At 70.8% G+C, this 57,671-nt stretch carries 43 protein-coding genes (1 of these 43 running past the window's edge); 31 read left to right on the forward strand and 12 right to left on the reverse strand.

Going from position 1 to position 57,671, the window contains the following annotated elements; genetic code table 11:
* A partial coding sequence (locus NS220_RS03515) for a DEAD/DEAH box helicase (RefSeq protein ID WP_058622722.1) occupies positions 1-818 on the reverse strand: 818 nt, incomplete at its 3' end.
* A gap of 207 nt (positions 819-1,025) precedes the next feature.
* On the opposite strand from NS220_RS03515, the gene NS220_RS03520 reads away from it, so the two are divergent.
* Positions 1,026-1,325, forward strand: coding sequence for a hypothetical protein (locus tag NS220_RS03520; RefSeq protein ID WP_058622723.1), 300 nt, complete (start codon positions 1,026-1,028; stop codon positions 1,323-1,325).
* Positions 1,326-1,327: 2 nt separating this feature from the next.
* On the opposite strand, the gene NS220_RS03525 is transcribed toward NS220_RS03520, so the two are convergent.
* Complete coding sequence (locus tag NS220_RS03525) at positions 1,328-2,923, reverse strand: ABC-F family ATP-binding cassette domain-containing protein (RefSeq protein ID WP_058622724.1); 1,596 nt, start codon at positions 2,921-2,923, stop codon at positions 1,328-1,330.
* A 227-nt stretch (positions 2,924-3,150) separates the two neighbouring features.
* On the opposite strand from NS220_RS03525, the gene NS220_RS03530 reads away from it, so the two are divergent.
* Positions 3,151-3,453 (forward strand): hypothetical protein, encoded by a 303-nt coding sequence (locus tag NS220_RS03530; protein ID WP_058622725.1) that lies wholly within the window; start codon positions 3,151-3,153, stop codon positions 3,451-3,453.
* Position 3,454: 1 nt separating this feature from the next.
* Here NS220_RS03530 and NS220_RS03535 read toward each other — a convergent pair whose 3' ends face one another.
* Positions 3,455-4,117 carry an alpha/beta hydrolase gene (locus NS220_RS03535; protein WP_058622726.1) on the reverse strand — a complete coding sequence of 221 codons (663 nt, stop codon included), beginning with the start codon at positions 4,115-4,117 and terminating at the stop codon, positions 3,455-3,457.
* Between the two features lie 246 nt (positions 4,118-4,363).
* Between NS220_RS03535 and NS220_RS03540 the strand changes: the two genes are divergently transcribed.
* Positions 4,364-4,978 carry an NUDIX hydrolase family protein gene (locus NS220_RS03540; RefSeq protein WP_058622727.1) on the forward strand — a complete coding sequence of 205 codons (615 nt, stop codon included), beginning with the start codon at positions 4,364-4,366 and terminating at the stop codon, positions 4,976-4,978.
* 86 nt (positions 4,979-5,064) lie between these two features.
* Positions 5,065-6,987 carry a M3 family metallopeptidase gene (locus NS220_RS03545; RefSeq protein ID WP_058622728.1) on the forward strand — a complete coding sequence of 641 codons (1,923 nt, stop codon included), beginning with the start codon at positions 5,065-5,067 and terminating at the stop codon, positions 6,985-6,987.
* Positions 6,988-7,151: 164 nt separating this feature from the next.
* Here NS220_RS03545 and NS220_RS03550 read toward each other — a convergent pair whose 3' ends face one another.
* Positions 7,152-8,279 carry a threonine aldolase family protein gene (locus tag NS220_RS03550; protein ID WP_058622729.1) on the reverse strand — a complete coding sequence of 376 codons (1,128 nt, stop codon included), beginning with the start codon at positions 8,277-8,279 and terminating at the stop codon, positions 7,152-7,154.
* Between the two features lie 102 nt (positions 8,280-8,381).
* On the opposite strand from NS220_RS03550, the gene NS220_RS03555 reads away from it, so the two are divergent.
* Complete coding sequence (locus tag NS220_RS03555) at positions 8,382-11,579, forward strand: DEAD/DEAH box helicase (protein ID WP_058622730.1); 3,198 nt, start codon at positions 8,382-8,384, stop codon at positions 11,577-11,579.
* A 221-nt stretch (positions 11,580-11,800) separates the two neighbouring features.
* A complete protein-coding gene (locus tag NS220_RS03560) occupies positions 11,801-13,261 on the forward strand; it encodes an MFS transporter (protein WP_081322967.1) in 1,461 nt (486 codons plus the stop codon).
* Here the strand turns inward: NS220_RS03560 and NS220_RS03565 are convergent.
* Both NS220_RS03565 and NS220_RS03570 read right to left on the reverse strand, forming a co-directional pair.
* A complete protein-coding gene (locus NS220_RS03565; protein ID WP_058622731.1) occupies positions 13,258-13,956 on the reverse strand; it encodes an SDR family NAD(P)-dependent oxidoreductase in 699 nt (232 codons plus the stop codon). The two genes, NS220_RS03560 and NS220_RS03565, sit on opposite strands and share 4 nt — an antisense overlap.
* A gap of 174 nt (positions 13,957-14,130) precedes the next feature.
* A complete protein-coding gene (locus tag NS220_RS03570) occupies positions 14,131-15,528 on the reverse strand; it encodes a DUF6421 family protein (RefSeq protein ID WP_058622732.1) in 1,398 nt (465 codons plus the stop codon).
* 108 nt (positions 15,529-15,636) lie between these two features.
* On the opposite strand from NS220_RS03570, the gene NS220_RS03575 reads away from it, so the two are divergent.
* The 3 genes from NS220_RS03575 (at position 15,637) to NS220_RS03585 (ending at position 18,091) form a co-directional block, all read left to right on the forward strand.
* On the forward strand, positions 15,637-16,125 hold the full coding sequence (locus NS220_RS03575) for an Lrp/AsnC family transcriptional regulator (protein ID WP_013584080.1): 489 nt from the start codon (positions 15,637-15,639) through the stop codon (positions 16,123-16,125).
* Between the two features lie 101 nt (positions 16,126-16,226).
* Entirely contained in the window at positions 16,227-17,387 is a 1,161-nt protein-coding gene (locus NS220_RS03580; protein ID WP_242864517.1) for a sensor histidine kinase, read from the forward strand.
* Positions 17,388-17,440: 53 nt separating this feature from the next.
* Positions 17,441-18,091, forward strand: a complete 651-nt coding sequence (locus NS220_RS03585) for a response regulator (protein WP_058622734.1) — start codon at positions 17,441-17,443, stop codon at positions 18,089-18,091.
* Between the two features lie 35 nt (positions 18,092-18,126).
* Here the strand turns inward: NS220_RS03585 and NS220_RS03590 are convergent, their stop codons facing one another.
* Complete coding sequence (locus tag NS220_RS03590; RefSeq protein WP_058622735.1) at positions 18,127-18,636, reverse strand: hypothetical protein; 510 nt, start codon at positions 18,634-18,636, stop codon at positions 18,127-18,129.
* 80 nt (positions 18,637-18,716) lie between these two features.
* On the opposite strand from NS220_RS03590, the gene NS220_RS03595 reads away from it, so the two are divergent.
* Positions 18,717-19,334 (forward strand): 2-phosphosulfolactate phosphatase, encoded by a 618-nt coding sequence (locus NS220_RS03595; RefSeq protein ID WP_058622736.1) that lies wholly within the window; start codon positions 18,717-18,719, stop codon positions 19,332-19,334.
* A 211-nt stretch (positions 19,335-19,545) separates the two neighbouring features.
* On the opposite strand, the gene NS220_RS03600 is transcribed toward NS220_RS03595, so the two are convergent.
* From NS220_RS03600 to NS220_RS03610, 3 genes are all read right to left on the reverse strand, one after another.
* Positions 19,546-20,034 (reverse strand): SprT-like domain-containing protein, encoded by a 489-nt coding sequence (locus tag NS220_RS03600; protein ID WP_058622737.1) that lies wholly within the window; start codon positions 20,032-20,034, stop codon positions 19,546-19,548.
* 30 nt (positions 20,035-20,064) lie between these two features.
* Positions 20,065-20,592: a hypothetical protein gene (locus NS220_RS03605; RefSeq protein WP_013584074.1), complete on the reverse strand. Its 528-nt coding sequence runs from the start codon at positions 20,590-20,592 to the stop codon at positions 20,065-20,067.
* Between the two features lie 72 nt (positions 20,593-20,664).
* Positions 20,665-21,531, reverse strand: coding sequence for a spermidine synthase (locus tag NS220_RS03610; RefSeq protein WP_058622738.1), 867 nt, complete (start codon positions 21,529-21,531; stop codon positions 20,665-20,667).
* 300 nt (positions 21,532-21,831) lie between these two features.
* On the opposite strand from NS220_RS03610, the gene NS220_RS03615 reads away from it, so the two are divergent.
* From NS220_RS03615 to NS220_RS03625, 3 genes are all read left to right on the forward strand, one after another.
* Positions 21,832-23,502: an ABC transporter substrate-binding protein gene (locus NS220_RS03615; RefSeq protein WP_058622739.1), complete on the forward strand. Its 1,671-nt coding sequence runs from the start codon at positions 21,832-21,834 to the stop codon at positions 23,500-23,502.
* Positions 23,503-23,637: 135 nt separating this feature from the next.
* Positions 23,638-24,642 carry an ABC transporter permease gene (locus tag NS220_RS03620; RefSeq protein WP_058622740.1) on the forward strand — a complete coding sequence of 335 codons (1,005 nt, stop codon included), beginning with the start codon at positions 23,638-23,640 and terminating at the stop codon, positions 24,640-24,642.
* A 71-nt stretch (positions 24,643-24,713) separates the two neighbouring features.
* Complete coding sequence (locus NS220_RS03625; protein WP_242864520.1) at positions 24,714-25,598, forward strand: ABC transporter permease; 885 nt, start codon at positions 24,714-24,716, stop codon at positions 25,596-25,598.
* 183 nt (positions 25,599-25,781) lie between these two features.
* On the opposite strand, the gene NS220_RS03630 is transcribed toward NS220_RS03625, so the two are convergent.
* Positions 25,782-27,449 carry an ABC transporter ATP-binding protein gene (locus NS220_RS03630; RefSeq protein WP_058622742.1) on the reverse strand — a complete coding sequence of 556 codons (1,668 nt, stop codon included), beginning with the start codon at positions 27,447-27,449 and terminating at the stop codon, positions 25,782-25,784.
* Positions 27,450-27,790: 341 nt separating this feature from the next.
* Here NS220_RS03630 and NS220_RS03635 point away from each other — a divergent pair, with 341 nt between their 5' ends.
* The 5 genes from NS220_RS03635 to NS220_RS03655 all read left to right on the forward strand — a co-directional run bounded on the left by NS220_RS03635 (position 27,791) and on the right by NS220_RS03655 (position 38,649).
* Entirely contained in the window at positions 27,791-28,543 is a 753-nt protein-coding gene (locus NS220_RS03635; protein ID WP_058622743.1) for a LamB/YcsF family protein, read from the forward strand.
* Positions 28,537-30,180: an urea amidolyase family protein gene (locus NS220_RS03640; RefSeq protein WP_242864518.1), complete on the forward strand. Its 1,644-nt coding sequence runs from the start codon at positions 28,537-28,539 to the stop codon at positions 30,178-30,180. Before NS220_RS03635 ends, NS220_RS03640 begins: the two co-directional genes overlap by 7 nt.
* 272 nt (positions 30,181-30,452) lie before the next feature.
* On the forward strand, positions 30,453-33,947 hold the full coding sequence (gene rpoB, locus NS220_RS03645) for a DNA-directed RNA polymerase subunit beta (RefSeq protein WP_058622744.1): 3,495 nt from the start codon (positions 30,453-30,455) through the stop codon (positions 33,945-33,947).
* Positions 33,948-34,003: 56 nt separating this feature from the next.
* Positions 34,004-37,879, forward strand: coding sequence for a DNA-directed RNA polymerase subunit beta' (gene rpoC, locus NS220_RS03650; protein ID WP_058622745.1), 3,876 nt, complete (start codon positions 34,004-34,006; stop codon positions 37,877-37,879).
* Between the two features lie 149 nt (positions 37,880-38,028).
* A complete protein-coding gene (locus NS220_RS03655; protein ID WP_058622746.1) occupies positions 38,029-38,649 on the forward strand; it encodes a hypothetical protein in 621 nt (206 codons plus the stop codon).
* Here the strand turns inward: NS220_RS03655 and NS220_RS03660 are convergent.
* Positions 38,630-39,223 (reverse strand): hypothetical protein, encoded by a 594-nt coding sequence (locus tag NS220_RS03660; protein WP_058622747.1) that lies wholly within the window; start codon positions 39,221-39,223, stop codon positions 38,630-38,632. The genes NS220_RS03655 and NS220_RS03660 overlap by 20 nt on opposite strands.
* A 125-nt stretch (positions 39,224-39,348) precedes the next feature.
* On the opposite strand from NS220_RS03660, the gene NS220_RS03665 reads away from it, so the two are divergent.
* The 13 genes from NS220_RS03665 to fusA form a co-directional block, all read left to right on the forward strand.
* Positions 39,349-40,404 carry a hypothetical protein gene (locus NS220_RS03665; RefSeq protein WP_058622748.1) on the forward strand — a complete coding sequence of 352 codons (1,056 nt, stop codon included), beginning with the start codon at positions 39,349-39,351 and terminating at the stop codon, positions 40,402-40,404.
* A gap of 10 nt (positions 40,405-40,414) precedes the next feature.
* The gene (locus NS220_RS03670) at positions 40,415-40,900 is read left to right on the forward strand and encodes a hypothetical protein (RefSeq protein ID WP_058622749.1); all 486 of its coding nucleotides are present in this window, start codon (positions 40,415-40,417) and stop codon (positions 40,898-40,900) included.
* Positions 40,901-40,987: 87 nt separating this feature from the next.
* Complete coding sequence (locus tag NS220_RS03675) at positions 40,988-41,650, forward strand: hypothetical protein (protein ID WP_058622750.1); 663 nt, start codon at positions 40,988-40,990, stop codon at positions 41,648-41,650.
* A 98-nt stretch (positions 41,651-41,748) separates the two neighbouring features.
* Positions 41,749-42,885, forward strand: coding sequence for a serine/threonine-protein kinase (locus tag NS220_RS03680; protein WP_058622751.1), 1,137 nt, complete (start codon positions 41,749-41,751; stop codon positions 42,883-42,885).
* On the forward strand, positions 42,882-48,839 hold the full coding sequence (locus tag NS220_RS03685) for an Ig-like domain-containing protein (protein WP_058622752.1): 5,958 nt from the start codon (positions 42,882-42,884) through the stop codon (positions 48,837-48,839). The genes NS220_RS03680 and NS220_RS03685 overlap by 4 nt, the downstream gene beginning before the upstream one ends.
* A 64-nt stretch (positions 48,840-48,903) precedes the next feature.
* A complete protein-coding gene (locus NS220_RS03690; protein WP_058622753.1) occupies positions 48,904-49,878 on the forward strand; it encodes an AAA family ATPase in 975 nt (324 codons plus the stop codon).
* A gap of 25 nt (positions 49,879-49,903) precedes the next feature.
* Entirely contained in the window at positions 49,904-51,280 is a 1,377-nt protein-coding gene (locus NS220_RS03695; RefSeq protein ID WP_058622754.1) for a DUF58 domain-containing protein, read from the forward strand.
* On the forward strand, positions 51,277-53,751 hold the full coding sequence (locus NS220_RS03700; RefSeq protein WP_058622755.1) for a transglutaminase-like domain-containing protein: 2,475 nt from the start codon (positions 51,277-51,279) through the stop codon (positions 53,749-53,751). The genes NS220_RS03695 and NS220_RS03700 overlap by 4 nt, the downstream gene beginning before the upstream one ends.
* Positions 53,748-55,289: a DUF5684 domain-containing protein gene (locus tag NS220_RS03705; protein ID WP_058622756.1), complete on the forward strand. Its 1,542-nt coding sequence runs from the start codon at positions 53,748-53,750 to the stop codon at positions 55,287-55,289. Before NS220_RS03700 ends, NS220_RS03705 begins: the two co-directional genes overlap by 4 nt.
* Positions 55,286-56,068, forward strand: a complete 783-nt coding sequence (locus tag NS220_RS03710) for a hypothetical protein (RefSeq protein WP_058622757.1) — start codon at positions 55,286-55,288, stop codon at positions 56,066-56,068. Before NS220_RS03705 ends, NS220_RS03710 begins: the two co-directional genes overlap by 4 nt.
* Before the next feature lie 361 nt (positions 56,069-56,429).
* A complete protein-coding gene (gene rpsL / locus NS220_RS03715; RefSeq protein WP_013584051.1) occupies positions 56,430-56,798 on the forward strand; it encodes a 30S ribosomal protein S12 in 369 nt (122 codons plus the stop codon).
* Positions 56,799-56,803: 5 nt separating this feature from the next.
* The gene (gene rpsG, locus NS220_RS03720) at positions 56,804-57,274 is read left to right on the forward strand and encodes a 30S ribosomal protein S7 (protein ID WP_058595427.1); all 471 of its coding nucleotides are present in this window, start codon (positions 56,804-56,806) and stop codon (positions 57,272-57,274) included.
* A gap of 86 nt (positions 57,275-57,360) precedes the next feature.
* Positions 57,361-57,671, forward strand: partial view of an elongation factor G gene (fusA, locus tag NS220_RS03725; protein WP_058622758.1) — the start only. 1,804 nt of this gene lie beyond the right edge of the window; only the first 311 of its 2,115 coding nucleotides appear in the window; the start codon lies at positions 57,361-57,363; its stop codon lies off the right edge, out of view.

Genomic DNA, 57,671 nt, shown 5'->3' on the forward strand with positions numbered 1-57,671 from the left:
TCGGGGGCGGGGGAACCCGGCGGCGGGGGAGGGTTGAGCATGTCTTCGATCGGCACGACGACGGAGAGGTCGAAGGCCTTCGTCGCCTTCGGGGCCACGATGTCGACGGGCTGCGCACCGCCGAGGAATCGCGCGACCTCGTCGATCGGCCGGACGGTCGCCGAGAGGCCGATCCGCTGCGCGGGCTTCTCGAGCAGCGCGTCGAGCCGCTCGAGGCTCACCGCGAGGTGCGCGCCGCGCTTGGTCGCAGCGACCGCGTGCACCTCGTCGATGATGACGGTGTGCACGCCCCGCAACGTCTCGGCCGCCTGGCTCGTCAGCATGAGATAAAGCGACTCGGGGGTCGTGATGAGGATGTCCGGAGGATCGGTCACGAGCTTGCGCCGATCGCTCGAACTCGTGTCGCCGGACCGCACGCCCACGGTCACGCCGGGGACCTGGATGCCGAGGCGTCGGGCCGACTGCCCGATACCGACGAGCGGCGACCGGAGATTGCGCTCCACGTCGACGCCAAGGGCCTTGAGTGGCGAGATGTAGAGGACGCGGGTGTTCGTTGCCGGGGTCTTGGTCGCGGTCTTCTTGCCGCGGCGCGGGGGATCGGCATCCGGTGTCTCGGGGGCCTTTTCGCGGAAGATGCGGTCGATCGCGAAGAGGAAGGCCGAGAGCGTCTTGCCGGACCCGGTCGGGGCGACCACGAGAGCGTTGCGCCCGGACGACACCGATTCCCACGCGCCCTTCTGCGCGTTCGTGGGGGCCGAGAACGCGCCGCGGAACCAGTCCTGCGTCGCAGGACCGAATCTGTCGAGGACGTCAGCCATGCCGACATCCTCTCTCGGACCTCCGACATCGGGCCGGGGTTGACGTTCGCCCGCCGCGGAACGGCCGGGCGGCCGCCTCCAGACGACACGTTCGTGCCGAGGCCACGCGTGACGCGCCGCCACCGCCCGTGACCTCGGCGGATGGCCTCCCCTCAGCTCCCCCTCGCGGCGGAGGCGGTGAGGTGCGCGGCGGCCTAGCGTGACCGTATGAACAACGCATCGTCGTCCCGGCGGGCCGCCGTCGCGGTCGTGTCCGTCTCCGTGTGCCTCGGTCTCGCGATCGGTGCCGCCCTGTGGTTCGGCTCGCAGAACCTCCTCATGGGCGCCACGATCGGTGGCATCCTCGCCCTGCTGTTCGGCGGTTTCGCGGTCTTCACGTTGCGTCAGGCGCATCCGTCGCAGGGCGGCGCGGGAACCGACGGCGGAGCCGCGATCGTCGGCGGCTTCGGCGACGGCGGCTGCGCGGACGGCGGAGGCGGGGGTGCCGACGGCGGCGGCGCCTGCTGAGCTCACGGCTCTCGCTCGATGAGCCTCCCGTCCTCCAGCTCCAGTTGGAGGTCAAGGTCCAGACGCCCGAGGAACGCGTCGTCATGGCTCACCACCAGGACCGCACCCCGGTACGCCTGGAGCGCGGCGACCAGTTGGTCGACCGTGTCGAGGTCGAGGTTGTTCGTCGGTTCGTCGAGCACGAGCAGCTGCGGGGGCGGATCGGCCAGCAGCACGCGGGCGAGGGCGACACGGAACCGCTCACCACCCGACAGCGAGCCGACCGGGCGGGTCACCGCGTCGCCGCGCACGAGGAACCGTGCCAGTCGATCGCGCACGAGCGCCACGGGAACGCCCGGCGCCGCCGCGCACACGGTGTCGAGGACGGATGCCGTGTCGTCGAGGCCGTCGAGACGCTGCGGCAGGTAGCCGACGTGCTCGACGCTCGCTCGGGCATGGATCGGCCCCGCGGGGTCCACGGCGCGGACGAGGCTCTCGAGAAGCGTCGTCTTGCCGATGCCGTTGCGACCCACCAGCGCGACGCGCTCGCGACCCGTGACGATCCACTCGCGCTCCTCGTCGCCGAGCGTCAGGATCCGCCGTCCGGCTGCGTTCCCCGGATCGGGCAGGTCGATGCGCACCACGTCGTCGTCGCGCACGCGGGCTGACGCCTCGTCGAGCGCGGCGCGCGCGGCATCCTCTTTCCCTTTCATCTCGATGCTCAGCCGCCCCGCGCTCACCTGCGCCGCGTTGGCGCGACCCCCCGCGATGATCTTCGGGACCCTCTTCTCGACCTTCGCCTTCTGCGCGACGCGGGATCGGGCGGCGAGCTTGTCGTACGACTCGATGCGCTGTCGCCGCTCGCGCCGCAGCGATTGGACCGCGTCGCGTTCGGCGCGCACGGCGGCCTCCTGCTCCGCGTCGCGGTGCGCGCGCCACACGCTGTAGGGGCCGCCGACGACGCTGAGGCTCTGGCCGTAGAGCTCGGCGGTGGCATCCATCAGCTCGAGCAGACCGACGTCGTGACTGACGATGACCAGCGTGCCGGGCCAGCTCTGAACGAGCTCGCTCACGCGCGCCCGGGCGTCGCGGTCGAGGTCGTTGGTCGGTTCGTCGAGGAGCGTGATGTCGGCCGCGCGGGCGCGGAGCCCGACGAGCGCGGTCAGCATCGTCTCCCCTCCCGAGAGCTCCCCGACGGTGCGGTCCAGGGCATCGGATGCCAGGCCCGCCTCGGCGAGCAGGGCGTGGGCGCGCGCCTCGACGTCCCAGTCGTCGCCGACCGCGTCGAAATGGTGCGGCGCCACGTCGCCCGACTCGATGGCGCGCAGGGCGGTCAGTGCCGTCTCGACGCCGAGGAGTGCCGAGACGGGTCGGTGCGGATCCGCCGCGAGACGCTGCGGGAGCATGACGACGTCACCGGATGCCGAGACCGTGCCGGAGGTGGGGGCGAGGTGCCCCGAGGCTAAGCGCAGGAGCGTGGACTTGCCGGCGCCGTTTCGGCCGACGAGACCGGTGCGGCCCCGGCCGAGGGCGCCGGAGACCTCGTCGAGGGCGACGGTTCCGTCGGGCCAGACGAGGCGGACGCGGTCAAAGACGAGGGAAGGGGAAACAGTTGACATGACGGAACTCCGGGAACGCGGGATGCGCGGACACCGGACCCGTCCGCGTCAGCGGAGGGCGGCCGAGAAACGGCGGGTCGACGGGTCAGCGCGCGGACAGGGGCGCGGAAGCGTCGACGTTCTTCACCGGAGGAGACCTCGTTCTCGGGGACAGGGCTGTCCACGTTAGCGGACTCGGGGTCGATGCGGAACCCCTGCGAACCGGTCGCCGTGGTTACGATGTCGGCGTGGTCACCTCCGCGCCTCTCGACCGTCAGCGAGCAGACGCTCGTCGGCGTCGGCTCCTGTTCGCGTGGGCGGTGACGTTCCCCGCGTGGGTGGTCGCGTTGCTCGTCGTCGGCATCTTCCTCGGCGACGTCGTGGGCGGCCTGCGCACCGGTGCGCTCTTGGGTGCTGTCATGGCCGCGGTGGGCTCGATCCCTCCCGGTCGAGGCGGCGGCTCCGTGTCGTCGTCTCCCTACGTCGACAGCGGCCCCGCGTCGGACGCCTCGTGCGGCGACAGCGGGGGAGGCGACAGCTCGCACTGCTGAGTCATTCCGCCGCCTCGCGGCCCGCGAGGCGCGCGTCGAGGAAGGCGCGGACGTCGTCGAGTTCGGCCTGCGAGATCGAGTGCGTCAGCCCCGGGTAGACCCGACCGCTCAGCTCGCTGTGCCCGGGGAGCCACTGCGCCGTCGCGTCGATCAGGGGCGTCGGGATGACGTCGTCCGCCGCGCCACGCCCCCAGAACACCGGGGGACGACGTTCGGCGAGGACGGCGTCCCCGGGGAGTTCGCCCCCTGCCGCGTAACCGGCCAGCACCACGACGAACGACACCGCCTCGGGGTCGACCCGCAGCGTCTGGAGGGCGACCGCGCCGCCCTGCGAGAAGCCGAGCAGTCCGACGGGCGCCGTGCCCGCGGCATCTTGCATCCAGGCGAGCACGGACTCCGCCGCGCGGGTGACGGCGTCCGGATCGCGTCCGTTCAGCCCCTCGATGGGGTACCACGAAGCCCCGGGCATGGGCCAGGGCGGGGTGAGCGGGGCGCGCAGACTCGCGATCACGTAGTCGGCGGGGAGGTACGGGGTGAGCCCGAACAGATCGTGCTCGTCGGAGCCGTATCCGTGGAGGAGGAGCAGGACTGGGCGATCCCCGCGTTCGTGCGCAGGCACGGACCACCGGACGAGGGCGGGATCGAGGGAGAGGGGCGTGCTCATGCGGCCATTGTGGCAAAGGCCTCCGACATCCGGCTCCTCGGGGCGGTGAGCCCCGGCCGCGGAAGGAGGACCCGGCGCGGGAGGACGTCCCGCCGGGCAGATCCCCTCCCGTCCCGGAATCCCCTCCCGTCGCGCGGGCCGATCCGCCGCCTCTGCGCGCGTCGACCCGCTGCGTTCTCGGAGGCCGACCCGCCGCGACCGCGCGGACACGCGGCATCGGCGGCGGACGGTTGGTATACAGGGAGCATGGCTGTCCGCACACCCGACCCCGAACCCGGCGACAACGGCGAAGAGCGCGAGCCGCTGTCCGGCCCCTTCTCGGGCGCACCCGGCGGCCCGAACACCAACCCGGGGTGGCTCAGCGAGGTCGAACTCGCCGAGGCACGGCGACGTCTCCCCATGCTCTACGTCGAGGCGCTGCCGGTACGCACCGACGGCATGGGCATGGTGACGCAGGTCGGCATCCTGTTGCGGGCGACCCCGCTCGGCGAGATGACCCGCACCCTCGTCTCGGGGCGCGTGCGGTACGGCGAGACCGTGCGCGACGCGCTGTTCCGCCACGTCGAGAACGACCTCGGGCCCATGGCCTTCCCCCTGCTCCCGCCGCAGCCGGCGCCGTTCACGGTGGCCGAGTACTTCCCGCTCCCGGGCGTCAGCGCGTTCCACGACGACCGGCAGCACGCCGTCGCCCTCGCGTACGTCGTTCCCGTGACCGGCACGTGCGAACCGCGTCAGGACGCGCTCGAGGTCACGTGGCTGTCGCCGGAGGAGGCGGCCTCCGATGCGCTCGCCGCCGAGATGGAGGGCGGCCGCGGCACCCTCGTCCGGCAGGGCCTCGCCTCGGTGGGCGCGCTACGCTGACGCGTCCCCTCCTGCACCGTTCGGGATTCCCGGCGGCTGTCCCCCGGACGTTGCCCGGTGTCGGAGACCCTGCCTAGGGTCGGAGGATGCCGGATTCTCCCGTGGAACCCCTGACCCTGCCTCGCGACCTCGACGGGTGGCGAGCCTTCGCCCGCGAGCGTCCGCGCGAACGGCTCGACCGCGTCGCCGAGATCGACGCACGGCTCGTCGCCGAGACGGAGTCGAGCGCCCGCGAGCGACTCGCCCTCTGGAACGAGGCCGAGCTCGCGCTCGCCGAGGCGGCCGCCCCCTCCCACCTGCTCAGCGAATCGCACCCCGACGCGGGCGTCCGTGACGCGGCCGAGGCCCAGGCCCAAGAGGTCGAGGCGGTGCAGGCGCGGCGCCTCCTCGACCGCGACCTGTGGAGCGTCTTCGCCCATCTCGACGCCGACGGGCTCGCCCCTGACGAACTCCGCCTCCTCGACCAGATCCGTCGGGACTTCCGTCGCGGCGGCGTCGATCTCGCGGATGCCGATCGTGAGCGCGTTCGCGAGCTGACCGACCGCGACACCGAGCTGTCCTTGACCTTCTCTCGGAACGTCCGCGAGGGGCGCCGCGAGATTCGGGTGCCCGCCGCCTCGCTCCAGGGGCTGCCCGCCGACTTCATCGAGGCGCACCCCGCCGACGACGATGGGCTCGTGACACTCACCACCGAGTACACCGACCTCATGCCTGTGCGCGAGTACGCACGCGATCGGTCGGTGCGTCAGGCCCTCGTCGGCGCGTACAACGATCTCGCGTGGCCCGTGAACGAACCGGTCCTCGCGGAGCTCCTCGCGGTCCGCGCGGAGCGGGCGGACCTGCTCGGCTACGGCGACTGGGCCGACTACGAGACCGAGACGCGCATGATCGGCTCGAGCGCGGCCGCGGCCGCGTTCCTCGAGCGCGTCGCGGCGGCGGCGGCCCCCGCCGCGACCGCGGAGTATGAGCGCGTCCTGGCCCGTCTGCGCCGCGATGATCCCGACGCGGACGCCGTCACGATCGCCGACTTCTGGTACGTCCTGGGCGCACTCAAGCGCGAGGAGTACGACGTGGACGCGCAGCTCGTGCGCTCGTATTTCCGGTTCGATCGGGTGCTCGACGGCGTGCTCGCCACGACGGGTCGATTGCTCGACGTCGACTACGTGCCGGTCGCGACCACGTCCTGGCACGACGACGTGCGCACGTACGACGTCGTCCGCGCGGGGGAGCGGCTCGGGCGCATCCACCTCGACCTGCACCCGCGCGACGGCAAGTACAACCACGCCGCGTGCTTCGGTCTCGCGCCCGGCATCGCCGGTCGCGCGTTGCCCGAGTCGGTCCTGCTGTGCAACTTCTCGCGCGGCCTCCTCGAGCACGACGAGGTCGTGACGTTCTTCCACGAGTTCGGCCACCTCGTGCACGACATCCTCGGCGGGCACCAGAAGTGGGCGCGTTGGACGGGGGTGGCCACCGAGTGGGACTTCGTCGAGGCGCCGAGCCAGCTGCTCGAGGAGTGGGCCTGGGATCACGAGGCGCTCGCCGCCTTCGCGGTGAACGACGAGGGCGAGTCCATTCCCGCCGATCTCGTCGCGCGCATGCGCACCGCCGACGCGTTCGGTCGCGGACTCGAGGTGACCCGGCAGCTCGGCCACGCGACGACCTCGTACCGTCTGCACGTGGACCGCCCCGCAGATCTCGCTGCCGCCGTCGACGGGTACTACCGCGCCGCGAGCCCGGTGACTCCGCTCGATGGGTCGCACTCCTACGCCGGTTTCGGGCACCTCACCGGCTACGGCGCCTGCTACTACACCTACCAGTGGAGCCTCGTGATCGCGCGCGACCTGCTCTCGGCGTTCGGCGGCGACCTCTTCGATGAGGACACCGCCACCCGCTACCGGCGCGAGATCCTCGAACCGGGCGGCACGCGCGATGCGCGAGAACTCGTCGAGGCCTTCCTCGGCCGCGAGAACACGTTCGACGCCTACCGGGACTGGCTCGCCGGGTCATGAGACGCCGAGGGGCACGGCATCCATCCCGATCAGGACGGATGCCGTGGGCCCTCGGCCGTGTCTCGACACGGGTCGAGCGGTGTCGCTGGGAGACCGCGGCGTGATCGCGGGGCGGCATGTGCCGCGTCGTCCGCGGATGCCGGGCGCGCGACGTCGGGCTCAGCTCACGCGGTCGTCTCGCGCGCGATCGCCGCGACGAACGCGTCGATGTCGTCTTCGGTGGTGTCGAACGAGCACATCCACCGCACCTCGCGGCGCAGCTCGTCCTCCCCACCGCCACTCGAATCATCGCTGTCGCGCTGATCCGAGCCTCCGTCGGCGGGGCCCCAATCGTAGAAGCGGAAGCTCGCGCGCAGCCGGTCGGCGACCCCGACGGGAAGGATCGCGAAGACGCCGTTGGCCTGGGTGGGCTGCGTGAACTCCACGCCCTGGATCGAGCCGTCGGCGAGGCCCGCCTCGACGCCCGCGCGCAGGCGCTGGGCCATCGCGTTCGAGTGACGCGCGTTGCGCAGCCACAGGTCGTCCTCGAGCAGGGCGACGAGCTGCGCCGAGACGAAGCGCATCTTGCTCGAGAGCTGCATGTCCAGCTTGCGCAGGTAGGTCAGCCCCGTCGAGGCCTCGGGGTCCAGCACGACGATGGCCTCGCCGATCATCGCGCCGTTCTTCGTGCCTCCGAAGCTCAGCACGTCGACGCCGGCGTCGCGGGTGAAGGCCCGCAGCGGCACGTCGAGCGCCGCGGCGGCATTCGAGATGCGGGCGCCGTCCATGTGCAGGCGCATGCCGTGCCCGTGGGCGTGGTCGGCCAGCGCGCGGATCTCGTCGACGGTGTACAGCGTGCCGAGCTCGGTCGACTGCGTGATCGACACCACCAGCGGCTGTGCGCGGTGCTCGTCGCCCCAGCCCCACGCCTCGCGGTCGACGAGCTCGGGGGTGAGCTTGCCGTCGTCGGTGGGGACCGTCAGCAGCTTGATGCCGCCGACGCGCTCGGGGGCTCCGCCCTCGTCGACGTTGATGTGCGCGGTGGATGCCGAGATCACGGCGCCCCAGCGGGGGAGCATCGACTGCAGGCCGACGACGTTCGCGCCCGTGCCGTTGAACACGGGATAGGCCTCGACCCCCTCGCCCAGCAGCGAGACGAACAGCTCCTGCAAGCGCGCGGTGTAGACGTCTTCGCCGTAGGCGACCTGGTGGCCCTCGTTGGCCGCGGCGATCGCGGCGAGGACGTCGGGGTGGATGCCGGAATAGTTGTCGGAGGCGAAGCCGCGCACCGACGTGTCGTGGAGGGAAGTCACCCCACCAGCGTAACTTTTCCCGGCTCCTCCCCAGGGGTGATCTCCTCCACAGAACGCCCCCGGACACGACGGGGTGTCGGTGCCCCCGGCGACAATGGGGGGATGAGGTTGGATCCCGAAGCGCTCAGCATCGCCGGCGAGATGTTCTCGTCGTCCGCGATGATCCGCGCCGATCGCCTCCTCGTCTACGGCTCCGTCGAGGTGGGAGACGCGAGGGCGGTCGGTGACATGCTCGTGGTGACGGCGCAGTCCTTCGGCGCGGCCGGCTACGAGCACCTCGAGCTGCAGGTCGCCGCCGACTTCTCCCGCCTCTCCGGGTGGTGTTCCTGCGGTCGCGGCCCCGAGTGCGAGCACTCGTGCGCGGCGGCGCTCGTCCTCCTCGACCGGCTGATCTCCGCCGGTCGTCCGCCACGCCCCGAGTGGCAGCGTTCGCTCGACGAGCTGTTCGCGGCCGCGCCTCCCGCCGACGACGAGGCGCCGTTCGACCTGTGCCTCTTCCTATCCGTCCGGCGGGGCGGCGGTCGAGGGTACGGAACCGCCTTGACCCTCACCGCGCGGCCCGGGGTGCGCGGCACACGCGGCACCTGGATCAAGGGGCGCGCGGGCTGGTCGGCCCTCGCGGCCCTCCCCGCCGATCCGCGCGCTCGCGCCGCCCTCGACAGCCTCGGCCGGTTGGGGCGGTACGGCGCCGGTGCGTACCTCTCCGACGAATGGATGCCGCTGTCCGCCGTGCCCCCGCACTCGCTGTGGCTGCAGCTCGACGCCGTGGTGGCAGCGGGGGTGCCGCTGGTGTCGGGATCCGGCGCGCACCATCCCGTGCGGATCCTCGAGGAGCCGGTGGCGGCCGCGGTGACGCTGGACCGGCGGGGCAGCACGCTCCACGTGCGCGGGGGTGTCCAGGGCGTCGACGAGGTCACCGCGGTCCTGCCCTCGTGGGTGGTCGGCGAGCCGGCGGTCGCCGTGGCCTTCGTGGCCGATCGCGACGGCGCCGACGAGCGCATCACCCTCGCGCGGCTGTCCGTTCCCGTGTCGGGCCCCGTGCGCGGGTTGCTGGCGCGGCCGGGCGCTCTCACGATCGACGAGGGCGGGACTCCGACCTTCTTGCGGGACTATCTACCCCGCCTTCAGCTGGAGGCCCCGGTGGCGTCCCCGAGGGGCACCGTCGACGTGCCGCCCCCGCCCCTCCCGGTGCTCGAGCTGCTCGTCGAGCATCGAGACGGGTCGACGTTCCTCTCCACGCGATGGGACCGGTCGCCGACGCGGGGGCGTCGCCATGGCGAGCACGAAAGAGCGGTCTGGAGCACGGTCGAGCCCCTCGCCGCCGAGATGCGCATCGGGATCCCCGCTCCCTTCCCGACGGGTGCCGCCCCGGCGCGAGCACTCAGCGCCGGCGACGCAGCGCTGCTCGTGGCGGAGGGGCTGCCCCGGCTGCGGTCGCTCGCGCACGTCCGCGTGCAGACCAGCGGAGATGATCCCGTCTACCGGGTGTCGGAGGACGCCCCGGTCATCCAGCTGAGCACGGGCGACGACGACGGCAGCGACTGGTTCGACCTGCACGCCCGCGTCACCGTCGGCGACGTCGAGGTGGAGTTCACGTCTCTCTACACGGCCCTGGCGCTGGGCGATCGCGTGCTGTTCCTCGGCGAGGGCGCCTACGTCCGACTCGACACTCCCGAGTTCGACCGACTCCGCGCGGTGATCGATGAGGCGCGCACGCTCGCCGACCGCCCCGGCGCCGACCTGTCCGTCAACCGCTACAACGTGGGCCTGTGGGACGACCTGTCCGAACTCGGCATGGTCGCCGCGCACGAGGCGGAGTGGTGGCTGCGCGTCCGCGGTCTGACCGACGACGTCGCCCTCGAGCCGGTCGATCCACCGGCCGGGCTTCGCGCGACCCTGCGCGACTACCAGCGCACCGGTCTCGATTGGCTGCACTTCCTCCGGGTGCACGGGCTCGGCGGCATCCTGGCCGACGACATGGGCCTCGGAAAGACCGTGCAGACCATCGCGATGATGGAGGCCGCTCGTGCCGCCGATCCGGCGATGGCCCCCTTCCTGATCGTCGCGCCGACCAGCGTCGTGGGCAACTGGGCGCGCGAGTGCGCGACTTTCGCCCCGGAGCTCGAGGTGCGCACCGTCTCGGCCACGCGCGCGAGACGGTCGTCGGGCATCGCCGAGGAGGCCGCCGGCGCGCACGTCGTCGTGACGAGCTACGCCCTGTTCCGTCTGGAGCAGGAGCAGTACGCCGAGGTCGCGTGGTCGGGGCTCGTCCTCGACGAGGCGCAGCAGATCAAGAACCCCGCCTCGAGGGGCTATCGCGCGGCGCGCAGCCTCGCGGTGCCCTTCACGCTCGTCATCACGGGCACACCCATGGAGAACAACCTGCTCGAGCTGTGGGCGCTGATGTCGCTCGTGGCGCCGGGGCTCCTCGGCACGAGGGAGTCCTTCACCGAGCTCTACCGCACCCCCATCGAGAAGCACTCCGATCGCGCGCGGCTCGATCTTCTGCGTCGCCGTATCCGGCCCTTCCTCCTGCGCCGCACGAAGGAGCTCGTGGCATCCGAGCTCCCGCCCAAGCAGGAGACCGTCGTCGCGGTCGAGCTGCACCCCGCCCACCGCAAGCTCTACGATCGACGCTTCCACCGCGAGCGGCAGCGCCTGCTCGGTCTGCTCGACGACGATGCCGACGGCAACAGGTTCGCGATCTTCCGGTCGTTGACGATGCTGCGCCAGCTGGCGCTCGATCCCTCCCTCGTCGACGAGGGGGAAGCTCCCTCGGCCAAGCTCGACGCCCTGGAGGAACTCCTCATCGAGGCGGCGGTCGAGGGGCACCGCGTCCTCGTGCTGAGTCAGTTCACGCGGTTCCTCCGTGCGGCTCGCCAGCGCGCGACCGACGCAGGACTCGCGTCGGGCTATCTCGACGGCGCGACGGTCGATCGTCAGGCGGTGATCGACGGCTTCCGCGAGGGAGATGACCCCGTGTTCTTCGTCTCGCTCAAAGCGGGCGGGGTCGGCCTCAACCTGGTCGAGGCCGACTACGTCGTGCTGCTCGATCCCTGGTGGAATCCCGCCGTCGAAGACCAGGCGATCGACCGTGCCCACCGCATCGGGCAGACGCGACCGGTGATCGTGTACCGGCTGGTCTCGTCCGACACCGTTGAAGAGAAGGTCGTGGCTCTGCGGGAGGCGAAGTCCGAGCTCTTCTCACGCGTGCTCGACGGGGGCGCCGACGACGGCGACGTCACCTTCGCCGGGGGGCCTCGTCTGACGGCCGACGACATCCGGGGCCTCCTCGACTGAGTCGCACGCGGGGTCCCGCTCGGTCGCGGAACCCGGTCGGTGTCGGAACCCGGTCGGTGCCCGGAACCCGGTCGGTGCCCGGAACCCGGTCGGTGCCGGAACCTCGGGGCACCCGGTCGACGGCCCGATCGCTCGCGACCCTCCGGCGCTCGCGCGAGATCGTCGTGCAGCTCGCTCGAACGGGCCTGGTCGATGTCGGAGGTCGGGTCTACCGTGTGCTCATGTCCGCTTCACAGCCTCCCGTCGCCGCCGCGGCCGTCGGTGCGGCGCGCGGGCGGCGCACGTTCCTGGCCGTCCTGATCAACACGGCCGCGGCGAACGTCACGACGAGCTTCCTCTGGTTCGCACTCACCTTCTGGGTGTACCTCGAGACGCGGTCGGTTCTCGCGACGGGTGTCGTCGGCGGCGCCTACATGCTGCTGCTCGCTGTCTTCGCCATGGTGTTCGGCACGCTGGTCGACCGCCACCGCAAGCACCGGGTCATGATCGTCTCCGGCGTCGTCACCCTCGCGGCCTTCCTCCTCGCGGGGGCCCTGTGGCTCGCTCTCCCCGAGTCGGTGCTGCTCGATCTCGGCGGGCCGTGGTTCTGGCTGTTCTCGGGGATCATCCTCGGTGGCGCCGTGATCGAGAATCTCCGCAACATCGCCCTCTCCACGACCGTGACCCTTCTCGTGCCGGTGGAGCGTCATGCGAATGCGAACGGTCTCGTGGGCACGGTGCAGGGCCTGGCGTTCGTCGTCACCAGTGTCTTCAGCGGACTCTCGGTCGGATTCCTGGGCATGGGGTGGACGCTCGCGATCGCCGTGGTGCTCACCGCGATAGCCCTCGTGCACCTCCTCACCATCCGGATCCCCGAGGCTCCGCCGGCGGCCGGCGCAGAACGAGGTCCCGTGGTCGACATCGGCGGGGCCGTCCGCGCGGTGCGCGCGGCGCCCGGACTCTTCGCCCTCCTGGTGTTCTCCACCTTCAACAACCTCATCGGGGGCGTCTACATGGCGCTCATGGACCCGTACGGCCTCGAGCTCTTCCGCCTCGAGATCGACGGCCGGGTCTACGACGTCGAGGTGTGGGGCGTCGTGCTCGCGGTCACGGCGACGGGCTTCATCATCGGCGGGGGTCTCGTCGCCAAGCGCGGACTCGGCCGCAACCCGATCCGGACGATGTTGTGGATCGTCATCGCCATGGGAGTGCTCGGCGCGGTCTTCACCCTCCGCGACTGGTGGTGGCTCTACGCGATCGGCATCTGGGTGTACATGGCGCTCATCCCGCCCGTGGAGGCCGCCGAGCAGACGGTCATCCAGAAGGTCGTGCCCTTCGCGACGCAGGGGCGCGTCTTCGGCTTCGCCGCGGCCTTCGAATCGGCGGCCGCGCCCGTGACCTCGTTCCTGATCGCCCCGATCGCGCAGTTCCTCGTCATCCCCTACATGGAGGGCGACAGCGGGCGCGCCACCTGGGGCTGGCTCGTGGGTGAAGGGCAGTCGCGGGGGATCGCTCTCGTGTTCGTGTTCGCCGGCCTGGCCATGGTCGTCGTCGGCGCCCTCGCGTTCTTCTCACGGTCGTACCGCGTGCTGTCGACGCAGTACCGAGCGGCGGACACGGATGTGTCCGGTGGCACTCCGGTCGACGCGGAGACGGATACCGCCGTCGACACCGACCCCGGAACCCGGGCATCCAGCTCCTAGGCGCCCGCCCCCACCTCGATCACCACGTCGTTGAACGCGTCCGCGGTGTCATCCCAGAGCGCCACGAAGGCGGCCGCCAGTGCCTCCTCGAGCCCCTCCAGGCTCTTCACGCGGAAGATCACGGCCGCCCCGGAGATCGCTCGGTCGGCATCGCGTGCGTTCTTGGCGAAACCCTGCGCGACGGCCCTCGTCCACGCCTCGCTCGCCGCCTTGATCGCCGCGTAGTTCGCCCCGCCCGCCAGGGGGCGTGCGACTGCCGTCGACGACACGATGGCGAGTCGGCCGGCGGGGGAGGCGCGCAGGTCCTCATCGAAGGCGCGGCTCACGACGCGCAGCGCGGTGAGCGAGCGCAGGAGGAACGCGAAATCCTCGTCGCTCTGTCCGGCCAACCCGCCGCCGCCACGCCAGCCTCCGACCAGGTGGAGCACACCGTCCACCCGTCCGTGCGCGGCGTGGACCCGCTCACGCAGGGCCGACACGGCATCCTCGTCGGTGAGGTCGCATCGTTCCCCGAGCGCGCCCGGTGCGTCGCGCACCGCGTCCGCGAGCCGCGCGGCATCCGATCCCACGATCACCACCCGTGCCCCGGCATCGAGCAGGGCACGCGCGGCCGCCCGCCCCGCCGCGCTCGTGCCCCCGGCGAGGAGGACGAGTGGTCCCCGGACGAGTTCCTGCGTCTGCTGCGTGTCGCTCACACTGTCTCCGTCGTCGTCATCGGCGTGGTCCTCCGAGTGTCCTCCGCGGCGGATCCGAGCGCGAGCGCTCCCGCGTCTCCTGGCCATGACGGGCCCTCCGCTCTGCGCCGCGTGTCCACGACACACCGTCCCCACCGGGATGCACGTCACCGGACGCGCGGCGGAGAGCGGGGATCAGTCCGTTCCGCGGATGCCCTCGGTCGAGGCGATCACCTGGCGCATCTTCTTCTCGAGCGCCTCGAAGAACATCGACAGCGGGAACTCGTCGTCCCGCACCGCGTCGGTGTACCCCTTCGGCAGGCCCGCGAGCACGTCGTCGGGCAGCCCGCGTGCCCAGACCGACGCTGGGTGCGGTGTCACGACCGAGCGCACCAGGTCGTAGGCGGCGAGCCAGTGGGCGGTCTTGGGACGGTCGATCGAGCGCCAGTAGAGCTCGTCGATGGCGTCAGCGAGAGCGATCACCGCGGCGGGTACTTCGTCCCAGTCGAAGGCGAGCGACGTGTCGGTCCAGTGCAGCACCCGCCGCTGGTGCAGCCAGGCGAACAACAGTTGACCTCCGAGGCCGTCGTAGTTGCGCACGCGCGATCCGGTGATGGCGAAGCGGAAGATACGGTCGAAGATCACCGCGTACTGGACGAGCCCGGCGTGGTCGAGCATGGCCTGCTCAGCGGCATCCAGGTCGTCCCGAGCCGACAGGCGGGCCTGCAGCGCGACGCACTCGCGGAACGCGGTGAGGTCGCAGCGCAGCTCTTCGAGCGAATAGAGGAAGAACGGCATGCGCTGCTTGATCATGAACGGGTCGAACGGCAGGTCGCCGCGCATGTGGGTGCGGTCGTGGATCAGGTCCCACATCACGAACGTCTCTTCGGCGAGAACCTGGTCATCGAGCAGCCGTGCGGCGTCGGCGGGGAGTTCGAGCTTGGTGATGTCGGCGGCGGCGCGGGTGACGCGGCGGTAGCGCGCGGCTTCGCGATCCTGGAAGATCGCGCCCCACGTGAAGGTGGGGATCTCGCGCATGGCCACGGTCTCAGGGAAGAGGACGGCCGAGTTGGTGTCGTACCCGGGCGTGAAGTCGATCAGTCGCAGCGAGACGAAGAGGCGGTTGGTGTACTCGGTCTCGAGACGAGCGATGAACTCGGGCCAGATCGCCTCGACGAGCACCGCCTCGACGTGGCGGTCGCGCGATCCGTTCTGCGTATACATCGGGAAGACGACCAGGTGACGGATGCCGTCGACCCGGTGCTCCTGGGGCTGGAAGGCCACGAGAGAGTCGAGGAAGTCGGGCACCCCGAGCCCTTCTGCCCTCCACCGGCGGAAATCGGCGGCCGAGGCCTCGAGGTAGGCGGCATCGTGGGGGAAAAGCGGGGAGAGGGCTTCGATCGCGTCGATGACATCGTCGAGCAGGGGAGCGGCTGCCGACGCGTCGGCGATCGACCCGTCGCTCGCCTGCAGCTTCTGCAGGGCGATGGTCGCGTTCTTCAGCTGTGCCCACGCGGGGGTGTGCTCGACCTCGGCGACGGTGCGGCCGTCGAGCAACTCGTGTGCGGTACGGGAAGGCGTCGCGATGGTCATGGCATCCTCCGGTCGTTGCGGTAAAAATTCCTGCTTGAGCGCAATGCTAACGGAAAACTTACGGATGCCGCGAGGGTCGACATGGCGCTCCCTGGTACTGTCGACCCCATGACCGAGGCTCCTGCTCGCCCGGCGCGCCTCGATGACGCCGTCGACGCCGCGATCGTCCGCGAGATCTCGCTCGACGCGCGCGCGACGCTGTCGCACCTGTCCGAACGCGTGGGGCTGTCCGTCTCGGCCGTGCAGTCGAGACTGCGCCGGCTCGAAGCGCGCGGAATCGTGCGCGGCTATCGCCCGGTTCTCGATGCCGAGGCACTCGGTCGTCCTCTCGCGGCCTTCGTCGAGATCACCCCGCTCGATCCCGCACAGCCCGACAACGCCCCCGAGCTGCTGGCGCACCTCACCGCGATCGAGGCGTGCCATTCCATCGCGGGGGAAGCGGCCTACATGCTGTTCGTCCGGGTCCCGACCCCCCGCGATCTCGAGGCGCTGATCCGCGACATCCGCGCGGCCGCGCACGTGAACACGCGCACCACGATCGTCCTGCAGACGTTCTTCGAGGCGCGTCCGATCGAGCCGGCCGACTTTCCCGCCTGACGCCGGGACTCCTCCTCCCCGAGTGCCGATCTCGGCGAGGCGTCCACGAATACATCGCCGGACGGATGCCACCTCCCTCCCTGGTCTGTAGCGTGGCCGCGATGCTCTCTCTCCGTCCGCTACGCCGCTATCAACTGGTGACCGATCTCGTCGTCGCCGGTCTTTTCGGGCTGCTCGCTCTCTCCCTCGAACTCGCGTCGGATGCTCCCTCCGTCCCCGTCGGCGTCGGCGCCTCCCTGATGGTCGTGGCCTTCACGGCCGCTGCGGCCATGCGGAGACTGAGCCCGGGCCTCGCGCTCGCCCTCGCCTGGGCGGGCGCGTTGCTGCAGATGGGGCTCGGCCGACAACCGTCGCCGACCGACGTCGTGGTCTTCGCGGTGTTGTACACGACCGCCGCCTACGGCACGCGGCGGGTGTTCTGGGCCGGGTTCGTCTCCGCGGTCGGGGGCGCCGTCGTCGTCTCGCTCTATCTGGTCGTCCGTACGCTCACCTCTCCCATCCAGCCGGAAGATGTCGCGGCGATCGTCGGAATCCTCCTCGCGGCGGCCTTCGCCCTGCTCCTGGCGTGGGTGACGGGGGCCCTCGTGCGAACGGCGATCCGTGCGACCGAGAACGGTCGGGCTCAGCGTGCGGCCGAGGCAGAGACCATCGCGGAACAACAGCGCGTGCGGATCGCCCGTGACATGCATGACGTCGTGGCCCACTCGCTCGCCGTCGTGATCGCCCAGGCGGACGGAGCCCGCTACGCGGCGACGGCCGACCCCGAGGCCGCCACGGCCGCCCTCGCCACGATCTCCACCACCGCCCGCGCGGCCCTCACCGACGTGCGCCAACTGCTCACGCAGCTGCGTCACACGCAGGCCGAGGGCCCGCAACCGCGGCTCGCCGACCTCGACGCGCTGTACACGCACGTGCGCGCCGCGGGCGTCGAGCTGTCGGTCGACGTCGATCCCGTCCCACCCGGAGAGCCGCCGGCGGCGATCCAGCTCGCGGTGTACCGCATTCTGCAGGAGGCGTTGACGAACGCCCTCCGCCACGGCGCCGACCCTCGCGTCGATGTGTACCTCGGGTGGCTCCCCGACCACGTCGAGCTCCTGGTGCGTAACGCGCGGGCGGCAGACGCTCCGGCTCCGCCGTCCGGCGGACACGGTCTCATCGGGATGCGCGAGCGTGCACAACTCGTCGGCGGCCGGCTGACCGCCGAGGCGCAGGGGCGGTTCTTCGTCGTGCGCGCGACCCTTCCCGTCCGGGCATCGCCATGAGCCGGCCGAGCCCCGAACACCCGACAGAACGATCCCCGAGAGGAACCGCCCGAGTGAGCACCCCCGTACGTATCGTTCTGGTCGACGATCAGGCGCTGTTCCGCGCCGGCATCCGGATGGTGATCGACTCGCAGCCCGACCTCGAGGTCGTGGGCGAAGCATCCGACGGTCGCGAGGGAATCGAGATGGTCCGCGCGACCCGGCCCGACCTCGTCCTCATGGACGTGCGCATGCCGGTCATGGACGGGCTCACCGCGACCGCGGAGATCCTCCGCGAGCCGGAGCCGCCCCGTGTCGTCGTCCTCACCACCTTCGACCTCGACGAGGCCGCTGCGCGGGCCATCCAACGCGGCGCGAGCGGATTCCTCCTCAAGGACTCGGAGCCCGAATTCCTCCTGTCCGCCATCCGCACCGTGCACGCGGGGTCGGCCGTCATCGCGGCGGAGGCGACGCGCGAGCTCTTCGCCCACATCGCCGAGAACGGCACCGCGGAACCCGTACCGACCAGCTTCGGCGAGCTGACCGAGCGTGAGCGCGAGATCTTCCTGCTCGCGGCCGCGGGACTCAGCAACGGCGAGATCGCGGCGCGCGAATTCCTCTCCGAAGCCACGGTGAAGACCCACATCAGTCGGATCCTCTCCAAGCTCTCGCTCCGGGATCGCGTGCAACTCGTTGTCTTCGCGTACCGGCACGGCCTGGTCTGAGGCCTCCGCGCCGGGCGTTGCGGACGCCGCCGCCGTCAGTCGGACGCGTCGTCCGCCTTCTCCGGGTCGTACGCCCACGTCGGCGCGAGGGCGCGGATACGCCCTTCGCGCCACTGCCACATCGCCCAGAGTCCCGGCCAGAGCACGGGGGCCGCGGCCCCACCGATCGTGAGGCGTTCCCTCCACAGGGTCCGTCCCGCCTCGCCCGGGGCCTCGGACACCGCCATCTGGTGATCCCACACGTCGAGGGCGGCGAGCGGACCGGTCAGGGGCACCCCCCAGTCCCGGAACACGCGCACACGCCCGTGGCCATCCGTGGTCTCGCGGTCCGCAACCGAGATGAGCTGCCGGCCGAGGGGAAGCGCCCCGGCGAGGCTCATCTGCACGGGGACGTCGTCTCCGGAGGCGAACGAGGTCGGCATCTCCCCGAGCGCATCGACGTCGAGGAGGGGACCATAGAGCTCGGCGACGGCACGCGGCGAGTGCAGCGCTCGCCACGCGGCATCCGGATCGCAATCGATCACGAACTTCAACAGAATGCGCATGCTGCGAATTCTGCCGCACGCGCCCGTTCCCCCGCCCGGGTTGACGGCGGGCGGACGCGTCCCCGGCTTAGGCTCGAGGGATGCCGAACGACCACGCCCCGCATGCCCAGGCGAACTACCAGGTGCGTCTCGAGTGGGGGAGTGCGGGCCTGGCGCGGCTCGCGCCCGCCGACGTCGTGATCCTCGTGCAGACGCTCGGTCTCTCGGCCGATGCGCTCGCCGCCGCCGAGGCGGGCGCGGTCCTGCCCCTCGACGGGCTCCCGACCGCGGCGCTCGCGGGCCGCGCATCCGTCGGCGCCGCGCACGTGCTGATCGGCGGGATCCGCAACGCACGAGCCGTGGCCGACCGCGTCCTCGAGCTGCAGACGGCGCGCGCGGCGCGCACCAGTATCGCGATCATCGCGGTCGGGTATTCGGATGCCGACACCCTCCGCTTCGCCGTCGACGACCTCCTGGGGGCCGGTGCCGTGGTTGCGGCGCTCGGTGATGTGGGCATCGACCACGCCTCTCCCGATGCGGCCGTCGCCGGCGAGGGGTATCGCGCTCTCCGCGGAGCGGCGCGTCATCTGCTCTCGGCGAGCGGCACGGGTCGGGCGCTCGCCGGCGTCGGTCGTGCGGAGGTCGTTCAGGCCGCGGCCGCGCGGGATGCGGCATCCGTCGTCCCGGCGTTCGCCGACGGAGCCTTCCGCGCCGCCTGACCCGCGCGGGTTCCTCCCGCAGCGCAGATCCGGAGATCGCGCGCAGATCCGGACGAGACGCGCATCATCGTCCGGATCTGCGCGGCATCTCCGGGTCCGCGAGGCCCCGCACCGGCCGGCCCCAAGCCGGCCGCGCCCGCGGTATCCCCGCACCCGACGAGTCGGCCTGCGCCGCGCCCGCCCGCGGCACCCCCGCTCGCCCCGAACTGTGTCAGCGCGGGGTCGCCGCCGCGAGCCGCGTGGCCCGGCTGATGTCGCGGCGCTCCCAGGTCAGCGCGAAGCGCGGATCGAAGTGCGGCGCGCACTTCGCGCAGGACGTGGGCCGCGTCGCGCGACGGTGACGGTAGGCGACGTGTCCCGCGGGGCAGGTGCCGACCCAGGGGGCGAGCTCATTGGCGGTCTCTCCGGCGTGCGTCGTCCCGCCGACGTAGCCGAGCTCACGCGCCGTGCGCTTCCACGTCGGACCGTGCCCGGCGGCTCCGCCCGCGAGGGCGTGCGCCACCTCGTGCAGAAGAGTCTGGTGGTTCGTGTCGTCGTCGTAGCGGGCGGCGAGGTAGCGCGAGACGCTGATGCGCTTGCGGCCGTAGTCGCAGAGCCCCGCGCGGCGCTTGGCATTGTCGAAGCCGAAGGTCCACGACGCGTCGAGGTGCAGGGCGATCAGTGCCTCTGCCCAGGTGCGCACGCGCTGCAGTTCGGACATGACCGGAAGACTAGACCGGGGTTACGACATTCAGCTCGCGACGACCTCGCGCGGGCGCCGACGGTCGGCGGCGTCGATCGCGAGCAGCGTCGATTCGAGCTGGGCGTCGGTGGCCCCGGCGTTCTGCCGGAGGAACAGCGCGCGCTTGAAATCGCGCCGCGCGCTCTCGAAATCGCCCTCGTCGTAGTGCACCTTGCCACGGTGCTGCAGGGCGAAGGCGGCGATGCTCGCCCAGTTCTGCCCCTCGGCCTCCTCGGCGCACATCGTGAGCTCCTGCTCGGCGGCGGCGTACGCCCCGCGGCACTGCATGATCGTGGCGTGGAGGATGCGGGCGCGCAGCAGATCGCGACGTGTCCCCGCCATGCGCGCGACGCGCACCGACTGCTCCGAGATGGCGAGGGCCTCGTCGAAACGATCGAGCACCTTGAGCAGCCACACGCGCTCCAGCAGGGCGGGGAGGCTGCGCTGGGAGCCGATCTCGTCGAGACGCTCCGCGCACTCACGAGAGTCAGTGATCTCGCGCAATGTGTCGGGGTCATACCCGCGGATATAGCTCACCGTCGCTCCTCCCGAATGGCCGATGGTCTCCAGTCTGCGACGAGAAGGCCGAACTGCCCAGTCGCCACGCGGTCAGCGTTCGAAGAGGGATGCCGAGGGCTTGGGCGACGGTGTCGCATCGGCATCCGTCGCCGGGCGCGCGCCGCGGACGAACTCTTCGATCTCGGCTCCCTGGGAGACCTTGGCGGGGTGGGGGCCGGCGGCCATGAGCCGCGGCAACCACTCGACAGGAAGGGGAGCGGCGGAGGCGGCGATGACGAGATTGCCGAAGCGACGGCCCTTGAGGACCTGCACCTCGGCCAGAAGGATGACCTCCGGCAGCACGTCGCGCACCGTCGCCACCTGGCGTCGGGCGAACGCGAGACCGGGGCCGTCCGAGACGTTGACGAGCAGCACCCCGTCCGGGGCGAGGAGGCGGGCGGCCTCGCGGTAGAACTCCACGGTCGTGAGGTGCGCCGGCGTCTGCGCGCCCGAATACACGTCGCTGACGAGGAGGTCGACGGCACCGGAGAGCCCGGCGGGCAGCCGCGCGAGCCCGGCGCGGGCGTCGCCGATGCGCACGCGCACCGCGGCGCCCCGGGGGAGCGGAAGGTTCTCGCGCACGAGGTCCCACAGCTTCGGCTCCAGCTCGATGACCTGCTGTCGCGAGCCCGGTCGGGTGGCTTCGACGTAGCGGGGGAGAGTGAGGGCCCCCGCACCCAGGTGCACGGCGGTCAGCGGCTGTCCCGGCATCCGGAGTCGGTCGATGACCGCCCCCATCCGGGCGACGTACTCGAAGTGCAGGTGCGTCGGGTCGTCGAGGTCGACGTGCGACTGCGGGGTGCCGTCGACCACCAGCTCCCAGCCGGAGACGAAGCCCGACGGCGACACCCGGGCGAGGGAGCCGTCCGACAGCCGTGCGGTGGGGGCGTCGTCGGGTTCGATGCGCATTCGAGCCATGTCTCCACGCTAGGCCCTGGCTCCCGCGCCCACCGGATGCCGCCGCGCCGCGCCGTGGCGGGTACACGATGCGGAGCGAATCGCTGCGCGGTGCGTCGCCGACCTGCGCGATGTGGGTGTTGCGCGCCGCGTGGTTGAGGCATCCTGCTCTCCCGCTCGAAACACGATCGATACACAGGGGCAATGGGCAGCGGGCCTGTCGACCTGTACGGTCGGTTCAACAGCAAGCGGAGCGCGGCACGACGAGGTGACAGCGCAGTCGGGCTCCTCCTTTCCTCCCCCCGGAAGGCACAACGAAAAATGCAAGGAAATCTCCGTACCCGCGTGCTCGCGGCCGGCGCCACCATCGCCATCGGTGCGCTCGCCCTCGCGGGGTGCACGAGCCAGCGTGACGACAACGGCGGCGGCGGTGATGCCGGCGGCGACGTCGACTCGACGTTCGTCTTCGGTGCCTCGGGTGACCCCTCGAGCCTCGACCCCGCGTTCGCGAGCGACGGCGAGTCGTTCCGTATCTCGCGGCAGATCTTCGAGGGACTCGTCGGTGTCGAGCCGGGGACGGCTGATCCCGCCCCCCTGCTCGCCGAGAGCTGGACGCAGTCCGACGACGGCCTGTCGTACACGTTCCAGCTGAAGCAGGGCGTGACCTTCCACGACGGCACCGAGTTCAACGCCGACGCGGTCTGCTTCAACTTCGATCGGCAGAACAATTTCACCGGCATCGCGCAGTCCGAGAGCCTGTCCTACTACTGGGGCAAGATCATGCGCGGCTACGCCGACACGGGTACCTCGATCTACGGCGGCTGCGAGGCCGCGAGCCCCACCGAGGCGACGATCACGCTCACCGAGCCGTTCGCCGGCTTCATTCCCGCGCTCTCGCTCCCCGCCTTCGCGATCCAGAGCCCCACCGCCCTCCAGGAGTACAAGGCCGACGAGGTCGGCGGCACCTCCGAGGCGCCGACCCTCAGCGAGTACGCCCAGGCGCATCCGACAGGTACCGGCCCCTTCAAATTCGACTCGTGGGAGCCGGGCGCCGAGGCGACCGTCAGTGCCTACGACGGCTACTGGGGCGAGCAGGGCCAGGTGCAGCAGGTCATCTTCCGCGTGATCGGCGACACCACCGCCCGCCGGCAGGCCCTCGAGTCCGGCTCCATCGACGGGTACGACCTCGTCGCCCCCGCTGACCTGGGTGCGCTCGAGAGCGCGGGCTACATGCTCACCAACCGCGACCCGTTCAACATCCTGTACCTCGGCATGAACCAGGCGAACCCCGCGCTCAGCGACATCCGCGTGCGCCAGGCGATCGCCCACGCCATCGACAAGCAGCAGCTCGTCACCCAGGTCCTGCCCGAGGGCACGACCGTGGCCTCGCAGTTCATGCCCGACAGCGTGATCGGCTTCAACTCCGGTGTGACGACGTACGACTTCGACCAGGACGCCGCCAAGGCCCTCCTCGCCGAGGCCGGCTTCACCGAGGCCAACCCGCTGACGATCACGTTCAACTACCCCGTGAACATCTCGCGCCCGTACATGCCGAACCCCGAGCAGATCTTCACCAACCTGCAGTCGCAGCTGCAGGCCGTGGGCATCGTGCTCAACCCGGTGTCGAACGAGTGGGGCGAGTACCTCGACCTCATCCAGGGCGGCAGCGACCACGGCATCCATCTCCTCGGCTGGACCGGCGACTACAACGACCCCGACAACTTCGTGGGTACGTTCTTCGGCGCGAAGTCGAACGAGTGGGGCTTCGACAACGCCGAGCTCTTCTCGGCCCTCACCTCGGCCCGCGGCATCGCGACCGAGGCCGAGCAGGACCCGGCCTACCAGGCGGTGAACGAGCAGATCGCGACGTTCCTGCCGGGCATCCCGCTGGCCAATCCCGTGCCGACGCTCGCCTTCGCGCCCCGCGTGAAGTCGTACCCGGCCAGCCCCGTGCAGGACGAGGTCTACAACGAGATCGAACTCACCCAGTGATCCGGATGCCGTGGGCTCCTCCACCGTCGAGGTGAGGGGCCCACGGCACACGGATGCCGCGGGCCCGGTGCCGTCTCGGACCACCGGGCCGGCGGCATCCCGCGTCCCCCCGCTCCCGACACCCTGTGAGAATCCGTGCTCCGCACCATCGGCAGACGTCTGCTCCTGCTCATCCCCACCCTGTTCGGTCTTTCCGTCCTGCTCTTCGCCTGGGTGCGCGCTCTCCCGGGCGGTCCCGCCGTCGCGCTCCTCGGTGAGCGCGCGACCCCGGCGGCCGTCGAGCGCATCAACGAGCTCTACGGCTTCAACGAGCCGCTGTACGTGCAGTACTTCACGTGGCTCGGCCGCCTCGCCACCGGCGACTTCGGCTCCTCGATCCAGACGGGGCGGCCCGTGCTCGAGGAGTTCGTGCGCCGCTTCCCCGCGACCCTCGAGCTCTCGATCGCCGCACTCATCGTGGCCGTGGGCATCGGCATCCCCCTCGGCTACTGGGCGGCGCGCCGCCACGGCAAGGTGTGGGACCACACGGCCGTCGTGCTGAGCCTCATCGGCATCACGATCCCGGTGTTCTTCCTCGCGTTCATCCTCAAGTACGTCTTCGCGGTGCAGCTGGGCTGGCTGCCCTCCGACGGGCGCCAGAACCCGCGCATCGACGCGACGCACTATACGAACCTGTACGTCTTCGACGGGCTCATCACGGGCGAGTTCGACGCCTCGTGGGATGCCATCCTGCACCTGATCCTCCCGGCGATCGCGCTCGGCACGATCCCGCTCGCGATCATCGTGCGCATCACGCGCGCGTCGGTGCTGGAGGTGCAGAACGCCGACTACGTCCGCACGGGCCGGGCGAAGGGCATCGGGACGGGGACGCTGCGCAACCGCTTCATCCTGCGCAACGCGATGCTCCCCGTCGTCACGACCGTGGGGCTGCAGGCGGGTCTGCTCATCTCGGGGGCGGTGCTCACGGAGACGGTCTTCGCCTTCCCGGGCATCGGGCAGTTCCTCGCGCGGGCGATCTTCACGCGCGACTTCCCTGTGCTGCAGGGCTTCATCATCTTCATCGCGATCGCCTACGCGCTCATCAACCTGTTGGTCGACCTGTCGTACAGCGTCATCGACCCGAGAGTGAGAGTCCAGTGAGCTCTTCGATCCTCCCTCCCGCCCCGAGCGGCGGACCCGTCGACGACAACGCGGTGGTCGATTCGCAGTTGATGGCCGCGCAGGCGCGTGGTGGTTTCTGGCACGACGTGTTCCGCAGGCTCCGGCACAGCCCCGTCGCCTGGATCGGCGCGATCATCGTGCTCGCGTTCCTGCTCGTCGCGGCCCTCGCTCCGCTGCTCGCGCCGTACCCGGCCGAGTCGCTTCCCGGACAGCGTTTCATCACCCCGACCGACATCCCCGGTCCGGGAGAGATGGCGGAGTTCCCCCTCGGCCTCGACCGCTTCGGCGGCGACGTCCTGTCGAAGCTCATCTGGGGAGCGCAGGCCTCGCTGCAGATCGGTGTCATCTCGACCGCTCTCGGCCTCCTCGGCGGAATGTTCCTGGGGCTGCTCGCCGGCATGTTCGGCGGCTGGGTCGACGCGCTCGTCATGCGCTTCGTCGACATCCTGCTGTCGGTTCCCAATCTGCTTCTCGCCGTGTCGATCGCGGCGATCCTCGGGCAGAGTCAGCTCGCGATCATGATCGCCATCGGCGCCTCGCAGGTGCCCGTGTTCGCGCGGCTCCTCCGCGCCTCGATGCTTCAGCAGCGCGGCGCTGACTACGTGCTCTCGGCGCAGACCCTGGGCCTCAGCCGCCGCACGATCACGATGACCCACGTGCTGCCCAACAGCGTCGGCCCGGTCATCGTGCAGGGCACGCTGACGCTCGCCACCGCCGTGATCGACGCCGCCGCGCTGTCGTTCCTGGGCCTCGGCGGCGGGCTGCCGCAGACCGCCGAGTGGGGGCGCATGCTCACGTACGCGCAAGCCGAGCTCGCGATCGCGCCGTGGCTCGCGTTCCTCCCCGGCATCTGCATCGCGGTGACCGCGCTCGGGTTCACGCTCCTGGGCGAGTCGCTCCGCGAGGCGATGGACCCGCGGACGCGGGCGCGGTAGCGCGCGGCGCTCCTCCGGCCCCGGCCCGCTGTTCCGGCCCCGGCCCGCTCGCGCGGGTCGGGGCCCCGGCATCCATGTCCCACTTATTGCGGGTCGGCGGCCGCTGGGCCGGCCATTCTCGGGACATGCACCGCCATAAGCGGGACATGCTTCGCGAGCACAGTCGCCACCCGGCCCGCCGCGTCAGCCGGCCAACCCCAGCTCGTTCCCGGGGATCGACGACAGCAGACGTCGCGTGTACGGATCGCGCGGATTGGTGAAGACCTCTTCGCTGGATGCCGCCTCGACCAGGCGCCCGTCCTTCATCACGCAGACGTAGTCGCTGATCAACCGCACCACCGCGAGGTCGTGCGAGATGAAGAGATAGCTGAGGCCGTATTCGCGCTGCAGGTCACCGAGCAGGTCGAGGATCTGCGCCTGCACGAGCACGTCGAGGGCCGACACCGGCTCGTCGCACACGATGAGTTCCGGAGAGAGCGCGAGGGCGCGGGCGATCGCGACGCGCTGCCGCTGCCCGCCCGACAGCTCCGAGGGATAGCGACGGAGCATGGATGCCGGCAGAGCCACGTCATCCATCAGCTGACGCACGCGCTTCGAACGGTCGGCCTTCGACCCCCGCTTATAGAAGGAGAGGGGCTCCTCGACGATTCGTTCCACGGTGAACATGGGGTTCAGGCTCGAGTACGGATCCTGGAAGATCGGCTGCACCTTCTGCCGGAACTGCCGGAGCGCCTCGCCCCTGAGCGCGGCGACGTCGTGCCCGTCGAAACGGATCGAGCCGCTCGTGGGCTCGACGACCTTGAGCAGCATGCGCGCGGTCGTGGTCTTGCCCGACCCCGACTCCCCGACGATCGCGACGGTCTGGCCGCGCGGAATCGACAGGGAGACGTCGTCGACCGCGCGGAAGTCCTCTCCCCTCCCGCGCACGGGATAGACCTTGGTCAGCCCGTCGATCTCGACGATGTTGTCGCGTGCCACATCGACGGGACGTTCGCCGCGGAAGTCCTCGGGCCGCAGGCGCACCGCCGCGACCGACGGCGCCGCCGCCACGAGCGACTTCGTGTACGCGTGCTGGGGGTTCTCCAGGATCTGCCGCGCGGGCCCCTGCTCGACGACGCGTCCGCGGTGCATGACGACGACCTTCGAGGCGCGCTCGGCGGCGAGGCCCAGGTCGTGGGTGATGAGGAGGACGGCGGCGCCCAGCTCGTTCGTCTGCTTGTCGATCTGATCGAGGATCGTCTGCTGCACGGTCACATCGAGAGCGCTGGTGGGCTCGTCGGCGATGAGCAGGCGCGGGCGGCACGCGAGGCCGATGGCGATGAGCGCGCGCTGGCGCATCCCGCCCGAGAACTCGTGCGGGTACTGCCTCGCACGCTTCTCGGCATCCGGGAGCCCGGCGGCCTCAAGCGCCTCGACGACCTTGCCCTTCACGCTCGAGCGGTCGGCGAGACCGTGGGCGAGAAGGGTCTCGGCGACCTGCGTGCCGATCTTCGCGACGGGGTTGAGGTTCGACATCGGGTCCTGGGGGACGAGACCGATCTGCCGCCCGCGGACCTGGCGCATGCGCGCTTCGCCGAAGGTCGTCAGGTCTTCGCCGTCGAGGAGGATCTGGCCGCGCGCCACGCGACCACCGGATGCCAGCAGGCCGATGATCGCCATGGCGGTCGTCGACTTGCCGGAGCCGGACTCGCCGACGATGGCGATGGTCTCGCCCGCGTGGATGTCGAGATTCACACCATCGACGGCCCGCACGGGACCGTCCATGGTGGCGAAGTCGACCGCGAGATCACGGACCGAGAGCAGGGGCTGGGGGGATGCCGGAGCGGGGGGACCGGCGACATCGGAGGTCATCCCTCCATCCTGTCTCGCCGGTGCTCTCCTGCCCAGCCTTTCCGTCCGATCGTCACGCGGCCGTAACGCGCTGGCCGGCGCACGACTCCTGCACATCCGCGTCCCCGCCGGTCGGGAGGGCCCGAGGGGCGCGTTCTGCAGGAGATGTGCCCCGCCCCCGGCCGCGGGCGGGGCCGAGCCACCGCCCGGCGGACCCCGCGCCGCTCGCGCGTCGCCGGCGCACACCTCCTGCAGATCTGCGCCCGCGGTCGTCGGAGGGTGCCCGTTACGGCGGATCTGCAGGAGTCGTGCGGCCGCCGGACCCCCGGCCGCCGCGGGCCGCGCGGCGCTAGCGTGGCACCATGCACGTGGACCTCAACGCCGACCTCGGCGAGACGGTGGACGGGATGCCGACCGCCGACGACGAGGCGATGTTCGCCCTCGTGTCCAGCGCCAACGTCGCCTGCGGCGGCCACGCGGGTGATGCCGCGTCGATGCGCGAGGCGGTCGAGCGCGCCGCGCGCTTCGGCGTCGCCGTCGGCGCGCACCCCTCGTATGACGACAGGGCGAACTTCGGGCGGATCCGTCGCCATCCGGCCGCCGCCGATCTTCGCGCGAGCGTTGCCGTCCAGCTCTCCGCGCTCGTGGACGCGGGCGCCGACCTGCGGTACGTGAAGCCGCACGGCGCGCTCTATCACGCCGTCCGCGACGATCCTGAGCAGGCGCGGGCGGTCATCGACGCGATCTCCGACCTGTCCGCGCTCCTCGGCCGGGCCCTCCCGGTCCTCGGGCTCCGGGGCGCGGTCGCCGAGGCCGCAGCCTCCGCGGGGCTGCCCTTCGTGCACGAGGCGTTCCTGGATCGCGGCTACACGGCCCACGGCGCTCTCGTGCCGCGCGGTGAGCCCGGCGACCTCGTCGACGATCCGGCCCGCGTCGCGGAGCGTGCGCTGCGCCTCGTACGAGACGGTGACGTCGATGCCGTCGACGGCACGCGCATCGCCGTCGAGGCCGCCTCGCTCTGCCTGCACGGCGACACCCCCTCGGCCGTCTCGATGGCACGGGCCGTGCGCGCCGCCCTCGACGACGCCGGTGTCGAGGTGCGCGCGCCGTGGTGACGCTGCTCCCGATGGGGGAGCGCGCCATCCTCGTCGAGGTCGCGGACCTCGCCGCCGTCCTCGAGCTGCACGCGGCGCTCGCCGCGGATCCTCCCGCCGGTGTCGCCGACCTCGTCCCCGCCGCGCGCACCGTGCTCGTCGGGTTCGACCCCTCGCGCATCCCCGCCGACGCGGTCCGCTCCTGGATCACCGCCGCCGCGCACCGGACTCCGGATGCCGTCGCCTCGGGGCCTCTCGTCGAGCTCCGGCTGCGCTACGACGGCGCCGACCTCGAGTCGACCGCCGAACTCCTCGGCATTCGGGTCGCGGACCTCATCGCCCGACACTCCGCCTCCGGATGGACCGTGGCCTTCTCCGGCTTCGCCCCGGGTTTCGGCTATCTCGTGAGCGATGACTGGCCGTTCGACGTGCCACGTCTCGCCCAGCCGCGCACCCGCGTACCGACGGGCGCGGTCGGCCTGGCCGGGGAGTTCAGCGGCGCGTACCCCCGCGAGACCCCGGGCGGCTGGCGGCTGATCGGCACGACCGACGCGGTCCTGTTCGATCCGGATGCCGCCGACCCGGTGCTTCTTCCCCCGCGGGCACGCGTGCGTTTCGCGCCGCAGCGCTCGCGTCTCACCGCCGCCTCGGTGCCCGCCTCGGTGCCCGCCGCGGTGGTTCGGGCGTCGCCCCCTTCCGGGCGGGACTCCGAGGTCCCTGAGCCAGGGCCCCGCACCCGTCCCGAGAACGGAGGAGACGCGCGCAGCGGAGGACCGGCGGCCGCCGATGTCTCCTCCCGTCCCGCCCCCGTCCTCTGCGTCCTCACCCCCGGCGGATTCACGACCGTCCAAGATCTCGGCCGCTCCGGCCGCGCGGCCCTCGGCGTCGCCCGGTCGGGGGCCCTCGATCGCACCGCGCTGCGCGTCGCCAATCGCCTGGTCGGCAATACCGAGGATGCCGCGGGCCTCGAGATCACGCTCGGCGGCTTCCGCGCGCGAGCCGAGGTCGACGCGTGGGTGTGCGTGACCGGCGCGCTCGCGGAACTGCGCGTCGACGGGCGGGCCCGCGACCTCTACGCCCCCGTCCTGGTCCCCGCCGGTGCCGAGCTGTCGATCGCGGCCCCGATCGCCGGACTCCGCTCGTACCTGGCGCTGCGGGGCGGGATCGTCGCGCCGGCCTCGTTGGGCTCGCGCTCCCGCGACGTTCTGGCGGGCCTCGGCCCCGCGCCCTTGCGTGCCGGCGACGTCCTGGATGCCGGGGTCCCGTCATCCGGTGTTCCGGTCATCGACGTCTTCCCCTTCTCGGTCCCACCGGCCCTCGTCGACGTGGCCGTCGCCCCCGGTCCCCGCACGGACTGGTTCGCCCCCGGGGCGGTGTCGACGCTCGTGGGGACGGAGTGGGAGGTGTCCACGCAGGCCGATCGTGTCGGCATCCGGCTCGAGGGGCCCGAGTTGCCGCGGCTGCGCGTGGGCGAACTCCCGAGCGAGGGCATGCGCCCCGGGGCGATCCAGGTTCCCCCGCACGGGCGACCGGTCGTGCTGCTCGCCGACGGTCCCGTCACCGGCGGATACCCCGTGATCGGGCTGGTGAGGGATGCCGACCTCGATGCGCTGGCGCAGGTGCGGCCCGGTGATCGCGTGCGATTCCGGCGCGTCTGACGCCGCCCGGAGAGGGAATGCTCGACGGGCGCACGCGGTTATACCGCAGGTCCGCAAACGCGTCAAGAATTGGACTGGACACGGCGAGTCCTCCCGCGTATGCTTGGACTTTGCGCTCCTCGATTCCCCCTGCCCTCATATGGTGGTCGGCTGAGCCTGTCCGTCCCCGCTTCACCGCGGTGTGTGACGAGCAGGTTATCGGGGCAGGAACGCACTCCACCTGACGACAAGGAATCACGAGCCCCTCGCCCGGGCTTCTGGAGGTTATTCCCTTGGCTGCTGCGAGCAACGCATCCACCACCACCCCGAAGAGCGGACGCGGCGCATCTCGCCTCTCGTTCGCGAAGATCTCCGACAAGCTGACCGTTCCCGATCTGCTCGCGCTGCAGACCGAGTCGTTCGATTGGCTCGTCGGTAACGACGCATGGAAGGCCCGCGTCGCCGAGGCGCAGGCCGAAGGCCGCACCGACGTGCCTGAGATCAGCGGTCTGGAGGAGATCTTCGAAGAGATCTCGCCGATCGAAGACCTCAGCGAGACGATGCAGCTCTCGTTCACCAACCCGTACCTCGAGCCCGAGAAGTACTCGATCGAAGAGTGCAAGGAGCGCGGCAAGACCTACGCCGCTCCGCTGTACGTCGAGGCCGAGTTCATGAACCACCAGACCGGTGAGATCAAGACGCAGACGGTCTTCATGGGCGACTTTCCGCTCCAGACCGACAAGGGCACGTTCATCATCAACGGCACCGAGCGTGTCGTGGTGTCGCAGCTCGTGCGCTCGCCCGGTGTCTACTTCGACAAGACCCCCGACAAGACGTCCGACAAGGACATCGTGTCGGCGCGCGTCATCCCCTCGCGCGGTGCCTGGCTCGAGTTCGAGATCGACAAGCGCGACCAGGTCGGCGTCCGCATCGACCGCAAGCGCAAGCAGTCGGTCACGGTCTTCCTCAAGGCCCTCGGTCTGACCAGCGAAGACATCCTCGCCGAGTTCGCCGGCTTCGACTCCATCGAAGAGACGCTGTCGAAGGACACGATCCTCACCAAGGAAGACGCCCTCCGCGACATCTACCGCAAGCTGCGTCCGGGCGAGCAGGTCGCCGCCGAGGCCGCGCGTGCGCTCCTCGACAACTTCTACTTCAACGCCAAGCGCTACGACCTGGCCAAGGTGGGTCGCTACAAGATCAACCAGAAGCTCGGCCTCGACAAGCCGCTCAGCGACTCGGTGCTGACCGTCGACGACATCGTCGCCACGATCAAGTACCTCGTCCGCCTGCACCGCGGCGACGTCTCGTTCGACGGCGTGCGCGGCGGCAAGCCCGCCGAGATCCGTCTCGACACCGACGACATCGACAACTTCGGCAACCGCCGTATCCGCGCCGTCGGCGAGCTCATCCAGAACCAGGTCCGCACCGGTCTGTCCCGTATGGAGCGCGTCGTCCGCGAGCGCATGACCACGCAGGACATCGAGGCGATCACGCCGCAGACCCTGATCAACGTGCGTCCCGTCGTCGCCGCGATCAAGGAGTTCTTCGGAACCAGCCAGCTGTCGCAGTTCATGGACCAGAACAACCCGCTCGCGGGTCTGACCCACAAGCGTCGCCTGTCGGCGCTGGGACCCGGTGGTCTGTCGCGTGAGCGTGCCGGCGTCGAGGTCCGTGACGTCCACCCCTCGCACTACGGCCGCATGTGCCCGATCGAGACACCGGAAGGCCCGAACATCGGTCTGATCGGTTCGTTGGCCTCGTTCGCGCGCATCAACGCGTTCGGCTTCATCGAGACCCCGTACCGCCGTGTCGTCGACGGTCGCGTGACCGACACGATCGACTACCTCACGGCCAGCGAAGAGAGCGACCACATCGTCGCTCAGGCCGGTGTCGCCCTCAAGGCCGACGGCCACTTCGTCGAGGACCGCATCCTGGCCCGTCGTGGTCAGGGTGGCGAGGTCGACCTCTTCCCGGTGGAGGAGATCGGCTACATGGACGTCTCGCCGCGCCAGATGGTGTCGGTGGCGACCTCGCTCATCCCCTTCCTCGAGCACGACGACGCGAACCGCGCCCTCATGGGTGCCAACATGCAGCGCCAGGCCGTGCCGCTCGTGCGCAGCGAGTCGCCCGTGGTCGGTACCGGTATGGAGGGCTTCGCCGCGATCGACGCCGGTGACGTCGTCACCGCCGAGAAGTCGGGTGTCGTCCTGGAGGTCTCGGCCGACGTCGTCACCATCCAGCTCGACGAGGGCGGCACGCAGGACTACTTCCTGCGCAAGTTCGACCGCTCCAACCAGGGCACGTCCTACAACCAGCGCGTGGTCGTCTCCGCCGGTGAGCGCATCGAGGCCGGCGAGGTCATCGCCGACGGTCCCGCCACCGAGAACGGCGAGCTCGCCCTCGGCAAGAACCTCCTCGTGGCGTTCATGACGTGGGAAGGCCACAACTTCGAAGACGCGATCATCCTCAGCCAGGACCTGGTGAAGGACGACACGCTCTCCTCGATCCACATCGAGGAGTACGAGGTCGACGCCCGCGACACGAAGCTCGGCAAGGAGGAGATCACGCGTGATCTCCCCAACGTCAGCCCCGACCTGCTCAAGGACCTCGACGAGCGCGGCATCGTCCGCATCGGTGCCGAGGTGCGCCCCGGCGACATCCTCGTCGGCAAGGTCACGCCCAAGGGTGAGACCGAGCTCAGCGCCGAAGAGCGCCTGCTCCGCGCGATCTTCAACGAGAAGAGCCGCGAAGTCCGTGACACCTCGCTGAAGGTGCCCCACGGCGAGCAGGGCACGATCATCGCCGTCAAGGAGTTCAACGCCGAAGACGGAGACGACGAGCTCGGCTCGGGCGTCAACCGCCGCGTCGTGGTCTACATCGCCCAGAAGCGCAAGATCACCGAGGGTGACAAGCTCGCCGGCCGCCACGGCAACAAGGGTGTCATCGCCAAGATCCTCCCGATCGAGGACATGCCCTTCCTCGCCGACGGCACCCCGGTCGACGTCGTGCTCAACCCGCTCGGTATCCCGGGCCGCATGAACTTCGGTCAGGTCCTCGAGCTCCACCTCGGCTGGATCGCCCAGCAGGGCTGGAAGGTCGAGGGCACGCCCGAGTGGGCCGCGCACCTGCCCGAGGTGGCTCGTGAGGCCGCCCCCGGCACCAAGGTCGCGACCCCGGTGTTCGACGGTGCGTTCGAGGACGAGATCGCGGGTCTGCTCGACTCCACGATCCCGAACCGCGACGGCGACCGCCTGATCGACCGCAGCGGAAAGACGATCCTGTTCGACGGCCGCTACGGAGAGCCCTTCCCGGCGCCCATCTCGGTCGGCTACATGTACATCCTGAAGCTGCACCACCTGGTCGACGACAAGATCCACGCGCGCTCGACGGGCCCGTACTCGATGATCACCCAGCAGCCGCTCGGTGGTAAGGCGCAGTTCGGCGGCCAGCGCTTCGGTGAGATGGAAGTGTGGGCGCTTGAGGCCTATGGCGCGGCGTACGCGCTGCAGGAGCTCCTGACGATCAAGTCCGACGACATCCTCGGCCGCGTGAAGGTCTACGAGGCGATCGTCAAGGGCGAGAACATCCAGGAGCCCGGCATCCCCGAGTCCTTCAAGGTGCTCATGAAGGAGATGCAGTCGCTCTGCCTGAACGTCGAGGTCCTCTCGGCCGACGGCACCGCGGTGAACCTCCGCGACACGGATGACGACGCCTTCCGCGCCGCGGAAGAGCTCGGCATCAACATCTCCAGCCGCTTCGAGTCCTCGTCGATCGACGAGATCTGAGCTCCCAGCTCAGCGACCCAGCTCAGATTTCAGAGAATTCCGACACAGGAGAACCAGTGCTCGAATCAACCACTTTCGATCAGATCCGTATCGGTCTGGCCACCGCCGACGACATCCGTCGTTGGTCCTTCGGTGAGGTCAAGAAGCCCGAGACGATCAACTACCGCACGCTGAAGCCCGAGAAGGACGGCCTCTTCGGCGAGCAGATCTTCGGGCCCTCCCGCGACTGGGAGTGCGCCTGCGGAAAGTACAAGCGCGTGCGCTTCAAGGGCATCGTCTGCGAGCGCTGCGGCGTCGAGGTCACCAAGAGCTCGGTCCGCCGTGAGCGCATGGGCCACATCGAGCTCGCCGCGCCCGTCACGCACATCTGGTACTTCAAGGGCGTGCCCTCGCGCCTGGGCTACCTGCTCGACATGGCGCCGAAGGACCTCGAGAAGGTCATCTACTTCGCCGCCTACATGGTGATCTCGGTCGACGAGGATGCTCGTCACCGCGACCTCGCCACGCAGGAGAACAACATCCGTCTCGAGCTGAAGACGCTCGGCGACCGCCGCGATGCCCGCATCGCCGCGCGCCTGGCCAAGCTCGAGGAGGAGCTCGCCGCCCTCGAGGCGGAGGGCGCCAAGGCCGACCAGAAGAAGAAGGTCAAGGACGCCGCCGAGAAGGACATGACGGCCGCCCGCAAGAACGCGGACGAGCAGATCGCCAAGCTCGAGCGCGTGTGGGAGGACTTCCGCACGCTCGAGGTCGGCGCCCTCAAGCCCGAGGACGACGTCTTCCACGAGCTCCAGGACCGGTTCGGTCAGTACTTCGAGGCCCACATGGGCGCCGAGTCGATCAAGCGCCGTCTCGAGACCTTCGACCTGCAGGCCGAGGCCGACAGCCTCCACCTGCAGATCTCCGAGGGCAAGGGCCAGCGCAAGATCCGTGCGATCAAGCGCCTGAAGGTCGTCAACTCGTTCCTGCAGACCGGCATGAGCCCGGCCTCGATGGTGCTCGACGTCGTTCCGGTGATCCCGCCGGAGCTTCGCCCGATGGTCCAGCTCGACGGTGGCCGCTTCGCGACCAGCGACCTGAACGACCTCTACCGTCGTGTGATCAACCGCAACAACCGCCTCCGTCGCCTGATCGACCTCGGTGCCCCCGAGATCATCGTGAACAACGAGAAGCGCATGCTGCAGGAGGCCGTCGACGCCCTGTTCGACAACGGCCGCCGTGGCCGCCCCGTCACCGGTACCGGCAACCGCGCCCTGAAGTCCCTGAGCGACATGCTCAAGGGAAAGCAGGGTCGCTTCCGCCAGAACCTGCTCGGAAAGCGCGTCGACTACTCGGGTCGTTCGGTCATCATCGTCGGACCCCAGCTCAAGCTCCACCAGTGCGGTCTGCCCAAGCAGATGGCGCTCGAGCTGTTCAAGCCGTTCGTGATCAAGCGCCTGATCGACCTCGGTCACTCGCAGAACATCAAGGCCGCCAAGCGCGCCGTCGAGCGCTACCGTCCCGAGGTCTGGGACGTGCTCGAAGAGATCATCCGCGAGCGCCCCGTGCTGCTGAACCGTGCACCCACCCTGCACCGTCTCGGCATCCAGGCGTTCGAGCCCCAGCTCGTCGAGGGCAAGGCGATCCAGCTGCACCCGCTCGTCTGCGCGGCGTTCAACGCCGACTTCGACGGTGACCAGATGGCCGTCCACCTGCCGCTGTCGGTCGAGGCTCAGGCCGAGGCTCGCGTGCTCATGCTCGCCTCGAACAACATCCTGAAGCCGTCGGACGGCCGCCCGGTCACCCTGCCCTCGCAAGACATGATCATCGGCCTCCACCACCTGACCACCCTCAAGGAGGGTGCGATCGGTGAGGGTCGTGCGTTCGGTTCCGTGGGCGAGGCGATCCTGGCCAAGGACGAGGGCACCCTCGACCTGCAGGCCAAGGCGCGCATCCGCATCCCCGGCCTGACGTTCCTCGAGGGCCAGGCGCCCGAGGGCTACGACAAGCACGGCCTCGTCGACGCGTCGCTCGGTCAGGCGATCTTCAACGCCACGCTCCCGAAGGGCTACCCGTTCGTCCGCGAGCAGGCCGACAAGGGCAAGCTGTCGCAGATCGTCAACAAGCTGGCCGAGGAGTACCCCAAGGTCGAGGTCGCGGCATCGCTCGACCGGATCAAGGACGCCGGCTTCTACTGGGCCACCCGCTCGGGTGTCACGGTGGCGCTGAGCGACATCCTCACCCCGCCGAACAAGGCCGAGATCGTGGGCGGCTACGAGAAGCAGGCCGCGAAGGTCCAGGCGCAGTACGAGAAGGGTCTCACCACCGACGCCGAGCGTCGTCAGGAGCTCATCAAGATCTGGACCGAGGCCACCGACGAGGTCCAGAAGGCGATGCGGGACAACTTCCCCGCCGACAACACCATCAACCGCATGGTCTCGTCGGGCGCCCGTGGTAACTGGCTGCAGATCCGCAACATCGCGGGTATGCGTGGTCTGGTGAACAACCCCAAGGGTGAGATCATCCCGCGTCCGATCATCTCCTCGTACCGCGAGGGTCTGTCGGTCGCCGAGTACTTCATCGCGACGCACGGTGCCCGTAAGGGTCTGGCCGACACGGCCCTCCGTACGGCCGACTCGGGGTACCTGACGCGTCGTCTGGTGGACGTCTCGCAGGACGTCATCATCCGCGAAGAGGACTGCGGCACGTCGAAGGGCCTCGAGCTCCCGATCGCCGCTGTCGACTCGAGCGGTGTGCTGGTGAAGGACGCGAACGTCGAGAACTCGGTGTTCGCCCGTACGCTCGCGACCGCCGCGGTCGACGCTCAGGGCACCGTCCTGGCCGAGGCCGGCGACGACGTGGGCGACGTGCTCATCGACAAGCTGGTCGCGGGCGGCATCGAGTCCATCAAGGTCCGCTCCGTGCTGACCTGCGACTCCGCCGTCGGTGTCTGCGCGAAGTGCTACGGCCGTTCGCTGGCCACCGGCAAGATCGTGGACATCGGTGAGGCCGTCGGCATCATCGCCGCCCAGTCCATCGGTGAGCCCGGTACCCAGCTGACGATGCGTACCTTCCACACCGGTGGTTCCGCGTCGGCCGACGACATCACGCAGGGTCTGCCCCGTGTGCAGGAGCTCTTCGAGGCGCGTACCCCCAAGGGCGCATCGCCCATCGCCGAGGCCGACGGCCGCATCACGATCGACGAGACCGAGAAGGCCAAGAAGGTCATCCTCACGCCCGACAACGGCGACGAGCCCGTGGTCTACCCCGTCCTGAAGCGTGCGACGCTCCTGGTCGAGGACGGCCAGCACGTCACCGTGGGCGAGCCCCTCCAGGTCGGAACGCTCGACCCCAAGGAGGTCATGCGCGTGCAGGGTGCCCGCGAGGTGCAGAAGTACCTCGTGAACGGCGTCCAGGGCGTGTACCGCTCGCAGGGTGTGCCGATCCACGACAAGCACATCGAGGTCATCGTGCGCCAGATGCTGCGCAAGGTCACCGTCGTCGACCACGGCGACACCGACCTGCTCCCGGGTGAGCTCGTCGACTTCAAGCGGTACCAGAACATCAACCGCGAGACGGTCGGCGAGGGCAAGCGCCCCGCGTCGGGTCGTCCCGAGCTGATGGGTATCACGAAGGCGTCGCTCGCGACGGAGTCGTGGCTGTCCGCCGCGTCGTTCCAGGAAACCACCCGCGTCCTGACGCAGGCGGCCATGGAGGGCAAGAGCGACCCGCTCGTCGGCCTCAAGGAGAACGTCATCATCGGAAAGCTCATCCCCGCGGGGACGGGCCTGTCGAAGTACCGCAACGTCACCGTCGAGGCGACGGAAGAGGCCAAGAGCGAGCGGTACCCCAACCGCATCTTCGCCTCGGACGGCGCGTACTCCGACGCCGACCTGAGCTACGTCGACTTCGACAGCTTCACGACGGACGACTTCACGCCCGGTAGCTACAACTAAGGGATCCGCTCCCGAACGAAGGCCCTCGGCTCCTGCCGAGGGCCTTCGTCGTGTCCGCCTGGTTTCAGCGACGCGACGTCTCGCCTTCGCGGCGTGTCGTGGGCGCGGCGGGTCGGGGCAGTGCGCATACCGTGGACGGGGAGGAACGGATGGCACGAGTCGGTGGTCGGAACGCGTGGATCGCGTGGCCCGCGGGGATCGTCTGCACCGTCGTGGTCGCCGTTCTCGTCGTTCTCGCGCTGCCCGGTATCCCCGGCGCCGTGACCTTCGTGGGCGACACGCTGCGCGCGGCGCGAACGGCTCCGACGGCCACCCCCGAACCCTCTCCGACGCCCGCGGCGACCTGCGGCGAGCTGTACACCCCGGAGCTGTGGTCGTCGCTGGTGTGGTCGCGAGACAACCTGCTCACCCAGCGTCGGACGCCCGCTGCCTCCACGCCCGAGGCCGTGGCGGCATCCGGAGCGACGGTCGTCGTCACCTGCCACTGGCGCGGTCGCCCGGGTCAGTCCCTCGAGACGACGGTGTCCACCGTCACCCCCGAGGGCGCCGCGGCGGTGCAGGCGACCCTGTCGTCGCAGGGCTTCGGATGCCAGGTCTCCGGCGCCACCACCCACTGCGAGCGGACAACGGGCGGTGTCGTCGAGGTCCACGACCTGCGCGGAGACCGCTGGGTGTCGTCGACCCTCACGAACTGGACGCCGGACGGCTACGCCGCGGTCGTGGCATCCCGCGCTTTCGGCGAGGAGCCGGTCAGCCGAAGATCGACGTGATGATGCTCGCGGTGTACCCGGTCGGCGCGAGGTTGGAGTACTGCGTGTCGATGAGGACGTCGTCGCGATAGAACAGCGTGCGTCCGTCGTTGACCGGGTACTTGTCGTTGATCCAGGTCTTCTCGCACCGCGTGCCGTCGTCGGGGGTGTAGCAGCTGAACCCCTGCGTGGCGACGAGTTCGTTGAGCATGTCGAGGGCGGGCCCGCGATCGATGCGGGTGATGCGCGTCTGCAGCTGCGTCGTGTCGGCGCTCGGATCGCGCCAGACGCAGATGAGCGAGCCGTCGGACTGCGGACCGGACGGGCCGACGGACGGGTCGTTCAGGGGGACGGATGCCAATTGGGCCTGCACGTCGGCCGAGAGCATCGCGCGACAGTCGGTGGGGATCGCCACCGGGGCGACCGTCGGGGTGATGGTCGGAATCGGGGTCGCGGTCGGCACCACGGTCGATTCCGTCGGGGACGACGTGGGCGCGGCCGAGCCCTCGCCCTCGGGCGCGCAGGCGGCCAGCGCCAGCACCGCCGCCACCGCGAAGAGCGCGGCGCCGGCAGGACGAATCACGCGACGGGGCATGCAGACACCCTAGATGCCCCCACCGACACGGTCGAGACCGACACACGACGGCACGCCTCCGCGGCGCGGGGTAATGCGCGGGTTAGCCTGGCGCCGCAGATACTTGCGCGCGTGAGGAGACCCCGATGAGCGACCCCCAGTCGTACGGAAACCCCGTCGACGAGCCCAAAGAAGAGGCGCACGACGTGGTGGGGCAGGCCCACGAGGGGCTCGCCGACGCCGAGGCCGCCCAGCGCGATGCCGTCGACCCCGCCGAGGCCGCCGCCGCATGGGACGAGCGCGAGCGGGAACACCCCGTCGCGACCACGTCGGCACCCACCCAGGCGGCCGTGCACGATGCGTCGCCCGTCGCCCCCGCGGCGGCCACCGACCTCGACGACGAGGACGCCCGCTGGGCCGCGTACGCCGCCTCGGCGGAGCCCGAGGCCTCGACGAGCGCCGCCGCCACGGACGCGCACACGCAGCGCTACGACGTCACGTCCGGCACCGCCACGGCCGTCGCCGCCGGTGCCGCAGCCGGGGGAGCGTCCTCGACCCCGGTGGCATCCACGACCGCGTACGACACTCGTGCGTCCGACGCCCCCGCGGCGACCTCGCCGAACGCGTACGCGAACCAGCCCATCTTCGTGCAGGCCCCCGAAGCCCCCCGCCCGCGGGGCAACCGTGGCGCGGCAGGGGCGATCGGCCTTCTCGCCGCGCTCTGCTTCGCCGTCCTCTACCTCGCCGCGACGCTCGGTCTGCGCCTGCTGACGGGTGACGTCCAGGTGTCGGGGCTGGCGAACGCCGCCCTGTCCGCCCTGGCCACCTGGGGTCTGTGGGTACCGACCGTGGCCTTCTACCTCGGTTTCTGGTTCCTCGGCGCCCTGATCAACCGCGGTCGGTGGGGACACTGGGTGGTCTGGGGTCTGCTCGTGGGCGTCATCGCGTGGGGCGGACACCTCCTGGGCGCCCTCTTCGCCGCGCCGTTCTGGATGCTGACCGCTCGCGAGGGCGTCGACCTTCTCGGCGACAACGTCCTGGCCCCGCTCGCGATCGTCGCCTTCGTGCTCGGGCGCGAGCTCACGATCTGGTTCGGCGCCTGGGTCGCCCGCCGCGGACGCCGGGTCTCGGAGCTGAACGACGAGGCTCAGCGCGAGTACGAGCGCACCCTCGAAGCCGGCCCGCAGGTCGCCGTCGTCTGAACGGGATGCCATGACCGATGCGTCGCGACCGGCGGGGGTGACCCCGCCGGTCGCCGTCGTTTTCGCGACCGTGACTTTCGTGGCTCTCGCCATCGGGGGACTCGGGGTCGCGAGCCTCGTCTTCGACAGTGACGTGATTCCGGTGACGGGTCTCGGCCCCGTTCCGGGGGTGCTGGGCCTCGCGGTCGCAACGGCGTCGTTCTCCGGCATCCTGTTCTGGGGGCTCCGGGCGGTCCCGCCGGGGTACCTCACCGCGGTCCCCTGCGCCCTCGGGGTGTTCGTGGGGGAGCTCGCGGGAATCGTCGTCGGGGGTCTGGTGAGCGGGGCGGATCCGGCCCGGGCCGTCGCCGCGGCCGGTGAGGTGGCCCTCGGGTGGCCGGGAGCGGTGCTGGCGGTCGCCGGGCTGTTGTCGGGGCTCTTCGGGGTGTTCCTCGCACGGGTGCGAGCCGAACGGCCCCGGTGGACCTGGGAGGACGAGGACGACGACGGTCGGTGATCGTCCCGCTCGGTCGTGGCGTGCGGTCATGACGCGCGGGAACGCGCGGATCCCCGTTGCCCGGGCGTGTCGGGCTAGCGTAGGGGTGTGGAGCGGTCGCTCGAGACCCAGGTCGGCCAGGCGGTGGACGCCTGGCTCAAATGGCTGCCCCGGTGGGAGCCGGCGAACCATCGCGGTCGCGTCGCTCCGTGCCGGCGGTGCTTCGGCTCACCCGTCCTCTCCGCCGCGGGCCTCGGGGCCGACGTGCCGCACGGCGTCCAGCACGGTCTCTCGACGCGGGTGAAGGCGATCGTCGATCACGCCGTCGCCGAGTACACCGCGCGCAACCTCCCCATGCTGCAGGCCGAGCTGGACCAGCAGGCCGAGCGGAACCGTCGCCGTTCCTATCGCCCCGCGGAGGGTCTCGAGCCCGAATTCGAGGGGTTGCCGCTCGATCCCGAGCCGGAGCCGGGTGCCCCGTTCCTGTTCACGCTCACGGGTCTGGCCGCAGAGGAGGACGCGGTGATCCCGGCGCTTCCGCCGTTGTCGGACGCGGCCAAGGCGGCCCTCCGGCAGGAGGTCGGACTCGCTGACGACTACGCGAACATGATCGGGCGCGAGATCTGCACGATTCTCTTGCGTCACCGCCTGCGCATCCAGGCAGCCATCGCGGAGTACGTCGAGCCCCAGGTCGCGGCGATGCTCGACGAACTCACCCGTTCCCTCGACGCACCGTTCGACCCGCGCGACCCCGGCGCCGCCTCCCCCTGAGGTTGTGCACACCCCCCGGGGATCGAGGGGTGCCTTTGTTAGCATTGCCGGGTTGTCCGCCCGCTCAGACGCGGGCGTGTCGTTCGGGAGGGGGCACCATGGCGCAGCGCCTGCCCTCGTCGCCCCCGATCCTTCCCGGGCTCGCTTACATCCGCCCCCTCGGGTCGGGCGGTTTCGCGGACGTCTTCCTGTACGGCCAGGACATGCCCCGCCGCGAGGTCGCGGTCAAGGTGCTGCCGAGCGATGTCCGCGATCCCGACCTGCTGCGGATGTTCAACGCCGAGGCCGACGTCCTCGCGCACCTGTCGGCGCACCCGTCGATCGTCACCGTCTACCAGGCGGGGATCTCGGCGGACGGACGACCGTACATCGTCATGGAGTACTGCCCCGGCTCGCTCTCCCAGCGCTATCGCGTCGAGCGGATCCCGGTCGCCGAGGTCCTCGCGATCGGCGTCCGCATGGCGGGAGCGCTCGAGTCGGCGCATCACGCGGGACTCGTGCACCGCGATGTGAAGCCGAGCAACATCCTCATCACCACCTTCGGTGCCCCTGTGCTCGCCGATTTCGGCATTTCCTCGTCGCTCGTCCGTCAGGACGCCGACGAGATGCTCGCGATGTCCGTTCCGTGGAGCGCGCCGGAGGTCATCGCCGAGCAGACGGCCGGTACCGTCTCGAGCGAGGTGTGGAGCCTTGGAGCGACGGTCTACTCGCTGCTCGCCGGGCACAGCCCTTTCGAACGTCGGGAGCGCGGGCAGAACTCTCGCGAGCAGCTGCGCCGCCGCATCGCACGCGCGTCGTACACCGAGATCGCGCGCGCCGACGTCCCGCCCGCCCTGCAGGTGGTGCTCGCGCGCGCGATGGCGCGCAATCCGCAGGACCGGCACCCCAGCGCGCGCGCCTTCGGCGAGGATCTGCAGCGCGTCCAGACCGAGCTGGGGCTGGCGGCCACGACTCTCGAGGTCCCCATGGCCGACTGGTCGCCGTCGGCCCAGGTCGTGGACTTCTCCGATACGGCCCTGCGCGGGCCCACGCGCTCGCGGATCGAGCGCGAGGGGGCGCGAAAGCTCCGCGACCGTTCCGGGATGACCGGGCTTGCGCGCGACGAGGACACCGACATCTCCGCTCCGGGACCGACGGCTCATCGCATCCTCCCCTGGGCGCTCGCGGGGGCGACGCTCGTCGCGGCCGGGGCTGTGGCCGTCGCGGCGCTGTACGCGACGGGGGTGCTGCGATGAAGCGGCGGACGATCGCCGGGCTCGCGGCCACGCTCGCCGCTGCCGCGCTGGTCGTCACGGCGAGCGTCGTCTGGCCCGGACTCGACGCCCAGGAGACGCCCGAGGTCGACACGTCGGTCTGGGCGCTGCAGACCGGAGAAGGGCAGCGCTACGCGCGGGTGAACACCTCCGTCGGCGAGCTCGATACGGTGCGGTCCGCGGGCAATCCGAGCGAGGTCGCCCAGAGCGCGGACGGGGCCTATCTCTTCACCGACAGCTACAGCAAGCTCTCACGCATCGACGAGGCGCAGCCCGTCAACCTGCAGGAGGACCAGCTCGCCGCCGCTCCCGACACCCCGCCCGGGACCACCTCGGTCGCCACCGCCGGGGATTTCGTCGTGTATCGCACCGACACCGGCACGCTCTTCGCCGGGCGGTTGAGCGAGGCCGGGCAGGCGGCATCCGAACTCGATCCGTTCGGCACCGCCGGGGGCGACGCACCCGCCTACACCGCGGATGCCATCGCCCTCGACGACCGGGGGATGCTCTTCGCGTACTCCTCGGCCGACGGATCCGTGATCCGCTATGACATCGCGGCCGACGAGCTGCGCGGGCGCGACCCGGTGACCGCGGACATCGCGTCGCCGCTGATCTCGGCTGCGGGGGATGCCTGGGTCCTGGTCGACGCCGAGGCCGGGCGGGTGTGGGTCCGCGGGGCGGATCCGGTGGACATCGCCGTGGCCGACCAGCTGGTCGTCGCCGCACCGGATTCCCGCGGCGCCATCGTCTACGCCGCCGACGAGCGGTCGCTCTGGGCGATCCCCACCGACGGCTCGGGACCGCAGCGTGAGGCGGGGGTCGGCGACACGGTGCTCGGACAGCCCGCGAAGCCCCTGTCGCGTGGAGGCGTCGCGTACGCCGCGTGGCTGCTCCCCGGGGATGCCGGCGGCACGCTGTGGCGCTCCGACGGGGGAGAGACCCCGCTCGACTATGCCGGGGGAACGCTCCCCGATCAGCGTCGCCCCGTGTTCGTCGCCACCGATCACGCCGTGATCCTGAACGAGACGCGCAGCGGATGGGTGTGGACGGTTCCCAACGGGGCGCTCGTGTCGTCGAGCCAGAACTGGAGCCTCGACGATCGGACCGAGCAGGCCGCGGTCCAGAGCGACGAGCAGCTCAGCGTCGTCCTCGACCCGAAGCCCCCGATCGCGGAACCCGACGCGTTCGGTGTCCGAGCGGGCCGTCTGGTCACCCTCCCCGTGCTCCTGAACGATCACGATCCGAACGAAGACGTCCTGAGCATCGTCGGCGAGAGCGTCACCGGTCTCGATCCCGGGTTCGGCGAACTGAGCCTGACCGACGACAACCAGCGACTCACCGTTCGCGTCCGCCCGGAGGCGACCGGCACGGCGACCTTCTCGTACGCGGTGACCGACGGTACGACGCCCGACGGGCTGACCTCGGCTCCGACGACGGTGACCCTCACGGTATCGCCGGAGACCAGCAACGCCGCTCCCGTGTGGTGCGGGGTCGAGAAGTGTCTGCAGCCGTGGCCGACTCCGGAGGTCGCACGCGGGGGGACGATCACGGTTCCCGTCCTCCCGGGCTGGGTCGATCCCGACGGCGATCCTCTGCTCCTGCTGTCCGTCGACAACCCCGGCGGCGTGGGCAGCGTCACCTCGACGCCCGCCGGAGAAGTCGTCTACCAGCACGCCGACGACGGGTCGGGTGGCGAGCAGACCATCCAGCTCGACGTCACGGTGGCCGACACGGCCGGGGCCGTGACCACCAAGCCGCTGCTCATCCGCGTCGCGCCCGACCCGAAGCTCGCCGTGCAGTCGTTCGCGGTGGTCGACACGGTGGGCTCCGGCCTCACCGTCGATGTCGGGCCGCACGTCACCGGGACAGCGGGCGCCATCTCGCTCAGCTCGGTCCGCGTGCTCGACGACGCGGCGGCGACGGCCGGCGTCGTCGGTGGGAGCACGACCTTCGACTTCAGCGCCTCCCAGCCCGGGGTGTATCGGGTCGATTTCACCGTCTCGGACGGGGGAAGGGATGCCACGGGAACCGCCCGCATCACCCTCCTGGCGGCCGATGCGCCCGCTCAGTTGGCCACCGCTCCCGTCGTGGCCTTCGTCCGGCCGCAGGAGGACGCGACACTCGACGTGTTCTCCGCCGTGTCGAACCCCACGGGCCGGGTGCTCCTGTTGAGCGACGTCGTGGCCGCCGCGCAGGAGGGAGCGTCGCTCAGCGTCGACACCGTCGGCCAGAACGACCTCCGCGTCTCGGGAAGCACCGCCGGGGGAGAGGCGGGTCTGCTGGGGACGGTGACCTACAGCGTGAGCGACGGCACCGAAGACGAAGGCGCGCGGGTCTCCGGCGAAGCGACGGTCTACCTGCTTCCCCCGGCCCCCGAGATCGCCCCGATCGCGGTCGATGACACCGTCACCGTCCGTGCCGGAGCGCAGGTCGACATCCCCGTGCTCGACAACGACGTGTCGCCCGCCGGCGGACGACCCACACTCGATCCCGCCAGCGTGAGCGCCCAGCCCGCGAGCGACGCTCTGGCCTTCGCCTCGGGCGGAGTGCTGCGTTACCTCGCCCCGACCGCACCCGGATCGTACGAGGTGACGTACCGCGTGTACACCACCGGAGCCCCCTCGCTGTGGGACGAGGCGACGGTCCACATCACCGTGCTCGGCAACGACGCCAACCGGCCACCGGTGCCCGACACCCTCCAGGGGCGGGTGTTGAGCGGAGGGACCACCACGATTCCCTTCCGCAGCTTCGGGGTCGACCCGGACGGCGACGCGGTGACGCTCGATCGGATCGTGTCGCAGCCCGATCGGGGCAGCGCGGCGATCTCTCCCGACGGGCTCTCGATCGTCTATTCGTCCGTGCCGGGCGACCGCGGCCAGGTGTCGTTCCGTTACCGTGTGGCGGACACGGCCGGAGCCACGGGCGAGGGCACGGTGCGGATCGGCGTCCTCGACGCCGAGGCGAACCCGAGCCCGATCACGTTCACCGACTACGTCCAGGTGCAGGCGGGGGCGGACAGTCGGCTTCGCGTGAGCCCGCTCGCGAACGACATCGATCCGACCCAGGGGCGACTCACCCTCACCGGGGTGCGCCCCGATCTTCCGCAGACCCTCGCCGACGGCGACGACAACCCCGAGTACGCGCGGCTGGCGGAACGCGTCGAATCGGTCTCCGACACCGGAGTGGTCATCCGTGCGGGCGATGCCCCCGCGACGATGTCGTTCCTCTACGACGTGGCATCCGACTCGGGGAACACCGGACGGGGGCTCATCGTCGTCAAGGTCGTGCGCGAGAGCGTGCCCGACTACCCGGTGGTGGCCGATACGGCGCTCACCGTCGAGGACCGGGACGACTTCACCACGGGTGTCGACGTGATCGAGGGGCGTGCCACCTGGTCGGGCGGCGACGTGAGCGACCTCCGGGTCTCGCTCTGGGGCGATCCCACGGACGTCCGTCTCGACGGGCGACGCCTCTCCGGCGACCTTCCGGCCACCCGCCGCATCATCCCCTTCGCCGTCACGGGCACGGTCAACGGTTCCGAGGTCACGACCTACGCCTTCCTCCGCGTCCCGGGCGACGCCGACGTGACGCTCGCCCTCCGCCCGAACGCGGCGCAGCGCGTCGACGAGTTGGCGTCGGTCGAGTTCGACATGGCATCCCTGGTCGCCGTCCCTCGCCGGGCGACCCTCGAGGTCGGAACAGAGGCCACCACGAGCGGTGCGCGTGCCGAGGCGCGCTGCACGATCGCGGGCACCCGGGTGACGTACGACGCCGGAACCGGATCGCCGTGGAGCGACGTGTGCACGGTCCCCGTGCGCATCGCGGGGACGCAGGAGTGGACGCTCCTGTCGGTTCCGATCGGTGTGGTGGCGCGCAACCCGCAGCCCGAGCTGCGGCCCGGATCCCTCACGGTCGGGCCGGGCGAGACCGCGACGTTCGATCTGCGCAACATGACCTCGTGGCAGCTCGGCCGCGAGGACGGGAACGGCATCCGCTACGCGCTCGACTACTCCGGCTCGGCGTTCTCCGCAGTCACCCTCGAGGGATCGACCGTCACCGTCACGGGTGCCGATCGCGCAGTCCCGGGAACCGAGAACGCGGCGATCATCACGGTCACGAGCCACAACGCCGTCGCCCCCGCCCGTCTCGTGCTGCGGGTGGGCGCGGCACCGTCGACCCTCCCGCAGGGAGGAACGATGTCGCGGCAGTGCTCGCAGGCGAACGGGTCGTCGTGCCCGATCGAGGTGGTCGGCGCCGATGGAGAGGTCAACCCCCTCCCGCGCACGCCGCTCGAGGTCGTGAGCGTGCGCCCCACGGGAACGTGCACCGGTGTGAGTTTCGCGGTCGCCTCAGCGTCGAGCATCGCCGCCTCGTGGACGAGCGACGCCCCGGGTGCGACCTGCGCGGCGAGCGTGACGCTGCGCGATGCCCAGGGCCGCGCCACCGCAGGTCCCCGCGACGCCCGCGTGGTGCTCGACCTGCAGGGGTACCCGCGGGCCCCCGCGAGCGTGCGTCAGTCCGCGTACGCCGACGGCTCCGTCACCCTCCGCGTCGATGCGGGCGAGGCGCGGCGCGCCTACCCGGGTCTCTCCGGTTTCCTCGTGCGCTACCGCGGTGACGTCGTCGCCCAGTGCGCGCCCGACGGCGGTTGCCCCACGATCGCCGCCCCGAACGGCGACCAGCGGGAGTACGTCGTGACGGCCGTCAACGACGTCGGCGAGTCGCGCGGTTCGGTGCGCACGACGGCGTGGGCCTACGACCCGCCCCCGCGTCCCGACAGTGCGGACTGGACGCCGACCGTGACCGACGACGGCTCCGGAAACGTCGTGGACATCACCGTCCGGGGAGTGGATGCCGCCGAGACCGGCTCCCTCGAGATCCGCAGCAGCACGGGCGAGACGCAGACCGTCTCGGTGGGACGCAACCAGCAGGACGTGCCGATCAAGGGCTTCCGGGTCGGGAGCAACTCCTCGACCGAGGTCCGGGTCACCCCGCGGTCCCGTTTCGACGTCCCCCCGGGGCTGGGCGGCACCGTCGAGGGCGGCGTCCTGACGTTCCGCGCCCACGGCGTCGGCAAGCCGACAGGCCTCGACCTCACCCTCACCTCGCGTGCCGCCTCGGACGGTTCGACGACGATCGTGGCGCAGGCCACGGCCAGCCCGAACGGCACCGATTCCGACCTTCGTTTCGGGATCATGGAGGGGACGAGCTGCCGTACGGGAGACGGCGGGTCGCGCCGCGAGTTCCCCGGGAAGAAGGACGGCGAGGAGTACACCTTCACGGCCTGCGTCGACTCCGTCTACCAGGGCAAGACGTACGGCTCCGCCGATCCGCTGACCAAGCCGCACCGCGTCGATCAGGACCGCGCCGCCCCGCGGGGGTACACGTTCCGCGTGAACGCCGACCCGATCCTCGACCAGGACAACGGCCGCGCGATCGCGCGTTGGCGCCTCAACGAGGAAATCGAGCCCGGGAACAAGCCGCCGAACAACAACGACGTGTTCTACACGAACTTCAACAACAAGCGGTCGAGCGTCTTCGACAGCGACCCCGACATCGGGGTCTACTTCGAGCACACGTTCTGGGGCACGACATCCGAGGTCGGTCGCGTGACCCCCGCCGACGGCAGCGCGCCCTACCAGGTGCAGGCGTCCGCCAGCATCCGATCGTGTGTCGCCGGCGACGCACTCGACATCTCGAAGAGCTCCAGCAACGACAAGGCCGCCATGAAGGGCGACAGTTCCACCGCCGTGTTCCGCGACGGCCAGGGCAACAAACTGCCGCGCCCCGACGGCGACGACCGCGTCCCGGTCGGCGCGAAGAGCGTCGAGAACGTCACGGTCACGGTCGACTGGTCGGCGCAGGGGTGGGGACTGAACGGTACGACGCTCACACTGTCCGGCACCTGCTCGCCCGGCACCTCCACGAACCCCTGATACCGGCGCCCCCGACTCCCCGGCATCCATCCCCACCGGCATCCCCCAGAGAGAGACCACCGACATGACGATCACCCAGGAGCAGGCCACCTGGTTCGCGCAGACGTTCTCGCAGATCGCCGACAACGTCGAGCGCGCCGTGCTCGGCAAACGGCACGTGGTCGAGCTGGTGCTGACCGCGATGCTCAGCGACGGTCACGTCCTCCTCGAAGACGTCCCGGGCACGGGCAAGACCTCCCTGGCCCGCGCGGTCGCCCAGTCGGTCCAGGGCACGAACACCCGCATCCAGTTCACCCCCGACCTGCTCCCGGGCGACATCACCGGCATCACCGTCTACGACCAGAAGACCGGTCGCTTCGAGTTCCACGCCGGGCCGATCTTCGCCAACATCGTCCTGGCCGACGAGATCAACCGAGCGAGCCCCAAGACGCAGTCGGCGCTGCTCGAGGTCATGGAAGAAGGGCGCGTCACGATCGACGGCGTCTCGCGCGAGGTGGGCGTCCCCTTCCTCGTCCTGGCGACGCAGAACCCTGTGGAACAGGCCGGAACGTACCGCCTCCCCGAGGCCCAGCTCGACCGCTTCCTCCTGCGGACCTCGCTCGGCTATCCCGACCATGCGGCGACGGTGCGCATCCTCGACGGAGCCGCCATCGCGACCGCCGACCTGCGCCCGATCGTCACGCCTCACGCGCTCGTCGGCATGGCGGATCTCGCGGCGACCGTGTACGTCGACGCGCTCGTCCTCGACTACATCGCCCGACTCGTGGATGCCACCCGCTCCGCCGACGAGGTCCGCCTCGGCGTCAGCATCCGCGGGGCGCTCGCGCTCACCCGGGCCACGCGCTCCCGCGCCGCCGCGCAGGGACGCACCTACGCCACCCCCGACGACGTCAAGGCGCTCGCCGTGGCGGTGCTCTCGCACCGGCTCATCCTGCACCCCGAGGCCGAGTTCGACGGCGTGACGGCCGAGGCGGTCATCGGTCAGGTGCTCCTCGATGTCGCCCCGCCGACGCAGCGCGAGAGCGAACGCGCGCGATGACGACCCTCCTCCCCGGGATCCCTCGATGCCCGACGTGAACGTCACCGAGTCGCGGCTGACACGGACCTCCGCAGGCACCGTCGGTACCGGCTCGCGGACCTCGATCACCTCCACGTCGACGCGCCGCGCCCGGCGGATCGTGCGCGCGGTCGTGCGCGCCGCCGAAGCCTGGCGCGCGACGAGCGAGGCCGTTCTCACCGCCTCGCGTTGGGCGGGCCGCACCGTGCGACCGGCGGGAGCGGTCGTGACGATCGCCGCGACCGCGGGCCTCATCGCCGGGCTCGTCTTCGGGTGGGTGGAGTGGATGGTCGCCGGGAGCGCCTCCCTCCTGCTCCTGATCATGAGCGTGCCGTTCCTCTTCGGCTCCCGTGCCTACGCGGTCGACCTGACGCTCGCGCGCGAGCGCGTCGTCGCCGGGCACGGAGTGACGGGCGAGATCATCGTCCGCAACGAGAGCGCGCGCGTCGCTCTTCCGGGACGCCTCGACATCCCCGTGGGATCGGGGCTCGTGGAATTCGGCGTGCCGTTCCTGCGCCCCGGACACAGCGTCACCGAGACGCTCGAGATCCCGCCCCTGCCACGGGGCGTCGTGACGGTGGGGCCTGTCACGACGGTGCGGAGCGACCCGATCGGACTGCTGCGGCGAGAGCACGCCTTCGACGACGAGAACGAGTTGTTCGTCCACCCCCGTACGGTGCCGCTGCCGTCGACGAGCGCCGGTCTCGTGCGCGACCTCGAGGGCAACGCGAGTCGTCGTCTCGTCGACGCCGACATGTCGTTCCACGCGATCCGCGAGTACGCCCCCGGTGACTCGCAGCGCCAGGTGCACTGGAAGTCCACGGCGAAGACCGGCCGCCTGATGGTGCGTCAGTACGAGGAGTCCCTCCGCTCCCGGATGGCCGTCGTCCTCGGCGCCGCGTCGCAGGAGTACCTCGACGCCGACGAGTACGAGCTCGCCGTGTCCGCCGCGGCTTCCCTGGGCCTGCGGGCCGTCCGTGACGCGCGCGACATCGACATCGTCACGGGCTCCGAGATCCCGCGCGTGGTGAAAGGGAGACTGCGCGCGATCCGCCGTATCCCGACCGTCACCCCGCGACAGATGCTCGACGGGTTCAGCGCCCTCGAGCGCTCCGACAACACCATGTCGGTGTCGGACGTCTGCCGCTTGGCATCCGAATCCAACGAACGGCTCTCGATCGCGTTCATCGTCGTCGGCTCCCGCGTGCCCCTCGCGCGCGTGCGACAGGCGGCGCTCGCCTTCCCCGTCGACACCGCCGTGGCGGCCGTCGTGTGCGACGAACGCGCGCACCCGCGCATGCAGAGCATCGCCGGGCTGACGGTGCTGACCATCGGCACCCTCGACGACCTGTCCGGACTCCTCGTGCGTGGAGCGACATCGTGACGGCGGACAGACACCCCGGTCGCGTCGTGGCGGGAGCGTCGTACACGGCGTCGGCGGTCGCGATCGCCGCGGTCGCCGCGTGGCCCATCTACGCGTCATGGTCGTTCGTCGTTCTCGTGGTCTCGTCGGCCGTTGCCGCGGCCCTGATCGTGACGCTGGTGACCTGGCGCCGGTGGGGCGGGTGGATCACGGCCGCCGCCACCGCCGCGGCGTTCCTGGTCCTGTGCGTGCCTCTGGCGGTCCCGTCGCGACTCGGGGGACCGCTCGAGATCCTCCGCGGTGTCGGCGAGGCCTCGGCCGGGGTGCTCGTCGCGTGGAAAGACCTCGTCACCGTGGACCTGCCGGTGGGTGCCTACCGCAATCTGCTCGTCCCCGCGCTCGTGGTCTTCCTCGTCGGGGCGGTGACGACCCTCTCCCTCGCCCAGCGAGCCGATCGGCGGTCGGCGGGTGCCGTGGTGAGCGCGCTGCTGATGACGGGCTTCGGCCTGTTCTTCGGCCGCACCTCGCCCAGCGCCCCGCTCGTCTGGGGGCCCGTGTCGATCCCGGCGCCGGTGGAGACCGCCGTGGGACTCGCCGCTCTGCTCTCCGCGGTCCTCTGGCTCGCCTGGCGCGCGCACGATGAGAGGACCCGATCCCTCCGACGTACGAGTGCGCTCGCCGTGTCGCCGACCGCGCGGCGCTCCCGAACGGACCGTCGCCGCGCCCTCACCGGAGCCGGAATGATCCTCGTGGCGGCATTGGTGACCGTCGCCGTCGTCCCCTGGGCGGCCGGCGATGCCGACCGCCGCGTCCTCCGCTCTGCCACCGGTCCGGAGCGTCAGATCGCCGAGGCGGTCAGCCCGCTGTCCGAGTACCGGGCGATGTTCTCCGACTCCCGGGTCGAGGACGTGCTGTTCCGCGTGAGCGGGGAGGGAGCGCTGCCGGACCGCATCCGCGTGGCCACCCTCGACTCCTACGACGGCGAGATCTTCCGTTCGTCGGGCACGGGGGAGGGGCGGTTCGTCCGCGTCCCCTCCCCGCTCCCGGTGACAGACGGTCGAGCCGTCGACGCCGAGGTCGAGATCGGCGACCTCGGCGGGATCTGGATGCCGACGGCGGGGAGCCTCGTCCACGCCGCCTTCGCGGGGGACCGGCCGAATCAGCTGGCCGATCGGTTCTACTACAGCGCCGCCGCCGAGGCCGGTGTGCAGATCGCGGACGGCGGCCTCGTCCCGGGCGATCGCTATCGGCTGACGGCGATCGAGCCGGCCGCTCGTGACCTCGCGACGCTCTCCGCCCCCGGTGCCCCCGCGGGGGTCTCCGGCGGGGAGAATCTGCGCCGCTGGGTCGACGAGCACAAGACAGGGGACGGCGGAGCCGCCCTGGCCACGCTCGTGCAGCTGCTGCGCGAACGCGGGTACCTCAGCCACGGGCTCGCGCCATCCGCGGGTTCTGCCGCGCCCCGGTGGGCGACTGACCTCGCCGGGTACCAGGTGCAGCCGAGCGCGTCCGGGCATTCTCTTGCGCGCATCGAGACGATGTTCCAGCGCCTCCTCGACAGGGAGGACGACCCCCGAGCAGTGGCATCCGGGAACTATGTCGCCGCCGTCGGCGACGACGAGCAGTTCGCCGTCGCCACGTCGCTCATCGCGCGTCAGCTGGGCTTCCCGTCGCGCGTCGTGGTCGGGACGCGGCTCACCTCCGCCGATCCCGACCTGCCGACGTGCGAGGCCGGAGAATGCCGCGCCGGCGACCTGAGCGCGTGGACCGAGGTGCAGGGGGCCGACGGGAGCTGGACGCCGATCGACGTGACCCCGCAGCACGAGCAGTCCCCGAGCCTCGAAGTGACCGAACAGCGCGATCCCGAGAACGTCACCGAGGTGCGGCCCGACACGGTCGACGAGGTCGTGCCTCCCGCTCCCGTGCAGGAGGACAACACGCTCACCGACGAGGAACGCGCCGCCGACGGTCTCGACCTCGCCTGGCTGTGGCCGATCCTCCGGGTCGCGGGCCTGTCCCTGCTCGTCGTCCTCGTGCTCTTCGGTCCGTTCCTCGCGGTCGTGATCGCCAAGGCGATCCGCCGACGCGGCCGCCGTCGCGATCCGGACCCGCGCGCGGCGATCGCCGGCGGCTGGGAGGAGTACGTGGATGCCGGCGTCGATTCCGGCCGCGAGCTCCCCCCGTCTTCCACGCGTCGCGAACTCGCGGCGGCGCTCGGAACGGACGGCGGTCCGCATCTCGCGGACGAAGCCGATCGCGCGGTGTTCTCCTCCCGGACGGTCACCACCGACGAGGCCGCGGCCTTCTGGCGCATCGTCGACACCGAACGCCGGAGTCTCGCGCGTCAGCGCGGCGGATGGCGGCGACTGCTCGCGGCCGTATCGTTGAGATCGTTCCTGCGGTTCCTCGCCCCGCGTCCCACGCGCCGACGGCCGCCGCACCGCGACGAGAGGGGAAAGCGCCCGGCCCGACGGCGGCGCGACACGACATGAACGACTCCACGGGCGTCATCCTCGGCCTGTCCACCGCGGTCCTCTTCGTCATCCTGTACGTCTGGTACGCCCTCGCGCTGTCGGCCCTCTTCGCCAAGGCGGGGGAGAAGTCGTGGAAGGCGTGGGTTCCGCTGGTGAACCTCGGCACGATTCTCAAGCTCGGCGGGTTCTCCCCCTGGCTCGTCCTCCTCAACCTCGTTCCGCTGTTCGGGGGGATCGCTTTCGTCATCGTCTTCATCGTGGCGGTGCACCGCATCAGCGAGGGGTTCGACCGCGGGGCCGGCACGACGGTGCTCGGCGTGGTGCTCCAGGTCGTCTGGGCCAGTGTGCTGGGCTTCGGCTCGGCGCGCTGGGCGGGTTCGGATGCATCCGGGTCGCGCACGATGGACGAGAACTCCGCCCCCGTGCGCCGGGGTCAGGACTTCGACGGCCCGTACGTTCCCTTGGTCGGCGGGTGGACGCCGGAGCCTCCCGCGCCCGCCGACGCCGAGCCCTCCTCGGAGCCGGTCGTGCTCCCGTTCGCGGCTCCCTCGGGTTCTCTCGCCGACGCGGTCCCGTCCGCTGTGGACTGGGCCCCGTCCCGCAGCGGGGACGCGTCGCCGCCGTACGATGCGCGTCCTCCTCGTCCCGAGGACAGGAATCCGGATGCCACGCCGCCGACGTCCGTGTTCGATGTTCTCGACGCTCTGCGCGCCGAGGCGGAAGAGCCCGGTACTCGCCGGAGCGCCGCCGAGCCGGCCCCCGCTGTCTCGGACGCCGAAGACAACGGCTTCCAGCCCACGGTTCCTCTGACGCCGGGGCTTCCCCTGCGCGGTCGAGGCGTCCCCGTGGCGTCGACGGGCGCGACGGAGGCCGAGGACACCCCCGCGCCGGAATCCCCGGCCGTCTCGGAGCCCGAGCCCTGGACGCCCCCGCGCCGCGCCACCGCGCCCGCCCCGGTCGACGAGGTGCCGCTCACCCGTCCCGCCGTCGATCCGGACCCCGCGGCGGAGTCGGCCACGTCCGCACCGCCTCCCGAGGCAGAGGAGTTCCCCGAGCTCTCCGAGGCGGTCTCGGCGGTTTCGGGTGCGCCGGATGCCGGAGCCCCGCGGTCCGCGCGCACGTCGGTCGCCGCGCTCTACACGCAGCCGGAGTTCGCTCCCGGTCGGGATGCGGACGACGACCTCGAGGCGCTCGACCGGACCGTCGTGGCGCGCCGGCGTCGCATCCCCTGGGCGCTGGTCCCGCCCAGCGGCGATCCCGTCGAGCTCACGTCCTCCGTCGTCATCGTGGGACGACGGCCCGCGGCGGACGGGGCGTTCCCCGATGCGCAGCTCATCGCGATCACGGACGAGACGCGAACGGTCTCCAAGACGCACGCGCGTCTGCAGCTGCGCGGCGACACCTGGTTCGTGACCGATTTGGACTCGACCAACGGCGTCCTCTTCGCGACCCTCATGGGCACCGAGATCGAGGCGCCTCCGGGGGAGGAGATCGAAGCCGGTGAGCGGTTCTTCCTCGGAGACGCGGAGGTGCGCCTGTCACGGAGGGATGCGTGAGCGGCTCCGACGACAAGCCCGACGATCCCGAGGACGTCACCCTGTGGGCGGGGCGTCTGCGCGCCTGGCCCGCGGCACCCGTCCCGTCGACGGCCAGAGATGACGGAGAGTCGGACGGGAACGTGGACGCGACCCTCATCGCGCGACGCCGGGGCCCGGGCCGCGGTCCGCGGCGAGAAGACGACGCTCCCGAGGGCGAGGGGGACATCGACGACACCGCGCCGGGTGGGCGTCCACCGAACGACGTGACCGTCCGCTCGTCGCGCAGGGGACAGGGCCCGGCGGAGCGGGTCGAGGACAGCGCCGTCGAGACCGACATCACCGTCCGCTCGGTGCGCGAGGGCGGGAGTGAGAAGCCCGCGGAACACGTCCTCGACGACACCACGACCGCCGCTCGCCGCGTCGGCGGGCCCGCGGAGCCCCTTTCGGCTACGGCTCCCGGTCGTCGCCGGGCGTCCCGCGCGGGCGCGCATCCCGAAGGGGGGGCCGAGACCGCGCCCCGAGAACCGCGAGTCGAGCCCACGCCCCGCGGTGACGCCCCTGCGCGGACGGTGCGCGTCCCCGGCGAGGAGACCGCGGAGGCCTACGGTCCGCGCGCCGACGAAGCAGTCCGCGTGCATCGCAACGTGCCGCCGCCGAGGATGGACCCCGATCGCGATGCCTCCCTCGTGCGCCCGAAGGGGGCACGCCGCGGGGTGGCCGCCCCGCTCGTCATCGGGGGAACGACCATCGTCGTCCTCGCCGGGGCGCTCGCCGCGTTCGTCCTGCTGGCCCGCTGACCCGGGCGACGGGGCCGAGCGACCGTCCGCACCCGTGAGGTCGCCGCACGTTTGCCCGGACACCCGAAGAACACGTATCATTGATCGGGTGTGCGTTCACGCGCGCCGTGCGTCATGCCTCCGGGTAGGACATGCGGATCAACGCTCGCACCATCTCAGGGATCGACCTGCGAACAGGTCGCCCCCACGGCATATCCACCACGAACCGCGTCCGATCATTCTGGCGCGCGGTGGATCACACGTGAGCCCGACACGTCACGAATCGCAAGATGCGCGACATGACGGGGGAGACACGACCGCTGTCACCGTGCAGCACCCCGGACGGCCCGAGAGGAACCGCCCGGCCAAACAAGGAGAGAACGTGCCAACCATTCAGCAGTTGGTTCGCAAGGGCCGCTCGCCGAAGGTCTCGAAGACCAAGGCTCCCGCGCTGAAGTCGAACCCCCAGCAGGCCGGCGTGTGCACCCGCGTGTACACCACGACCCCCAAGAAGCCGAACTCGGCCATGCGCAAGGTCGCCCGCGTGAAGCTGCGCAACGGCACCGAGGTCACCGCCTACATCCCCGGCGAGGGCCACAACCTGCAGGAGCACTCGCTCGTGCTCGTCCGCGGTGGTCGCGTCAAGGACCTCCCCGGTGTCCGTTACAAGATCGTCCGCGGTGCGCTCGACACCCAGGCTGTCAAGAACCGTAAGCAGGCTCGTAGCCGCTACGGCGCGAAGAAGGGCTGAGAACCATGCCTCGTAAGGGTCCCGCCCCGAAGCGTCCCGTCGTCAACGACCCGGTGTACGGCGCTCCCGTCGTCACCCAGCTCGTCAACAAGATCCTCGTCGACGGCAAGAAGTCCATCGCCGAGGCGATCGTGTACGACGCCCTCCGTGGCGTCGAGGCGAAGAACAGCCAGGACGCCGTCGCCACGCTCAAGAAGGCGCTCGACAACGTCCGTCCCACCCTCGAGGTCAAGAGCCGCCGCGTCGGTGGCTCGACCTACCAGGTTCCCGTCGAGGTCAAGCCGCACCGCGCGAACACCCTCGCGCTGCGCTGGCTCGTGAGCTACGCGAAGGGTCGTCGTGAGAAGACGATGACCGAGCGTCTGCAGAACGAGATCCTCGACGCCTCGAACGGCCTCGGTGCCGCGGTCAAGCGCCGCGAAGACACCCACAAGATGGCCGAGTCGAACCGCGCCTTCGCGCACTACCGCTGGTAAAACCCGCGGAGGGTCTGTGACCGAACCCGGTCGCGGACCCTCCGATGGGCCCGGCATCAACCTCCCAACAGGTAAGGAAGACACCCGTGGCACAAGACGTGCTCACCGACCTGCACAAGGTCCGCAACATCGGCATCATGGCCCACATCGATGCCGGCAAGACCACGACGACCGAGCGCATCCTGTTCTACACGGGCGTCAACCACAAGATCGGTGAGACGCACGATGGTGCGGCGACCACCGACTGGATGGAGCAGGAGCAGGAGCGTGGCATCACGATCACCTCCGCCGCCGTGACCTGCTTCTGGGAAAAGAACCAGATCAACATCATCGACACCCCCGGTCACGTCGACTTCACGGTCGAGGTCGAGCGCTCGCTGCGCGTGCTCGACGGTGC

The sequence above is a fragment of the Microbacterium testaceum genome, from assembly GCF_001476655.1.
Classification (GTDB): Bacteria; Actinomycetota; Actinomycetes; order Actinomycetales; family Microbacteriaceae; genus Microbacterium; species Microbacterium testaceum_C.

Bases quoted from the DNA above. Each gene is read 5' to 3' on its own strand.
- NS220_RS03520 (WP_058622723.1), top strand. From the start codon at position 1,026: ATGAACAACGCATCGTCGTCCCGGCGGGCCGCCGTCGCGGTCGTGTCC.
- NS220_RS03525 (WP_058622724.1), bottom strand. From the start codon at position 2,923: ATGTCAACTGTTTCCCCTTCCCTCGTCTTTGACCGCGTCCGCCTCGTC.
- NS220_RS03535 (WP_058622726.1), bottom strand. From the start codon at position 4,117: ATGAGCACGCCCCTCTCCCTCGATCCCGCCCTCGTCCGGTGGTCCGTG.
- NS220_RS03540 (WP_058622727.1), top strand. From the start codon at position 4,364: ATGGCTGTCCGCACACCCGACCCCGAACCCGGCGACAACGGCGAAGAG.
- NS220_RS03545 (WP_058622728.1), top strand. From the start codon at position 5,065: ATGCCGGATTCTCCCGTGGAACCCCTGACCCTGCCTCGCGACCTCGAC.
- NS220_RS03555 (WP_058622730.1), top strand. From the start codon at position 8,382: ATGAGGTTGGATCCCGAAGCGCTCAGCATCGCCGGCGAGATGTTCTCG.
- NS220_RS03560 (WP_081322967.1), top strand. From the start codon at position 11,801: ATGTCCGCTTCACAGCCTCCCGTCGCCGCCGCGGCCGTCGGTGCGGCG.
- NS220_RS03570 (WP_058622732.1), bottom strand. From the start codon at position 15,528: ATGACCATCGCGACGCCTTCCCGTACCGCACACGAGTTGCTCGACGGC.
- NS220_RS03575 (WP_013584080.1), top strand. From the start codon at position 15,637: ATGACCGAGGCTCCTGCTCGCCCGGCGCGCCTCGATGACGCCGTCGAC.
- NS220_RS03580 (WP_242864517.1), top strand. From the start codon at position 16,227: ATGCTCTCTCTCCGTCCGCTACGCCGCTATCAACTGGTGACCGATCTC.
- NS220_RS03590 (WP_058622735.1), bottom strand. From the start codon at position 18,636: ATGCGCATTCTGTTGAAGTTCGTGATCGATTGCGATCCGGATGCCGCG.
- NS220_RS03595 (WP_058622736.1), top strand. From the start codon at position 18,717: ATGCCGAACGACCACGCCCCGCATGCCCAGGCGAACTACCAGGTGCGT.
- NS220_RS03600 (WP_058622737.1), bottom strand. From the start codon at position 20,034: ATGTCCGAACTGCAGCGCGTGCGCACCTGGGCAGAGGCACTGATCGCC.
- NS220_RS03610 (WP_058622738.1), bottom strand. From the start codon at position 21,531: ATGGCTCGAATGCGCATCGAACCCGACGACGCCCCCACCGCACGGCTG.
- NS220_RS03615 (WP_058622739.1), top strand. From the start codon at position 21,832: ATGCAAGGAAATCTCCGTACCCGCGTGCTCGCGGCCGGCGCCACCATC.
- NS220_RS03625 (WP_242864520.1), top strand. From the start codon at position 24,714: ATGGCCGCGCAGGCGCGTGGTGGTTTCTGGCACGACGTGTTCCGCAGG.
- NS220_RS03630 (WP_058622742.1), bottom strand. From the start codon at position 27,449: ATGACCTCCGATGTCGCCGGTCCCCCCGCTCCGGCATCCCCCCAGCCC.
- NS220_RS03635 (WP_058622743.1), top strand. From the start codon at position 27,791: ATGCACGTGGACCTCAACGCCGACCTCGGCGAGACGGTGGACGGGATG.
- NS220_RS03655 (WP_058622746.1), top strand. From the start codon at position 38,029: ATGGCACGAGTCGGTGGTCGGAACGCGTGGATCGCGTGGCCCGCGGGG.
- NS220_RS03660 (WP_058622747.1), bottom strand. From the start codon at position 39,223: ATGCCCCGTCGCGTGATTCGTCCTGCCGGCGCCGCGCTCTTCGCGGTG.
- NS220_RS03665 (WP_058622748.1), top strand. From the start codon at position 39,349: ATGAGCGACCCCCAGTCGTACGGAAACCCCGTCGACGAGCCCAAAGAA.
- NS220_RS03670 (WP_058622749.1), top strand. From the start codon at position 40,415: ATGACCGATGCGTCGCGACCGGCGGGGGTGACCCCGCCGGTCGCCGTC.
- NS220_RS03680 (WP_058622751.1), top strand. From the start codon at position 41,749: ATGGCGCAGCGCCTGCCCTCGTCGCCCCCGATCCTTCCCGGGCTCGCT.
- NS220_RS03685 (WP_058622752.1), top strand. From the start codon at position 42,882: ATGAAGCGGCGGACGATCGCCGGGCTCGCGGCCACGCTCGCCGCTGCC.
- NS220_RS03690 (WP_058622753.1), top strand. From the start codon at position 48,904: ATGACGATCACCCAGGAGCAGGCCACCTGGTTCGCGCAGACGTTCTCG.
- NS220_RS03695 (WP_058622754.1), top strand. From the start codon at position 49,904: ATGCCCGACGTGAACGTCACCGAGTCGCGGCTGACACGGACCTCCGCA.
- NS220_RS03705 (WP_058622756.1), top strand. From the start codon at position 53,748: ATGAACGACTCCACGGGCGTCATCCTCGGCCTGTCCACCGCGGTCCTC.
- rpsG (WP_058595427.1), top strand. From the start codon at position 56,804: ATGCCTCGTAAGGGTCCCGCCCCGAAGCGTCCCGTCGTCAACGACCCG.